This window comes from Actinomadura alba, assembly GCF_014323705.1.
Lineage (GTDB): Bacteria > Actinomycetota > Actinomycetes > Streptosporangiales > Streptosporangiaceae > Actinomadura_C > Actinomadura_C alba.
Genome location: NZ_JABVEC010000006.1, coordinates 1 through 57671, shown reverse-complemented (window position 1 = coordinate 57671; position 57671 = coordinate 1). Strand labels below are relative to the sequence as shown.

The 57671-nt window shown below is 69.2% G+C and carries 47 protein-coding genes, 1 tRNA gene and 1 pseudogene (1 of these 49 running past the window's edge); 18 read left to right on the top strand and 31 right to left on the bottom strand.

The window, feature by feature from the left end; translation table 11 throughout:
• The 4 genes from HKK74_RS10230 to HKK74_RS10215 form a co-directional block, all read right to left on the bottom strand.
• A protein-coding gene (locus HKK74_RS10230) for a homoserine dehydrogenase (RefSeq protein ID WP_187242896.1) crosses the window boundary here: on the bottom strand, positions 1–1040 show its 5' portion. Its footprint begins 277 nt before the window's first position; only the first 1040 of its 1317 coding nucleotides appear in the window; it begins with the start codon at positions 1038–1040; its stop codon lies beyond the left edge, outside the window.
• Positions 1037–2428: a diaminopimelate decarboxylase gene (gene lysA, locus HKK74_RS10225; RefSeq protein WP_187242895.1), complete on the bottom strand. Its 1392-nt coding sequence runs from the start codon at positions 2426–2428 to the stop codon at positions 1037–1039. The genes HKK74_RS10230 and lysA overlap by 4 nt, the downstream gene beginning before the upstream one ends.
• On the bottom strand, positions 2425–3144 hold the full coding sequence (locus HKK74_RS10220; RefSeq protein ID WP_187242894.1) for a DALR anticodon-binding domain-containing protein: 720 nt from the start codon (positions 3142–3144) through the stop codon (positions 2425–2427). Before HKK74_RS10220 ends, lysA begins: the two co-directional genes overlap by 4 nt.
• A gap of 95 nt (positions 3145–3239) precedes the next feature.
• Positions 3240–3608 (bottom strand): response regulator transcription factor, encoded by a 369-nt coding sequence (locus HKK74_RS10215; RefSeq protein ID WP_312881415.1) that lies wholly within the window; start codon positions 3606–3608, stop codon positions 3240–3242.
• 114 nt (positions 3609–3722) lie between these two features.
• Between HKK74_RS10215 and HKK74_RS10210 the strand changes: the two genes are divergently transcribed.
• Positions 3723–3794 (top strand) — tRNA-Arg (locus HKK74_RS10210).
• 549 nt (positions 3795–4343) lie between these two features.
• The gene (locus tag HKK74_RS10205) at positions 4344–4532 is read left to right on the top strand and encodes a hypothetical protein (protein ID WP_187242892.1); all 189 of its coding nucleotides are present in this window, start codon (positions 4344–4346) and stop codon (positions 4530–4532) included.
• Positions 4533–5184: 652 nt separating this feature from the next.
• Here HKK74_RS10205 and HKK74_RS10200 read toward each other — a convergent pair.
• Positions 5185–5877 (bottom strand): hypothetical protein, encoded by a 693-nt coding sequence (locus HKK74_RS10200; RefSeq protein WP_187242891.1) that lies wholly within the window; start codon positions 5875–5877, stop codon positions 5185–5187.
• Between the two features lie 241 nt (positions 5878–6118).
• A complete protein-coding gene (locus tag HKK74_RS10195) occupies positions 6119–6928 on the bottom strand; it encodes a class I SAM-dependent methyltransferase (protein ID WP_187242890.1) in 810 nt (269 codons plus the stop codon).
• Positions 6929–6976: 48 nt separating this feature from the next.
• Here HKK74_RS10195 and HKK74_RS10190 point away from each other — a divergent pair, with 48 nt between their 5' ends.
• Positions 6977–7561, top strand: coding sequence for a helix-turn-helix domain-containing protein (locus HKK74_RS10190; protein WP_187242889.1), 585 nt, complete (start codon positions 6977–6979; stop codon positions 7559–7561).
• Between the two features lie 78 nt (positions 7562–7639).
• Positions 7640–8359, top strand: a complete 720-nt coding sequence (locus tag HKK74_RS10185) for a class I SAM-dependent methyltransferase (RefSeq protein ID WP_187242888.1) — start codon at positions 7640–7642, stop codon at positions 8357–8359.
• A 132-nt stretch (positions 8360–8491) separates the two neighbouring features.
• On the opposite strand, the gene HKK74_RS10180 is transcribed toward HKK74_RS10185, so the two are convergent.
• The 5 genes from HKK74_RS10180 to HKK74_RS10160 all read right to left on the bottom strand — a co-directional run bounded on the left by HKK74_RS10180 (position 8492) and on the right by HKK74_RS10160 (position 17704).
• On the bottom strand, positions 8492–11713 hold the full coding sequence (locus tag HKK74_RS10180; protein ID WP_222722117.1) for a family 78 glycoside hydrolase catalytic domain: 3222 nt from the start codon (positions 11711–11713) through the stop codon (positions 8492–8494).
• 135 nt (positions 11714–11848) lie between these two features.
• A complete protein-coding gene (locus tag HKK74_RS10175; RefSeq protein WP_187242887.1) occupies positions 11849–13111 on the bottom strand; it encodes an ABC transporter substrate-binding protein in 1263 nt (420 codons plus the stop codon).
• A 38-nt stretch (positions 13112–13149) separates the two neighbouring features.
• On the bottom strand, positions 13150–15912 hold the full coding sequence (locus HKK74_RS10170; protein ID WP_187242886.1) for an alpha-L-rhamnosidase: 2763 nt from the start codon (positions 15910–15912) through the stop codon (positions 13150–13152).
• Positions 15909–16688: a carbohydrate ABC transporter permease gene (locus tag HKK74_RS10165; protein ID WP_222722116.1), complete on the bottom strand. Its 780-nt coding sequence runs from the start codon at positions 16686–16688 to the stop codon at positions 15909–15911. Before HKK74_RS10165 ends, HKK74_RS10170 begins: the two co-directional genes overlap by 4 nt.
• 38 nt (positions 16689–16726) lie before the next feature.
• Positions 16727–17704 (bottom strand): carbohydrate ABC transporter permease, encoded by a 978-nt coding sequence (locus tag HKK74_RS10160; protein WP_187242884.1) that lies wholly within the window; start codon positions 17702–17704, stop codon positions 16727–16729.
• A gap of 162 nt (positions 17705–17866) precedes the next feature.
• On the opposite strand from HKK74_RS10160, the gene HKK74_RS10155 reads away from it, so the two are divergent.
• Entirely contained in the window at positions 17867–18766 is a 900-nt protein-coding gene (locus HKK74_RS10155; protein WP_187242883.1) for an AraC family transcriptional regulator, read from the top strand.
• Positions 18767–18841: 75 nt separating this feature from the next.
• Here HKK74_RS10155 and HKK74_RS10150 read toward each other — a convergent pair whose 3' ends face one another.
• Positions 18842–19687, bottom strand: a complete 846-nt coding sequence (locus HKK74_RS10150) for a helix-turn-helix domain-containing protein (RefSeq protein WP_187242882.1) — start codon at positions 19685–19687, stop codon at positions 18842–18844.
• A gap of 583 nt (positions 19688–20270) precedes the next feature.
• Positions 20271–20981: pseudogene (locus tag HKK74_RS10145) on the bottom strand (DUF4262 domain-containing protein); the annotation flags it as partial.
• A gap of 498 nt (positions 20982–21479) precedes the next feature.
• Here HKK74_RS10145 and HKK74_RS10140 point away from each other — a divergent pair.
• Together HKK74_RS10140 and HKK74_RS10135 are read left to right on the top strand one after the other, a co-directional pair.
• Positions 21480–21680, top strand: coding sequence for a hypothetical protein (locus tag HKK74_RS10140; protein WP_187242880.1), 201 nt, complete (start codon positions 21480–21482; stop codon positions 21678–21680).
• A 538-nt stretch (positions 21681–22218) separates the two neighbouring features.
• A complete protein-coding gene (locus HKK74_RS10135; RefSeq protein ID WP_187242879.1) occupies positions 22219–22569 on the top strand; it encodes a hypothetical protein in 351 nt (116 codons plus the stop codon).
• On the opposite strand, the gene HKK74_RS10130 is transcribed toward HKK74_RS10135, so the two are convergent.
• Both HKK74_RS10130 and HKK74_RS10125 read right to left on the bottom strand, forming a co-directional pair.
• Positions 22525–23958: a sensor histidine kinase gene (locus tag HKK74_RS10130; RefSeq protein WP_187242878.1), complete on the bottom strand. Its 1434-nt coding sequence runs from the start codon at positions 23956–23958 to the stop codon at positions 22525–22527. The two genes, HKK74_RS10135 and HKK74_RS10130, sit on opposite strands and share 45 nt — an antisense overlap.
• 334 nt (positions 23959–24292) lie before the next feature.
• A complete protein-coding gene (locus HKK74_RS10125) occupies positions 24293–24934 on the bottom strand; it encodes a TetR/AcrR family transcriptional regulator (protein ID WP_312881414.1) in 642 nt (213 codons plus the stop codon).
• A 91-nt stretch (positions 24935–25025) separates the two neighbouring features.
• On the opposite strand from HKK74_RS10125, the gene HKK74_RS10120 reads away from it, so the two are divergent.
• Positions 25026–25844: an SDR family NAD(P)-dependent oxidoreductase gene (locus HKK74_RS10120; RefSeq protein WP_187242877.1), complete on the top strand. Its 819-nt coding sequence runs from the start codon at positions 25026–25028 to the stop codon at positions 25842–25844.
• A 42-nt stretch (positions 25845–25886) separates the two neighbouring features.
• On the opposite strand, the gene HKK74_RS10115 is transcribed toward HKK74_RS10120, so the two are convergent.
• Genes HKK74_RS10115 through HKK74_RS10070 form a run of 10 tightly spaced genes read right to left on the bottom strand, consistent with a single transcriptional unit; the run spans position 25887 to position 39118 of the window.
• Positions 25887–28043, bottom strand: coding sequence for a golvesin C-terminal-like domain-containing protein (locus HKK74_RS10115; protein WP_187242876.1), 2157 nt, complete (start codon positions 28041–28043; stop codon positions 25887–25889).
• Positions 28044–28089: 46 nt separating this feature from the next.
• Entirely contained in the window at positions 28090–29013 is a 924-nt protein-coding gene (locus HKK74_RS10110) for a dihydrodipicolinate synthase family protein (protein WP_187242875.1), read from the bottom strand.
• Positions 29013–30644: an FAD-dependent oxidoreductase gene (locus HKK74_RS10105; RefSeq protein ID WP_187242874.1), complete on the bottom strand. Its 1632-nt coding sequence runs from the start codon at positions 30642–30644 to the stop codon at positions 29013–29015. The genes HKK74_RS10110 and HKK74_RS10105 overlap by 1 nt, the downstream gene beginning before the upstream one ends.
• The gene (locus HKK74_RS41340; protein ID WP_187242873.1) at positions 30641–32824 is read right to left on the bottom strand and encodes an MGH1-like glycoside hydrolase domain-containing protein; all 2184 of its coding nucleotides are present in this window, start codon (positions 32822–32824) and stop codon (positions 30641–30643) included. Before HKK74_RS41340 ends, HKK74_RS10105 begins: the two co-directional genes overlap by 4 nt.
• Complete coding sequence (locus tag HKK74_RS10095) at positions 32821–33612, bottom strand: ATP-binding cassette domain-containing protein (protein WP_222722115.1); 792 nt, start codon at positions 33610–33612, stop codon at positions 32821–32823. Before HKK74_RS10095 ends, HKK74_RS41340 begins: the two co-directional genes overlap by 4 nt.
• Complete coding sequence (locus tag HKK74_RS10090) at positions 33609–34592, bottom strand: ABC transporter ATP-binding protein (RefSeq protein ID WP_187242872.1); 984 nt, start codon at positions 34590–34592, stop codon at positions 33609–33611. Before HKK74_RS10090 ends, HKK74_RS10095 begins: the two co-directional genes overlap by 4 nt.
• Positions 34593–34636: 44 nt before the next feature.
• Entirely contained in the window at positions 34637–36169 is a 1533-nt protein-coding gene (locus HKK74_RS10085) for an ABC transporter substrate-binding protein (protein WP_187242871.1), read from the bottom strand.
• The gene (locus tag HKK74_RS10080; RefSeq protein WP_187242870.1) at positions 36166–37068 is read right to left on the bottom strand and encodes an ABC transporter permease; all 903 of its coding nucleotides are present in this window, start codon (positions 37066–37068) and stop codon (positions 36166–36168) included. The genes HKK74_RS10085 and HKK74_RS10080 overlap by 4 nt, the downstream gene beginning before the upstream one ends.
• Complete coding sequence (locus HKK74_RS10075) at positions 37065–37994, bottom strand: ABC transporter permease (RefSeq protein ID WP_187242869.1); 930 nt, start codon at positions 37992–37994, stop codon at positions 37065–37067. The genes HKK74_RS10080 and HKK74_RS10075 overlap by 4 nt, the downstream gene beginning before the upstream one ends.
• Positions 37991–39118, bottom strand: a complete 1128-nt coding sequence (locus HKK74_RS10070; protein WP_187242868.1) for a LacI family DNA-binding transcriptional regulator — start codon at positions 39116–39118, stop codon at positions 37991–37993. Before HKK74_RS10070 ends, HKK74_RS10075 begins: the two co-directional genes overlap by 4 nt.
• A 210-nt stretch (positions 39119–39328) precedes the next feature.
• Between HKK74_RS10070 and HKK74_RS10065 the strand changes: the two genes are divergently transcribed.
• Both HKK74_RS10065 and HKK74_RS10060 read left to right on the top strand, forming a co-directional pair.
• On the top strand, positions 39329–40219 hold the full coding sequence (locus HKK74_RS10065; RefSeq protein WP_187242867.1) for a phytanoyl-CoA dioxygenase family protein: 891 nt from the start codon (positions 39329–39331) through the stop codon (positions 40217–40219).
• Positions 40220–40247: 28 nt separating this feature from the next.
• The gene (locus HKK74_RS10060; protein ID WP_187242866.1) at positions 40248–41171 is read left to right on the top strand and encodes a helix-turn-helix transcriptional regulator; all 924 of its coding nucleotides are present in this window, start codon (positions 40248–40250) and stop codon (positions 41169–41171) included.
• A 106-nt stretch (positions 41172–41277) separates the two neighbouring features.
• Here HKK74_RS10060 and HKK74_RS10055 read toward each other — a convergent pair whose 3' ends face one another.
• The gene (locus HKK74_RS10055) at positions 41278–42102 is read right to left on the bottom strand and encodes a GNAT family N-acetyltransferase (RefSeq protein ID WP_222722114.1); all 825 of its coding nucleotides are present in this window, start codon (positions 42100–42102) and stop codon (positions 41278–41280) included.
• Positions 42103–42397: 295 nt separating this feature from the next.
• Between HKK74_RS10055 and HKK74_RS10050 the strand changes: the two genes are divergently transcribed.
• The 4 genes from HKK74_RS10050 (at position 42398) to HKK74_RS10035 (ending at position 47742) form a co-directional block, all read left to right on the top strand.
• Positions 42398–43723, top strand: a complete 1326-nt coding sequence (locus HKK74_RS10050) for a molybdopterin-dependent oxidoreductase (RefSeq protein WP_187242864.1) — start codon at positions 42398–42400, stop codon at positions 43721–43723.
• 373 nt (positions 43724–44096) lie between these two features.
• Positions 44097–46124, top strand: coding sequence for an MFS transporter (locus HKK74_RS10045; protein WP_222722113.1), 2028 nt, complete (start codon positions 44097–44099; stop codon positions 46122–46124).
• A gap of 43 nt (positions 46125–46167) precedes the next feature.
• Entirely contained in the window at positions 46168–46767 is a 600-nt protein-coding gene (locus tag HKK74_RS10040) for an NUDIX hydrolase (protein WP_187242862.1), read from the top strand.
• A gap of 75 nt (positions 46768–46842) precedes the next feature.
• Entirely contained in the window at positions 46843–47742 is a 900-nt protein-coding gene (locus tag HKK74_RS10035; RefSeq protein WP_187242861.1) for a LysR family transcriptional regulator, read from the top strand.
• 58 nt (positions 47743–47800) lie between these two features.
• Here the strand turns inward: HKK74_RS10035 and HKK74_RS10030 are convergent, their stop codons facing one another.
• Complete coding sequence (locus HKK74_RS10030) at positions 47801–48928, bottom strand: alpha/beta fold hydrolase (protein WP_222722112.1); 1128 nt, start codon at positions 48926–48928, stop codon at positions 47801–47803.
• Between the two features lie 190 nt (positions 48929–49118).
• On the opposite strand from HKK74_RS10030, the gene HKK74_RS10025 reads away from it, so the two are divergent.
• On the top strand, positions 49119–50087 hold the full coding sequence (locus HKK74_RS10025; RefSeq protein ID WP_222722111.1) for a phage baseplate protein: 969 nt from the start codon (positions 49119–49121) through the stop codon (positions 50085–50087).
• 50 nt (positions 50088–50137) lie between these two features.
• On the opposite strand, the gene HKK74_RS10020 is transcribed toward HKK74_RS10025, so the two are convergent.
• From HKK74_RS10020 to HKK74_RS10005, 4 genes are all read right to left on the bottom strand, one after another.
• Positions 50138–51526, bottom strand: a complete 1389-nt coding sequence (locus HKK74_RS10020; protein WP_187242860.1) for a chitinase — start codon at positions 51524–51526, stop codon at positions 50138–50140.
• Positions 51527–51714: 188 nt separating this feature from the next.
• Positions 51715–52653: a sensor histidine kinase gene (locus tag HKK74_RS10015; RefSeq protein WP_187242859.1), complete on the bottom strand. Its 939-nt coding sequence runs from the start codon at positions 52651–52653 to the stop codon at positions 51715–51717.
• 165 nt (positions 52654–52818) lie between these two features.
• Positions 52819–55128 (bottom strand): tetratricopeptide repeat protein, encoded by a 2310-nt coding sequence (locus tag HKK74_RS10010; protein WP_187242858.1) that lies wholly within the window; start codon positions 55126–55128, stop codon positions 52819–52821.
• A gap of 346 nt (positions 55129–55474) precedes the next feature.
• Positions 55475–55942 carry a MarR family winged helix-turn-helix transcriptional regulator gene (locus tag HKK74_RS10005; RefSeq protein WP_187242857.1) on the bottom strand — a complete coding sequence of 156 codons (468 nt, stop codon included), beginning with the start codon at positions 55940–55942 and terminating at the stop codon, positions 55475–55477.
• Positions 55943–56010: 68 nt separating this feature from the next.
• Here HKK74_RS10005 and HKK74_RS10000 point away from each other — a divergent pair, with 68 nt between their 5' ends.
• From HKK74_RS10000 to HKK74_RS09990, 3 genes are read left to right on the top strand one after another with little or no spacing between them, the layout of a single operon-like run.
• Positions 56011–56928 (top strand): nitroreductase/quinone reductase family protein, encoded by a 918-nt coding sequence (locus HKK74_RS10000; RefSeq protein WP_187242856.1) that lies wholly within the window; start codon positions 56011–56013, stop codon positions 56926–56928.
• Positions 56929–56979: 51 nt separating this feature from the next.
• Positions 56980–57393, top strand: a complete 414-nt coding sequence (locus HKK74_RS09995; protein ID WP_187242855.1) for an ArsR/SmtB family transcription factor — start codon at positions 56980–56982, stop codon at positions 57391–57393.
• On the top strand, positions 57350–57619 hold the full coding sequence (locus HKK74_RS09990) for an SDR family oxidoreductase (RefSeq protein ID WP_312881392.1): 270 nt from the start codon (positions 57350–57352) through the stop codon (positions 57617–57619). Before HKK74_RS09995 ends, HKK74_RS09990 begins: the two co-directional genes overlap by 44 nt.
• The last annotated feature ends 52 nt before the right edge of the window (positions 57620–57671 follow it).

Genomic DNA, 57671 nt, shown 5'->3' with positions numbered 1-57671 from the left:
AGCGCGGCGTAGGTCGTCTCGGCCGGCCCGCGCGTGCCGTTCACCTTGTTGCGGGCCACCGCGACGAGGTCGCCCAGCACCGCCGAGGCGGTCGGCGCGCCGCCGGCACCGGCGCCGTAGAACATCAGCCGCCCGGCCGACTCGGCCTCCACGAACACCGCGTTGTACGCCTCACGCACGCTGGCGAGCGGGTGGGAGCGCGGGATCATCGCCGGGTAGACGCGGACCGACACGCCCCGCCCATTGCGGCCGTTGCCGTCGGCCGCCGGCACCCGCTCACAGATCGCGAGAAGTTTGACCACACAGCCCATCGCCTGGGCGCTCGCCATGTCGGCGGCGCTCACCTCGGTGATGCCCTCCCGGTGCACGTCCGCGGCCCGGACGGGGCTGTGGAAGGCGAGCTGGGCCAGGATGGCCGCCTTCGCGGCCGCGTCGAAACCCTCGACGTCGGCGGTCGGGTCGGCCTCGGCGTAGCCCAGCGTCTGGGCCTCCTCCAGCGCCTCGGTGAACCCGGCGCCGTGGGTGTCCATCTGGTCGAGGATGTAGTTCGTGGTGCCGTTGACGATGCCGAGGACCTTGTGCACGTGGTCGCCTACCAGCGACTCACGCAGCGGCCTCAGCAGCGGGATCGCCCCGGCGACCGACGCCTCGTAGTAGAGGTCCGCGCCGTACTCACGCGCCGCTCCGAAGAGGGTCTCGCCGTCCTCGGCCAGCAGCGCCTTGTTGGCCGAGATCACCGCCTTGCCGGCCTTCATCGCGGCGAGCACGAGGCCACGCGCGGGCTCGATGCCACCGATCACCTCGACGACGATGTCGATGTCGTCGCGCGTCACCAGGCCGACCGCGTCAGTGGTCAGCAGATCCGGGTCGACGCCCGGGCGGGGCTTGTCCAGCCGCCGTACCGCCACGCCGCCCAGATGGAGCGGTACGCCGATCCTGGCGGCGAGATCGTCGGCCTGCTCCCGCAGCAGGCGTACGACCTCGGTGCCGACGACACCACAGCCCAGCAACCCGACTGTGAGCGCTCCCCCGGGTTTCACCGTGTTACCTCCCCGTCCAACCGCAGCAGGTCGTCCTCGGTCTCGCGCCGAACGATCACCCGGGCCGCGCCGTCGCGTACGGCCACGACCGCGGGACGCGGGACGAAGTTGTAGTTGCTGGCCATCGATCGGCAGTACGCACCGGTCGCGGCGACCGCCACGAGGTCGCCGACCGCGAGATCATCCGGCAGCCACAGGTCGCGGACGACGATATCGCCGCTCTCGCAGTGCTTGCCGACCATCCTGCTGAGCATCGGGCCCGCCTCGGAGACGCGGCTGGCCAGCACGGAGGTGTACTCGGCGCCGTACAGCGCGGTGCGGAGGTTGTCGCTCATGCCGCCGTCCACCGAGACGTAGGTGCGGATGCCCTCGACGTCCTTGATCGTGCCGACCTCGTACAGCGTGATGCCGCCCGGACCCACGATGGCGCGGCCGGGCTCGACGACCAGGCGTGGCACCGCCAGGCCGTACGACTCGCACTCCTTGGCCACGATGCGGCGCATGTTGTCGGCGAGGCGCTTGGGATCGGGCGCGTCGTCGCCCGGCACGTAGGCGATGCCGAACCCGCCGCCGAGGTCGAGCTCGGGCAGGTCGACACCGTGCTCGTGCTTGATCGCGACGAGCAGCTCGGCGACGCGGTGCGCGGCGACCTCGAACCCGTCGGTGTCGAAGATCTGCGAGCCGATGTGGGAGTGCAGGCCGACGAGTTCGAGCTGAGTGAGCTCCAGGGTCCGCCGCACGGCCTCGAGCGCCGCGCCGGAGCTGCGCGCGAACCCGAACTTCTGGTCGTCGTGGGCCGTCGCGATGAACTCGTGGGTGTGCGCCTCGACGCCCGTCGTGACCCGGACCATGACCTTGGGCCGCTTGCCGAGCTTGTCGGCGAGGAAACCGAGACGCGCGATCTCCTCGTAGGAGTCGACCACGATGCGCCCGACCCCGGCCTCCAGTGCCCTGGTCAGCTCGGCGATCGACTTGTTGCTGCCGTGCAGCGTGATCTTCTCCGGAGGGAAGTCCACGGCCAGCGCCACCGCCAGCTCGCCGCCGGAACAGACGTCCAGGCCGAGGCCCTCCTCGTCGATCCAGCGCGCCACGGCGCCGCACAGGAAGGCCTTGCCGGCGTAGTGGACGTCGCCGTCGTGGAACGCCGCCCGGTACTCCCGGCAGCGGGCCCGGAAGTCCTCCTCGTCGAGGACGTACAGCGGCGTGCCGTACTCCCCCGCCAGGTCGCGGACGTCGGCGCCGCCGATCGTCAGGCTGCCCTCGTCGCGCTTGGCGCTGCGCGGCCAGACCGCCGGGGCCAGCGCGTTCAGGTCCTCGGGCGGCGGCATCGGGTTGTCTTCGGGCAGGATGTCCGCGTGCCGCGATCCCGCCGGGTGAGCCCTACTCAAAATCTCTCTCTCGGATTCTCGCCGAGCATCTGAAGCCCGTTTCCAATGGATATCCGTACGGCCTCGGCCAGCGTCCGGCGGCCACCGTGCGCGGCGTCCGGCTTCTCGTCGCCGCGTGGCAGCGCCGGGCACCGCTCGTACACGTCGTGGTAGGCGTCCGCGACCCGCTCCAGATGCCGCGTGAAAACCCCCGCGTCGCTCTCGCGTACGGCCTGGGCCGCCCGGCCGGGCAGCTCCGCCAGCAGGTCCAGCAGCCTGGTCTCAAGCGGGTCGCCGGGCTCGTGCGGTCCCGGGACGACCCCCAGCGCGCCCGCACGCCGCTGAACGGCCGCGGCGCGGGCGTAGGCGTAGCGCACCCGGAAACCCGGGTTGTCGAAGGTCCGCGGCCGGTCGGGCCAGGTGGCGTCCGGATGCGGCACGGCGGCGAGGCCGTAGCCCGGGTCGGCCGCGATGCTCTCCGCGAGCCCCGAGACCTTGATCGTAAGGAACCCCCCGGTGGCCTCGGCCCGCAGCGGCAGGCGCTTGGCGATCAGCTCGGCGACCTCATGAGCCGGTCTGCGCTCGGCCGCGGCGAGGCGCAGCGCGAGCGGTGTGCCGTACGACCCGTTCGCGCAGGTCAACAGGGCGTCGCTCGGTGGAGCGCAAGCGAGCTCACCGGCGTCTCGCGCGGCGGCCACCGCGGCGAGGACGGCACCGCCCACATCGGCTGGGGTCACTCTCGCGAGACTATCCGACCACCATGTGGGCAACGGCCGCGATGACTCCGTGTCGGGGCGTGTGGAGAGCCCGCGCGCCGGCCGTCCGGCGCCGCTCAGTTGTGAGGACCGGCACCCGCGAGCTTGCGAACCGTACGGATGAGCTCGGCCGGGTCGAACGGCTTGGTGACGTAGGCGTCCACACCGATCTCATGACCGCGCCGGATGTCGTGATCCTGCGCCCGAGCAGTGATCATGACCACTTTCATATGGCTCGTGGCGGGGTCCTCACGCAGCTTGACCGCCGTCACCCAGCCGTCCAGCCGGGGCATCATGATGTCGAGTGTGATCACAGCGGGATCGACCGCGATCACCTTGTCGAGGCAGTCCTGCCCGTCGACAGCGGTCTCGACCTCGAAGCCCTCAAGCTGGAGGTTCACGGCGATGAGCTGCCGGATCACCTCGTCGTCGTCGACGACCAGCACCCGTCCCAGTGGATCCGTCACGGCCACCCAAGCTAGCCGGTCGGCTCCCGGAACGCACGGCGAATAACCAGGTGCGCGTCGGCGTTTCATAGCTGGTAACCTTCTTGCGCGCCAGCCCCCTTAGCTCAGGGGATAGAGCATCGGCCTCCGGAGCCGAGTGCGCAGGTTCGAATCCTGCAGGGGGCGCACCTCAAGATCAGCCAAAACCCCGGACGACCAGCGGAAACGCCAGGCTCCGGGGTTTCGCATATATGCCGCCATGTGCCACCAGACGCCGCCGCGTGTCGTCGTTCCCGGAATATATGCGGAACGGCTCCGGCGACATCCGCCCAGGTCAGCCCTACGAAAAGAGCCCCGGTGCGGAACCGGGGCTCTACGTTACCGACCAAGGGCCGTGTCCATCCGTTCGAACCAATGATCATCTTGACCGTCAAGAGCGGCCGCGCGCCGCGCCGCCGCACCGGCCGCCCGGCACCGTCGCTCCGGGCGTGCGGCGTGGGCGCCGGTCCCTACGCGCCGGACCGCCCGATCGCCCGCCGAGCAACCGCGCCGACCGCGCCCGCTCTGACCGCCATCACCGGGTCCGCACCGCCGCCACCGATTCACCACCGCAGGGCCGCCGGCCAACTCGCACACTCGCCCCTCCGGGATGCCTACGGCATTGGACGGCAGCCCCGCTCCCCACGTATCGGGTTGAGGTTCTTACATGCCTCCGGCGGGGGTTCCAACTCCGGGATGGCCGATCAAGCCCGCCGCCGCAAGGTCTGTCAGGGGTTGAGGGTGCTGCCTGTCGGCATCGATGCATCAACGGTGGTGTCACTGCTGTGCGCGGCGCTCTTCATCTGTTCGATGGAACAGGGCGACGAGGGCAGCGACATCCCGCTCTTGGGCGTAGCACTCGGGATGAACGAGGCGGCTAGGTGATGCTCGCAGATCGTAGATAAACGGGATCCAGTAGGCGCGCCACTCGCCAGCAATGTCGTTCCGATCGATCGGGTAGGAGCCAACTCCCGGGCCGTCTGGATCGATCTCACGGCCGCACACTGGACAGACCAACATCCCATGAGCATCGTCGTGCGCGAAATACCCGTCAAGGACTGTTTACAGCGCGCAGAGCCATGATCCGGAATATGCACGGAACGGCACAAGCGGAAGAGTCCGCACGGCGATGCTCTAGCTCAGGTCAAGGCCCTGATCCCCGCCGAGCAAAGCAACGCCCTCCGGAGCCGAGTGCGCAGGTTCGAATCCTGCAGGGGGCGCACCTCAAGATCAGCCAAACCCCGGACGACCAGCGGAAACGCCAGGCTCCGGGGATTCGCGTCTACGTAACCGTGCGCCGCCAGACGCCGCCAGATGTCGGGGTTCACGGAATTTGCGGAACGGCTCGTACGCCATCGTCGTAGGTCAGCCCCAACAAAAGAGCCCGGTACGGAACCGGGGCTCTGGGTTACCGGCCAAGGGCCGCGTCCATCTGCTCGAACCAGTGATCGTCTTGACCATCAAGGGCGGCAGCGCTCCGGCCACCGCCTCGGCCGCGCGGCCACGTCGCGCGGGAGGGTCATGTCACCGGGGCCGGTCAGTAGCCGTCGTCGATATCGATGACGGCGGTCCGCTCCGGGCCGATCAGAACCAGGCAGGCCCCCTCCCCGGACAGCTCCAGCGGTAGCCCCGCGCCGTAGGCGAGCCGTGGCGCGCCGCCGGTGTCGCCGGTGACCTCGGCGCGGACGGTGTCGAGCAGGTCTTTGAACAGCCAGTGGACGAGATGGTCGCCGGGGTCCTGTGGTGGCGAGTCGTCGTGCATCGCCAGCCCCCAGGCGTCCTCGATCATCGCGCGCTCGGAGGCGGCCAGGACGGCCTCCAGGTCATCACCGTTCAGCCGCCGCAGAAAGCCGTCCGCCTCCTCCTCGGGGGTTTCGGTGAACTCCCAGTCGATCGGAGGCGGCGCGGCGCGCAAAGCGGCGTCGGCGGCCTCGGGGTCGGCGGAGGCGGGCAGGTCATGCGCCCTGAAGGTCACCTCGAACGTCACCTGGTTGTTGTTGTTCATGTAGAGGAACTCACTGAGCAACGTGGTGAGGCACGCGACGTGCGACTCCGGGTCGTCCCGCTCCGGCGGCACGGCCACGGCAGGAGCCACGGCCAGCCGCGCGGTGTCTCCCCGCCACGTCCGCACCAGTAGGTGAATCTCGTCGTCCAGCGCCGGGCCGCCGGGCTCGGCGGCGACCGTGATCCGCAGCAGGTCTTCGTCGCCCTCGACCAGCATCCCGGCCACGAACGCGGCGAGCGCCCGTGTCCTGCGGTCCAGTGGGCCTTCGGCGGCCTCCAGGACGGGAGTCAGGAACGCCAGACGTCCGCAACTCGGCGACGCTGACCAGCAACGGCGATGTCACGGTCGGAGTCGCCGCACACGACATGGGCATGGGCACCGCGACCGCACAGACCCTTTCGCAAACGTCGATCATCGGGCGGTGGCCGTCCTCTCCAGGGCCGTTTCACACCGAGATCACCAAGTGTTACTGGGGGACTTGGCTCTCTTCTGGGCGCCGGGCCAGCCAGACCGTCCGAGTGGCCCGGACCGTGAGGTCGTCGCGGCCGGGTACGCCGGCCGCGAGTGCGTCAAGGGCTGCGAGGTCGCCGGCGTCGAGGCGGCCGTCGAGACCGTGCCGCATGCGCTGCAAGGAGACCTGGGCATAGCGGCCGGTGGCGGCGGGAAGCGGTGGTTGCAGTGCGATGTCGAAGTGTCGTTCCGCCTCGACGATGAAACCGGCCTCGGCCAGGCGGGCGCCCCAGTCCTCGCCCATGTGCATCCCCGCCTCGGCCCGGATTTCGGCGAGGGCGTCATGGCAGCGATCCTCCAGAGCCGCGCCGGCCTCGTCCGGGAGGAATCGGGGGAACGAGTCCAGTTCGGTGACCACGAGCGCGCCGCCCGGGCGGAGCGTCGCGAGCGCCTGTGTGAGTGCGCGGCCGGGGTCGGCCATGTGGTGCAGCGAGGCGGACGCCCAGACCAGGTCGGCGGGGCTGAGAGGCGGCCAGAGCTGGTCCAGGTCGGCCTGGACGGTGTGGATCCGGTCGGCGACGCCGAGCGCGCTGGCCTTGTGCCGGAGGTGTTCGAGCATCGACTCGGAAACGTCGACCGCGACCACCTCAGCATCCGGCAGCTGCCGGGCCAACGCAAGGGCGCCGGTGCCGGTGCCCGCACCCAGGTCGATGATGCGCGACCGGGCGGGGGTCACCGAGCCGACCCAGGTGATCACGTCGCGGTGAAACTCGTGCAGAACGTCGGCGTCGAGGTCGAGCATCTCGGCCAGATGAGAATGTGCCATGCCGTAGACGCTACCCTTGCCTTGCGCACATGGCATAGCATCTTGCGTATGAAGCAAGACAGTGAGCTGGACTCCCTCGTCCGGCAGCGGATCCGGGGGCTGCGGGTGGCACGCGGCTGGTCGCTGGACGAGTTGGCGGCCCGCTGTTACCTGAGTCCGTCCACGCTGAGCCGGATCGAGACCGGCCACCGGCGGATCGCCCTCGACCAGCTGGCGCCGATCGCCCGGGCGCTGGGCACTACGCTCGATCAGCTGGTGGAGTCGGACGCCGACGACGACGTGGTGATCCGCCCGCACCGAGACGAGACACGTGGCATCACCACTTGGCTGCTAGCGCGAGAGGGCGCACCGCACGGCGTGACGGCCGCCAAGCTGCGGGTCACCCGGCCGGTCCCCACCGAGCTGCGGGTGCACCCGGGCCGGGACTGGTTCACCGTGCTGTCCGGCACCGTGGTGCTGCAGCTAGGTGAGCGGACGATCCTCGTCGAGACCGGCGAGGCGGCGGAGTTCTCCACGATGGTGCCGCACGCGTTCGGCGCGCAGGACGGCGCGGCTGAGATCCTGTGCATCCTCGACCACGATGGGGAGCGCACCCACCTGGGGCCGGCGAGGCAACAGGCCGAGGGTGGGTGATTCGGGTGGCGCCCGTTGAGTGGCACACGTAGCCGGAGCTGACAGCCCGCCTGGGCGTCCGAGAAGTACTCTTGGCCCGTGTTCTCGCCTCAAGGTCCGTCTCTGCGTGAACTGGCGATCCAGGCGCTGTCCTCGGTCGAGCGCGGCTACGACCTGCTCGCTCCGAAGTTCGACCACACGCCTTTTCGCACCCCCGAGAGCGTTCTTGGCGCAACCGCCGACGCTCTGCGTCCGCTCGGGCCGTTCGGCCAGGGACTGGACGTGTGCTGCGGCACCGGCGCAGGCATGTGGATCCTCAAAACCCTGTGCCAAGGACCGGTCACGGGCGTCGACTTCAGCACCGGCATGCTCGCCCAGGCGCGCAGAGCACACCCGGACGCCCAGTGGGTACAGGCCGACGTTCGGGCCCTGCCCTTCGCCCAGACCTTCGACCTCGCGGTCACCTTCGGAGCGCTCGGACACTTCCTGCCCGCCGAACGGCCCGCGCTGTTCGCCGGGGTGTACCGCGCGCTGCGGCCCGGCGGGCTCTTCGCCTTCCCGATCGGCGCGCCGCCACCCCTCATGTCGGGCTGGTATTGGGCGCTGCTCGGATTCGACCTGGCCATGCGGGTCCGGAATGCCGTGCGGCGTCCTCCGTTCGTCATGTACTACCGCACCTGCCCGCTGCACGCGGTCCGCAACGACCTGACAGCAGCCGGATTCACCGTGACGACAGTCCCCTTGACGGCCCTGGGCCAACGCGAGGACGGCAGCCCGCGGTACCGGCTTGTCCTCGCCCGCAAAGCCCGCACGCCCTGACCGATGCGCACGCCGCACAAACCCAGGAACGCATCGCACCAAAGTGAGCGATCTTGGCCAGGGCCGCTGGCAAGCCTCGTCGTGGAAGGCAAAAGGCGGTGTCTGAAGCTTAATCCACCGATCCAACTGTGCTCATGATCTAGCTTTTACCGTCGTGAAGGTGAACTTTCCTGAGGGGACCGAGTAGACGGAGTACTGTCCTTCGACCCGTTCGAAGGTGGCCCTGGCCGGCTTGAGGATGGCATTGCGCTCATCGGTGGGCACCCAGACTTCGGCTGTAGTGTTGGAGGGGACCGTGATCTTCAGCTCGAAACTGCGGTCGGATTTGGTCCACGAGCTCCGAGCGATGCCCTGAGGCGTCTTGTAGCTGCCTTGGACGTACCGCAGATCGCCTACGGGTTTGGGTTGGAAGACCAATTTGCCGTAGGCGGTGGAGCCGTGGGCCATACGGATACCGGCGAGACCCGACTGGAACCACTCCTCAATCTGGGCGAGGATCATGTGGTTCTTGGAGTCGCCGCGGTTCCACCGCTCACCGATGGTCGTCATACCGCCTGGGTTGGCGGGAGTGGATTCCATGAAGTATCCGTAACCAGGCTGGTCGTTCTCCTGGAGGAGGTCCCACAGCACGTCGTCGCGGTCACCTTCCGCCAGCGCCCTGATGGTGGGCGCCATCCCGATCGTGCCCCCGCTGAAGTGCGGGCCGTCGCCCTTGGGGTGAAAGGCGTAGACAAGTTCGACGAGGGCGCCCAGGACATCTTTGCGCCTGTCGGCAGGCACCAGTCCCGCGTCAAGGGCCAGGGCTTGAGCCGTCTGGGTGGCGCCTTCCGCGCCCGCGTTCCCGTTGGCGGTGTATCGCCCGATCGACTCATTGAAGAACGCCTTGTTGAACGCCTGTTTGATGTCCGAGGCCAGCTGCCAGTACTTCTGGGCGTCTGGGGTGTGGCCGGTCAGCTCGGCCATTCGGGCCATCTTGCTGATCATGACGTAGTAACCCCAGGTGCCGGTGATCCGGCCCGAGGTCTGGTCCTCGGCCACCCAGTCCGCCAGCGCAGCGTCGACGATGTGCTCATTGGCACCGGTGCCGACCTTCTCGCGTCGGATGTAATCGATGTACTTGACCATCTGGTCGTAGTACTTCGTCATCGTCTGGGTGTCGCCGTACAACTCGTGGAGGAAGGCCGGCACCAGGACGATCGCGTTCCCCCAGTTGATCTCATCGCCGAAGCGACCGGAGTACCCCCAGTCGTACACAGGTGTCTTCAGCGCCACGTTGCCGGCCATGGGGGTGTCCGCGACGGACTGGCCCTCGACGAGGTGCCGCATTGTCGTGCGCATGTACGCGGCGAGCTCGAAGTTCCGGTGGATGGCTCCCATGGGCATGGTGTAGTCGGCAGGGTATGAGAGCTTTTCGCGGCCGGGGCAGTCGGTGAAGACCGACATGATGTTACTCGCGAAGGAGTAGCGCGCCATCTTGTGGATGCGGTTGATTCGCGCGTTCGAGGTGTCGAACTCGCTGGAGACGGGGGTGTCCGCCTGCAGGCGCACCCCTGTGACGAGCTTGCCGGTCGGCTTGTACCCGTCCGGCAGTCCCGTGACCTGAACCCACTGCATGCCGAAGTAGTTGAAGTTGGGATGCCAGGACTCGCCCTGCGGGGCGCCGTACGACGTGTAGGTGTTGAAGAGGTGGACTCCCCGCGAACCGCCGCCGCCCATGAGGGAGGCCTGGTTCACCGTTCCGTCGGCGTTCAGCGACTCGGCCGGAGCCACCTTTACGGTCGTGCCGGCCGGTACCTTGCCCAGGTTGAGCTTCGGCCAGCCGACGATGTTCTGGCCGAGGTCGAACACCCACGTGCCGGGGGCCGGGTTGGTCACGGAGACCGGCGTCAGCTCCTCGTGCGCCGTGATCGGTTCCGCGGTCCTGGCCACCAGCTTGGTCGCGAGGTTGGGCGGTGGAGCGATGCCCGCGCTGATCCACTCCATGCTGGAGCCGTCCCGCCGCTTCGCGGTCGATCCCAGGTTCGAGCCGGGGTTGTTCCAACCTGGTTGCTCGCGTCGTGCGTCGTAGTCCGATCCCGAGTACCAGGCGTCGGTGACGAGAGGGCCCAGGGCGGTCCGCCACGATCGGTCGGTGACGATGACGTTCTTGCCGCCATCGTCGTAGCTGATCTCCATGCGGCCGATGAATCGCGGTGTCACGGCCGCTCCGGCGGAGGCATCGCTGGCAGCGATGTTGTTGCCCGAGCCCGTGACCTTGGCGCCGGCCGAGTGTGCGTTGGACAGGCCGGGAGTGAAGATGATGCCGGTTCCGTCGGCTCCGGCCGTGCCGACCGCGGTGATCGTACGGGATTCCAGTCGATCGCCGCCCCCGCCGGTGTCGATGTTGATCGTGCCGCCGACGTGATATCCGGTCACGTTGTCGAGCTTGACCGTGGTCGCCCCGGCCGCGGCGTCCGCCGCGAGAACCCCGGTGCCCTTGAGCTGGCTCTGCCACCAGGAGTAGGGCGACGTCCGTCCCACGGCGTCGTTCCTGACGCTACGGCGCACGTAAGCGGGTCCGTTGCCGAGCTCCACGCCTACGGTGTTGTCACCGGTCCGCAGGACGCCGGTGAAATCGTAGGTTCGGTACTCGCTTGAGAGCTGGTAGTTGGAGTTGCCGGGCGCCAGCTCCTCGTCGGTCAGTTCCCTGCCGTTGACCGTGGCGTGGTGAAGCCCGACGCCCGACAGGTAGAGACGCGCGTCAACGACCTTCTTGCCGCGCGGCACATGGAACTGACGAGCGAATATGGGCATGGGCTGGTTCTCGGTCCGGTCCGGGTAGTCGATCCACCGGGCGCTTCCCCAGTCGCCTTGCTCGAGCAGGCCCATCGACCACGAAGCCGGGTCGGACCACTGGGAGGGCCGGCGGTCGGCGTCCCACACCCGCACGCGCCAGGCGACCGTGTCACGAGAACCGAGATCCCTGCCGAAGGTCACGCGATGCTGGGAACCGCTGACCCGGCCCGTCTTCCAGATCAGGTCACCTGCGTTCAGTTTCTGCACGGTCTCGGCCGCCTGTACCTCATAGGCGGTCTGCTTGTCGGCCGGGCAGACGGTCCTCGCGCCCGGCCGGTAGCACGGGTGCGACCTCGCGCGCTTGGTCTCGGCAATCTGCCAGCTCAAGGTCGGACGAGGATTGTCGAGACCCTCTGGAGAGTCGTAGCGCCCGTCCACGCTGAGGTGCACCACCTCGACATTGCCCGCTGCGCCATGGGGAGTCGGGTCGGCGTAGGCGCTCACGGAGTGCGGGACGACCAAGGCCAGAACCAGACCCATGGCCGTCCAGGCGCGTCTGGAGCGCTTGTTGAATGACATTGTTATTCCTGTCCTTTTCGTCATGAGCGTGAGGTCACCTCAGCGGAGCGCCGTTGGTCTCGCATGGGGTGGCCGAGACATTGGCCAGGTCCTGGTCCGGCCCGGTGTCGGGAGGGGCAGGTTGAGGTGCGTCCTTCACTTCTCCTGGTAGGCCTTGTCCATCTGCCGGAGCACGGTTGCCGGGTCGGCCTTGCCCGAGAACATGTTCTGGACGCCGGTGAAGTGGGCCTGCTGGACCTTGGGGTTGGGCCAGAGCTGGTCCATGAAGGGGACGGTCTTGCCGGCCTTCTGGTAGTCGACCAGGGGCTGCAGGGCCGGGTCGAGCCGGAACTGGTCGTTGGGGATGCTCGGCAGGTTGCCGGTGGCCGCGGCGTAGGCGTTCATGGCCTCCGGGGTGGCCAGGAAGTCGATGAACTTCGAGGCCGGCTCGGGGTTCTTGGCCTTGGCGTTCAGAGCGAAGGCGCCGCCGGCCGCGCCGGGCATGTGAGTCTCGTCGGCGTTGTCGGTCGCCGGCACCGGGAAGAGGCCGAACTCGGTGCCTTGAGGCGCCTGGGCCTTGACCTGGCTGAGGGTGGAGGTGACCTGGACGGCGGCCACCGCCTGGCCTTTGGCGAGCTGGGCGACCGAGGCCTCGGAGGAGGTGCCGAGGGGGTCCTTGGAGAAGCAGCCGCGCTCGTTCATCTCCAGGTACTTGGTCATGGCGGTGTTCCAGCCGGAGCCCTCGAACTTCGCCGAGCCGGCCTTCATCTGCTGGTCGAAGTCCTTGTTGGAGGCGTACACCGTGGTGGGGACGAGCGCGTAGTCGACCAGCTGAGTGACCCAGTCGGTCTGGTTGCCGAGGGCGAAGGCGACCTTGCCCTTGGACTTGGCGGTGTCGCAGAAGGCCAGCAGTTCGCTCCAGGTGGTCGGGGCCTTCGCCCCCACCTCGTCCATGGCCTTTTCGTTGTAGAGGGCACCGATGCCGACGAACGTCATCGGAACGATGTAGGTCTTGCCGCCGACCTGGGTCACCGGCTTGATCCCGGCGGGGATCCGGGCGGTCCAGGAGCGGCTGGACAGGTCGGCGATGTAGCCCGTGGGGGCCAGCACCTCGATGGCCGCGGGATTGCCGTTGCCGGGCCAGGCGAAGAACACGTCCGGGGCCGTGCCCGAGGACAGCTGCGTACGCAGGGTGCCCTGGTACTGATCGGTGTCGGAGTAGGAGGTGGTGACCCTCACCTTGGGGTTCTTGACCTGGAACGCCTTGAGCACGGCCTCCGTGCCGGCCCGGTCGGTGGCCACCGCAGCGATGCGCAGGGTCTCCGAGCCGCCGGAGGCGTTGGTGCCGCTGCTGCAGGCGCCTGCGGCCAGGGCGACGCCCGCGACCACGGCGGCGGTCAGCCGGTGGGTGGAACGCATGAATCCTCCTCGGAGAGGTGGTTGACAGGTGGGTGTTCTCAACGCAGTGGCGGGGTGGCGCTGAAGCTGTAGTGACCGGAGGCCAGGTCGACGACCAGAGCACCGGGAAGGCTGTCGACGATCTCGATTCCAGTGCGGTCCGCGAGCTCCTCCCCGTCTTCGCGGACGCTTCCCGGGTCCCCGGTGGGAACATGCAGGGTCGCGCGGGCGCTCGGGGGGACGGTGACCTCCAGGTGAACTTCGTCCTCGTGCAGCCGCCATCCGCAGGCGACGGCGCCCAGGGGTGTTTCCTGCCGGGCCCGGGCCCAGGTGAGCCTGCCGCCGACGGTAGGCCGCAGCAGCAGGTCCCGGTAAGCGACGGAGCCGGGCCGCTGGTCGATGCCGGCGACGCCGCCGTACAGCCATTCGCCGACGGAGCCAAGGCTGTAGTGGTTGAAGGAGTTCATGGCCGGTGACTGGAAGCCGTGCTCCTCGGTCCAGCCGTCCCAGCGCTCCCAGATCGTGGTGGCGCCGTGCCGGACCGAGTAGCCCCAGGACGGATAGGTGTCCTGGTGCAGCAGCGCGTACGCCAGGTCGGCGCGGCCGTGCTCGGCGAGCACCGGGCACAGCAGAGCCACCCCGACGAAACCCGTGGTGAGGTGCCGGTCACGGGCCTCGATGTCGGCGGCCAGATGCCGGACGGCCGCGGACACCAGCCGTTCGGGCAACAGGTCGAACGCCAGCGCCAGCAGGTAGCCGGTCTGAGTACCGCCCGCGACCTTGCCCTCGTGTGCGGACGTGTCCACGAACGCGTCCACGAACGCATCCCGGATGGCCAAGTGCAGGGCGCCGTAGCGTTTGGCGTCGGCGTGCTCACCGAGCACGTCGGCCGCCTGCGCGACGATCTGGGCGCTACGCGCGAAGTAGGCGGTGGCCAGCAGGTCACGCGGGGTCTCCGCATCCACTTGGAGCCAGTCGCCGTAGTGGTTGCCGACACGGTGACGCCACACAAGGTCGGAGTTGTGGCGATGGATGTGATCGACCCAGGCGGTCATGGCGGCGTACGACCGTTCCAGCATCCGCCTGTCGCCGTAGACGCGATAGAGGTGCCAGGGGATGATGACACCGCCGTCGCCCCACGCCGGTGCACCCTCACGGTCAACGCACAGCCTCGGGGCGACGTCGGGGAAGGCTCCATCGGCATCCTGGGCGTCGACGACGTCACGCATCCACCGGGCGAAGAACGCCCCGACGTCGGCGTTGCGGCAGGCGGTCGGCAGAAAGACCTGAGCGTCGGCCAGCCACCCGAGCCGCTCGTCACGTTGCGGGCAGTCGGTGGGGATGGACACGAAGTTGCCGCGCTGACCCCAGCGGATGTTGGACTGCAGCCGCGTCACGATCTGGTCGGAACAGGCGAACTCCCCCGTCCACGGGGTGTCGCTGTGCAGCACCCTGCCGACGACGTCCTCGGCACGCAGGTCACCCGGATAGCCGGTGACCTCGACATACCGGAAGCCGTGGAAGGTGAACTGCGGTTCGAAGACCTCCACGGCGTCGCCCGCGGCCACATAGACGTCGATGGCCTCCGCAGTGCGCAGGTTGTCGACGTACAACTCCCCGTCGTCGAGCATCTCGGCGTGCCGCAACCGGATCCGCCGTCCGCGTTCGGCACCCCGCACCGTAAGCCTCACTCGCCCGACCATGTTCTGGCCAAGGTCGACGATGAGGTGACCGCCGGGGCGGCGGACCACGGAGCGGGCAGGCAGCTCCTCCGTCACCCGCACCGGCCGGTCGGAGCCGGCCTGCAGGACCTCGGTCGAACGGTCGAGCACGACGGCCGAAGTCCATCCGGCGTCGTCGTACCCGGGGGCGTCCCAGCCAGACAGATCATCGCGGGCGTCGACGTACTCCCCCATCAGCAAGTCGGCGTACCGGGTCGCGCCGGAACGCTCCAGCCAGCCCTCGTCAGTGCGGATCCAGCGCCGGGAGCCGTCCGCGAAGTCCAGCAGGACCTGGACGATCACCTGGGGCGCGTCGCCGTAGTGCAGAGCCTGGTGGCGGGAGTCGAAGCCGACGAAGCCGCTCCACCATCCGTCGGCGAGCACGACGCCCAGCACGTTCTCGCCGTCCTCGAGCAGCTCACCGACGTCATAGGTCTGATACAGCACCCGCCGGTGGTACTCGGTCCAGCCCGGGCCCAGTTCGACGTCGCCGACCCGCCGACCGTTCAGGCTCAACTGGTAGACACCCCGGGCACTGGCGTACACACGGGCCCGCACCGGCCGCCGGCCGCCCAAGTCGAACGAGCGCCGCAGGTGGGCGCACGGCAGCAGGTGCCGCGTGCGGTCGGTGCGGTCCTCACGGTCGGGCGGATCCATCACGGCCGCGGCCGCAAAGTCACGGCCGATCCACACGGCGCGCCACTCGTCGGCGTGCATGAGACCGGTCTCGAACCACGAATCCGCCCTGCCCGCCGGTGAGCCGTCGGCGTCCCACACCTCGACCCGCCAGTGGTAGCGGGTGCAGGACTGCAGCGGCGGCCCATCGAAAGGGACGAGCACGCCGACGGCCGACTCACGACAGCCGGTGTCCCAGATGCGCCGCCCTGCGACATCCAGGTCCTCTCGGGCGAGCGCCACGGTGAGCCGATAGGAGGTCTGCGCGTCGCCCCTGCGGGTGGAGCGGAGTTTCCACGACAGGCGGGGCGACGGCTCGTCCAGACCCAGCGGCGTCTCCAGCATCTCGCAGGTGAGGCCGTAGGGCTGCAGAGCGCCGTCGTCGGGGCGGGTGTTCAGCGGTGGGTTCGGCAAGTCCGTGGTCATCCCTTCAGTCCCCCGGCGAAGCCCTTGATGATGTGGCGCTGCATGAGGAAATAGACGATGAGGATCGGCAGCATGGCGATGACCAGTCCGGCGAACACCAGATTCCACTGCGAAACGTACTGGCCGATGAATCCGAAGACGGCCACCGGAATGGTCTGCTGGTCACTGCCGCTGAGGTACAGGAAAGGTGTGAGGAAGTCGTTCCAGATCAGAATGGCGTTCAGGATCACCACGGTTCCGGTGATGGGCCGCAGCAGCGGGAAGACGACCCGCCACAGGACCTGGATCGGGCTCGCCCCGTCGATGAGCGCAGCCTCCTCGTATTCACGGGGAAGGACACGCAGAAAACCCGCGTAGAGAAAGGTCGCAAAGGGAACCTGCAGCCCGCTGTAGAACAGCACCAGGGACCACAGGGTGCCCAGCAGGTTCAGATCGCGAATGGTCTGGTACAGCGGCAGCAGCGCCAGTTGGAAGGGAAGCAGCAGGCCCAGCATCACCAGCAGGAACGACCAGCGGGACCAGCGGGCAGTCACCCGTGCCAGCGGGTACGCGGCCATCACCGAGACGGCAACGATGATCGCCACGCTCAGCGCCGTCACCACGACGCTGTTGACGATGGCGCCCGCCAGGCCGGCCTCCCGCCAGGCGTCGGCGTAGTTGCGCAGGGTCGGCGACATCGTCGGCACGATGGCAGAGGACCCATCCCGCGGATCGCGCAGCGACAGGTTGACCAGGAGGTACAGGGGGAACGCGACCACCGCGGTCACCGCGATCATCGCGATCTCGCGGACCAGGGTGCGGGGGCCGTAGCGGTTCACCGGGCCGCTACTTCCCGGCGGCGCAGCAGCCGGTACTGGCCTCCGGAGATGACCGCGACGAAGACCGTCAGCACGATCGCAAGCGCCACGCTGTAGGCGTACTCGTTGAACTGGAAGGCGTTCTTGTAGATGAGCGTCGACAGGGTCTCAGTGGCGGTTCCGGGGCCACCACCTGTCATCACCCAGACCTGGTCGAACAGTTTCAGGCCCCCGATGATCGACAGCATCAGGTTGACCGTCGTCGCGGGCGCCAGCAGCGGCAACACGACGTGCCGGAAACGTTGCCATCCACTCGCGCCGTCGACGGCGGCGGCCTCGTGGACCTCCCGGGGAATGCCCTGAAGGCCGGCCAGGAAAATGACCATCGAATAGCCGGCGAACTGCCAGACGACGACCCCCGCCACGCTGCACAGGGCCAGGGTCGGATTCCCCAGCCAGTTCTGCTGCCAGGAGTCCGGCCCGGCGGCCGCGATCATGCCGTTCAGCGCGCCGTCAGGGGCCAGGATGTACTTCCACAACGCCGCAGTGACGACCGGCGTCATCACAGCCGGGGCGAACAACAGGACGCGCAGCACGTTCCGGCTCTTGATCCGGCTGTGCACGCCCAGCGCGAGCAACAACCCGATGGCGTTCTGAATGACCGTGACGGCCACCGCGATGATGAACGTCTGCCGGAGCGCTCCCCGGGCCCCCGGATCCTCCAGCATGTCCCGGAAATTGCCCAGGCCGACGAAATGCCTCGTGGGGTTGAGCCCGTCCCAGTCGGTGAACGCGAACGCCGCACCCTGAGCGCTGGGCAGCAGCACCACGAAGGCGTACAGCGCGAACGCCGGGACCAGGAACCAGGCGGGCGCCCGACGCGTGCGCCTCCCTCGCCGCGAAGCCGCCACGGCCGGGCCGACAGGGTTTCCCTTTGCCTGCCGCGGGCCGGGCACGACCGGCTCGGTCACCTCCCTCGCTGACCCCTGCGCCATCTGCGCCCTCCTTCGCACACATGACGGCTGTGTTGCCGCCAGGTGAACCGCACAGCTTCTAGGCAGGGATCCTGCGCCGACCGTGACCTGCCCGGATAGCCCGAAATAGGCCAGCGGTAGCACAATGTTCACCTCAACACCTCAGGGCGCTACAGTGCGGTCATGCACGGACCCCCCGTTGACGTCATCAAGGGAATGGTGTACATCACCGACGGGTCACTGGCCTACGCCGGGCACCACTTCCACGAGGACAGCCACCCCGTCCACACGCACAGCTTTGTCGAGATCGCCGTCGTCACAGGCGGCCAAGCGGTGCACAAGTCACTCACAGGCCAACGGAAACTGGAGGTCGGGGACGTCATCCTGCTACGCCCCGGGGTCTGGCACGGCTACGAGGAGTGCCGGGGCCTCGACCTGTACAACTGCTGCTTCAGCAACGAACTACTGCAACGCGAGCTGGCCTGGACACGGGAGGACGCCCTGCTGGGTTACCTGTTGTGGACCGGCCCCAACTCCATGCAGCGCCGAGGAATGCTCACCACGAGACTGGATGCACAAGCGCTCAAAGAGTGCGTGATTCATCTGGACGCTCTGGCCCGGTTGCGCGACCAGCCCGTGGACCGGCACCGGGGCGACATCATCGGACGGCTCTCGCTGTTCCTGAGCCACCTCGCCCGGGCCGTCGCCGCCAGCCGAGGGAACATTCCCGGCAGGGAGGGGCCGACGCACCCGGCCGTACTGGAGGCCATGCACCTGCTCGAGTCACGACTCGACCACAAATGGACCCTCAACGAACTCGCCGAAGAACTCCATTTGACACCCCGCTACCTCATCCGCCTGTTCAAATCCGCCACCGGGCTACCACCGATGACCTACCTCGCCCAGCACCGGGTGGAAAAGGCGGCCTCCCTGCTGCTACACACCGACCAGCCCATCACCCAGATCGGCCAGGCCGTCGGCTGGGCCGACCAGAACTACTTCGCACGCCGCTTCAAAGCCCACTACGGCCTCACCGCCACGACCTATCGGCAGCGATTCACGCACCATTCGCTCCGGCTTTGACGCCACCCCCACCCGCATCAAGGATCGTGCAACGACTGCGGGGAGGTCCCCAGTGCGGCATGAGCGGATGTCTGGTCATGGAGCTGTGAGTTCGGCCAAGAGCCGGTGGATCAGGTTGCGGCTGTCGTCCGGCGAGATGGCCGACTTCTCCTCGATAAGGATCCACGTGTCGGTGAGGTCGCCATAACCGAACTCGGTACCCAGGGCAGTGTGCGTCAAGGTGAGCCGGTCCCCGATCTCCGGGAACTCCAGTACATCGAACGGACACGCCCGCGCCTCGAAGAACACGGCGCCACTGGGGACCACCCGGATCGTCGTGTCCGGGCTGACGCCGAGGTCCAGGAGGTGGCGAAGCTGAGCGGCCATCACCCCCGGTTCGGTCAGCGGCAGGGTCAGCGCACGCTCATCGATGATCACGTCAAGGACCCGGCGACGGCCGCCCGCGCGGTAGCGCTGGCGGCTGTTCAGCAGGTCCCATTCCACATCGACGTCGCAGCCCGGAGCCAGATGCGGGGCGAGATGACGAGCGTACGACTCCACCCGCGCCATGTACGGGACCAGCTGGACGCCATAGCTATGGATGACCGATGCCTCCGACTCCATGATGAGCGCGTCACGTTTCGAAGCCGTCAACCGATCCGCGTGCGCCTCCAGCCACTCCGGCCCGTGGGGGCGTGACGCCAGATCGATCATCACCTCCGCGACCTTGGCCTCCCGAACCTGATAACGCTCCAGGATCCGCTCCACCTCAGCGGGCGACGGCGACTCGAACCCGGTCTCGACGCGGACCAGCCATTCGGACTCGCACCGCACCCGGGCCGCCGCCTCCGTGTACGACAGCTCCAGAAACTCCCGAGTCCGCCGCAGGTACAATCCCAGCCGCCGCGCATTGATGTTCGGCGCGCGATAGTCAACGGGCATCCGCTCCTCCTCCATGCTCCACCATCGCAACCCCGGAGGCTCTCTTGCTCGCTTTTCGGCTACTTGTTCACTTGCCTCAGGACTGATGCCTGGCGAGGCTCGGTCCAGGTGCCCGGGCTGTCGCTCTCATTTCGGCTGCCCACGCTGGTCGTCAGACGTACTCGCTGATCCGTGCGGCGCTGGCGGGGATGCCACTCAAGGGAAACACACTGCCATCTGCACGAGCGCGCGACGGCGGCACGATCTTGAGCCCTGCGCAAGATCGCCAGCCGAAGAGGCCGGATGCCGCGTACGACCTGGACTCGGAGGCCCTGCCGGAACTGCCGGCGCTGCGCCACCTCACGCTCAACGGAACCAGGCGCACGACGGCCGCTGCCGCCGGCGATTCTGACCCTTGGTCACCCGGCCAGGGTTGATGGCTTCCCTCGCTTTGCTGCCCCGCGAACACTGCGACCCCTATGGACACGGCAGAGTGGCGGTTGCGATCAGCGGCAGAAGAGGATGTTCGTGAGGCGCTCATCGACGGGCGCACGCACTGCGGCGGGATCGGTTCCGTCGCCTGGCACCGGTCGCCGCCCAGCGTCTACCCGTCCTCGGCGGGCTTGTCTTCCGGATCAAGGTCGCTGAGGGTCCAGGTGCCGTCGGTAGACAGCCAGGCTTGCCGACCGGGTGCCAGGGTCGCGAACTGTGCGAGGTACGGGTGCTGGGCGTACACGTGGTGGAGATGCGCGATCGCGATGCTCTGCCCGGTGGTGTCGAGGCCGTCGAGGAACTGCCAGGCCCCGTCGTGGTCGCGTACCACACCGCGGATCGGTTGCTGCCCATCGATGATGCGGGTGGTGGTGTAGACCTGGGTCCTCACCGGGGAGTCCGGGAACGGCCACGGGGTGATGGACTCCAATTCGCGCCACAGGCTTGGAGCGTGCTGATCCGGGGGGAGCCACAGCTGTGGCTGGTTGGCCCGACAGTTGACGCCCGCGTGCTCGTCCCAGGGGAAGCGTCCGTCCTGGTCGGGCCAGACCACTTGGACGATCGGCAGTGGTGGGTGGTGGCGGTAGAAGCGCAGGGCGGTGCCGAAATAGAACGGATACCAGCCGGGATGCACCGGTTTGATGATCAGCGGATAGCCGCCAGGCAGGATGCCGTGGAGGGGTCGCTCGTCGGAGTGCAGCGGCTGACCGTCGCGGATCTGGTCGCCGATCTTGTTGATCCAGTTCTGCATGTCCGGGAGTAGCAGTCCGAACATCGCGACTTCCGGGCTGCCCAGACTGTGCCACATGCCGATGGTGTACGCCCAGGCCGGAACACCATCGTCAGAATGGACCGCGGTTGCGCTCCAACCGTGCCGGGCAACAAGGTCCGCGGTGTCGTCCCGGCAGCCGTGTTCGCACACCTGCCCGTCGTCGTGGTCATGGCCTGGATCGTCGCCGGTGCATAGGACGCAGTGACACTCACGGCGAGGGTCGAGTAGCGCAACCATCCCGGCAGCGTAGAGGCCGCCCGGCAGGACAGACGATCCGGGCAGCCGGGCAGGTGGCTTCCTCGGCAATCTTCGGTCCGCCAGAAGGCCCGAAACGCGAGCTACGTCGCCCGGCCGGCAGCCCGCCGCAAAGGACCGCGGCACCGAAGGCCCGCCAATAGCCGTTGACGACCGGACACAGCCGGACATCACAGCAACAGCGCCCGACCGCGCTTCGGCTGATCTACGTGGTTGCTGAGTTCAGGACGGCCCACCGCGTAGATCCTTCGAAGCCGATCAGGACTTGAAGTAGTGAGTGCGTGATGGCCCTCGGTGCCTGGACCCTCGGCGGGCCGACAGCACGCCCCCCGAGCCGCCCTGACCCGCGCCGAGGCCCTGATCCCCCAGATCCAGGCCGAGCTGTGGCCAGAGGCCACCCACGCCATCTCCGGTCAGTTCGCCAATGAGGTCAACGCCCGGATTCTGCGCTTCATTGAAGATCTCGACCAAGACCCCCGCACGGAGCCGAAGTGACGACCCCAGAATCAGCGGAAGCAACGGCTACATGACCAGCAGCAATTGCCGGCTACCACCTGCCGCATCGGCGCGACCCTCGCAAGACCTGGACATGGCCGACCACGTCGTCATCGACCAAGTGCAGCCGGATCGGTGGATTTGGGCTTAGTCACGGATTCACGTGGTAGGGCTTTCCATGACAAAGGGGACGCGACGGGGGTGAGGCGTGTCCGATGATGGCAATAGTGATCTTGGCTCCGATTGCGGTGCTCGCGCTGCTGATGGCCCGGGAACATCTGGAGGCGGCGTTGCTTGCCGACCGTGATGACGAGACGGGTGAGGTCGGCCCTGCGCGGCGGGGCCTTTCGGGCCGCCTTCCGCCGACCGCGGGCGGCGGCGTGGGGTATGGGTGGAGCGCGGACCGGGTAAGGGGGAGATCGGTTCGGAGGGCGAGAGGACTCCGGCGATGAAACGGGGTGAGAGGGTGGCCGTGCTACGGGATGCCTACGAGTTCGTTCGCCCGGCCAGGGGACGGCGAAGCCGGACAGAGAGACGCATGCCCGTGGGCATTCCGGGGATGGATCACCATGAACTGGCCCAGACGATCCGGCGGTTCCCCGGCCGCTATCACGGCAGGGTTCCCGATCGGACGCTGGCGAGGATCACCGCCGCCGCAGCCGCCGGACAATGGGAGAAGGCCGTCAACAAACTGATCACCGCCCTGTCGGCCTGCGCGGAACCGATCACGACCGACGAATACCAAGAACTTCGCACGATCCTGACCGCCCTGCACATGCCCGGCCACCGCGCCGCCGCCCTGAGGTTGCAGCGCGGCGAGACGGGTCGCCGCTCCCCGACGTCATCAGTTGGATGGGGTGGCCGGCGGGAGTCGGAGGATGAAGCGTGAGCCTCCGGTGGGGGCGGCTTCGGCGTGCAGGGTGCCGTTGTGGGCGTGGGCGATGTCGCGGGCGATGGCCAGGCCAAGACCGGCGCCTCCGGCGCCGCGGCTACGGGCGGTGTCCAGGCGGGTGAAGCGTTCGAAGATCCGTTCTCGGTCGGCTTCGGGGATCCCTTCCCCGTCGTCGGTGACGATGAGTTCGACGATGTCCTTGCCTTGGCACACCTCGACGCGGACTGCGCGGGCGGCGTGGCGCTGGGCGTTGTCGAGCAGGTTCTCCAGGACGCGGCTGATCTGGCCACGAACGGCGTTGACGGTCACGTCGGGCTGAAGGAGGAGCCGCACCGGGTGCGTGTCCGCCCTGCGGGAGATCTCTTCGCGGACCAACTCCGCCAGGTTCACTTCCTCGAGCGCCCTCGGGCCGCCGGCTCCCACGCGGGTGAGCAGGAGAAGGTCGGAGGTGATCTTTTCGAGGCGGTCGACGTCGTCGAGCGTCTTGTCGAGCAGCGTGTGCCATTCGGTGTCGTCGGGGTAGAGCTGTGCCTCCTCCAGTTGTGTGCGGAGCCCGGCGATGGGGGTGCGCAGTTCGTGGGAGGCGTCGGCGGCGAACTGCCGCTGCCGGTCGAGTGCCCGCTCCATCCGGGTCTTGGCGTTCTCGAGCCGTTCCAGTGTGCTGTTGACGGCGTGGGCAAGGCGGGCGACCTCGGCCTGGTCGGGTGGTTCGGGAACACGGCTGCTGAGGCTGTTGAGGTTGATCGCGGCCAGCTGTGCACCGATCTCCTCCATCGGCCGCAGCGCACGGCCGGTGATCTTCCAGGCGCTGTAGACGGTCAAGGTGATCAGCGCGGCGACCTGGACGGCGAACATCGTGTCGAAGATGCCGATGGACAACAGGCTGGGTTGGCGCACGCCGGCGTAGACGACGGGGGACTCCAGTGCGGGTGTGGCTCGTATCGCGGATATGCGGAGGCAGCCCGGTTGTGGGTTCGAGCAGGTCTGTAGGTCTTGCTGTGGATTTGCCGGAGTGGGCAATGTGAGGGACATCGGCGGAAGTCCCCGGGCGGCGGCCGATGCGGCGATGATCCGATGGTCTGGTGCCACGACCTGCACCAGATCCACATCGGGAACCTGCGGCACGATGGGGTTGGTCACCCGCCCACCGCGAACGGCCGCCGCGGTGGCCGCGGCTTGACGGCGCAGCTGCTGCCATGCGCTGTTGGTGAGCGTGTGACGGGCGATCGTACCCGCGACCAAGCCTGCCGGTACGAAGAACAGAATCGCCAACACCGCGACCAGCAGGGTGATCCGGCCCCGTAGGGAGCGCGGGCGTCGTAACAGACGCGGCCGGGCACACAACCGGGGACGCAACCGGGGGCTGAGCATGCTGTGCAAGCCCATAATCATTCCTTCGCCGGCCGATCGGCGGTTCTGGTGACGCCCCGGGCTCGTCACCCGTCGATCTCACAACCGGCGAATCCCTCGGGTCTTCGTCGGATGAACGCGGCGCCCCACGAACGTTCGGACATGCCAGGGTTATCTGTGCCGATCTGCCCTTCCAGAACACACCCTATTAACACTATTCACGCCTAATCACCGCAAAAATCCATGAGCATGTAAAAAACGGAGCAACGAAGGTCTGGTCCGTGTTGAGCCGAGATCGCGACTCGATCTGGCCATCCTGGGCAGCACCGTGTTGAGCGCCTTCGCCACCGCCGTCGCTACCGGCGGGCCTTCAACGGGTGCGCGGTCCCGCGCCGTGGAGGAGGGTGTCGACGATCTTGATTGCGAGGACGTCCGGGTCCGCATCTTCGGGGCTGTCGTGCAGCGCTTCCCCGATGAGTGCGTAGTAGACCCGACGCACCCAGTCGAGGTCGGCCTGTGAGTCGATCACGCCCTGGTCCTGTGCCCGGACGAGCAGCCCCATGCAGCGTCGCGCGATCTCTTCCTGGGTCGTCGTCGCCTCGCTGCCCTCGGTGGCCGGCAACCCGAGCGCGAACCCCCAGGCACTTTTGAACTGGAGCACGTTGGCCGTGATCCGGTGCAGGGCGACGAGCGGCGGTGCGGTATCCGGCCTGCCGTCCTCGATCGCCTGCGCGAGCCGCTCCACGGTCGAGGCCGCGAGCGCGTCGATCAGCGCCTGGCGACTGGCGAACCGCCGATGAACGGTCGTCCTGGCCACGTTCGAGGCTTCCGCGATCTGCTCCATGGACGCGGCCGGGTTCTCGGCCAGAACCCGTTCCGCGGCCTCCAGGATCGAACGCACGCTGCGCTCCGCATCTGCCCTCAACGGTCGTCCCATCGTCCGGTCATCCAACCTCCCGATCGAGATCCGCTTCAGCATACGACGAAGCAGCAGCTCATCCGATAACTGCATCACCACTGTTGCAATATTTTATCGAGATAGTACTGTCCTATCTCAGTTGTCGAGGCACTGGCCCCGGCCGTACGACAAGGAGAACATCAGCGTGAACGCCATCGCTCTCGTCACCGGCGCGTCCTCAGGCCTCGGCGCGGAATTCGCCACGCAGCTCGCCGCCCGCCGACACGACGTGATCCTCACCGCCAGATCCGGAGATCGGCTCGAGGCCCTCGCCGAACGCCTCCGGGGAGGCCATGGAATCCGCGCCCACGTTCTCGTCCAAGACCTCGCCGAGCCGGACGCCGCTCGCCGGATCGGGGACGAACTGACCGCCCGCGGCCTCACCGTCGACCTCTTGGTCAACAACGCCGGCTTCGGCACCTGCGGTCGCTTCGAGGAGATCGCCGGGGAGCGGGATCACGACCAGCTGATGGTCAACGTCGTCGCGCTCGTCGACCTCACCCACCAGCTACTACCAGGCATGCTGGAACGCGGGTCGGGCGCCGTGATCAACGTCGCCTCGACCGCGGCGTTTCAACCATCGCCCTACTTCACCGTCTACAGCGCATCCAAGACCTTCGTGCTGAACTTCAGCCTCGCCCTGCGCCAGGAGTACCGCCGCCGCGGCATCCGCGTCCTAGCCCTTTGCCCCGGGCCCGTCGAAACCAGGTTCTTCGACACCATCGGCACCCGCAGGGCCGCTGTGGGCGGGGACATGACCACACCTGAACCGGTGATCCGCGCTGCCCTGCGCGCACTCGATCGCGACCGTCCTTACGTCACCCCCGGCCTCGCCAACGCCCTCACCGCGCACCTGTCCCCCCGCCGGTCCCGGCGACTCGTCACAGCCATCGCCGAACGGGTCACCCGCAAAGTGCTCGACCCGAACCCGAAGCACGCCGCCCGCACCACTGGGCCGGCGTGAACCGACTGAACAATCCGATCTTCGGCCCACGCGGCCATCGCACTAGTCAATGCGGATCAACCGGACGGCATCGGCGACGATGGCACCGTCCGCGTCGTTGCTCAGCTTGATCGTCGTGGCCAGCCCCTCGGCCAGGCGGTAGGTGCCGAGCGACACCCACGAGCCGCCGCGGGGCTCCGGCCGCCCCGGAACCCGCTGGTCGACCCGTACGACGTCGACGCCACCGGCGTGGGTGATCGTGTACGGAGCGTTGCCGGCGCGGTTCTCGTGCGCTGTATAGGAGACCTGGATCTCGTACTCGCCATCGTGGGGGACGACCGGCCGCCACTGGACCGCTCGCTCGCCCGTGCCGGCGGGCGCCGAGCGGTAGTTTCCGCCGCGGTAGCCGGGCACCCCCGTCCCCGCCGACCAGGCACCACTGAGCACTTCGTAGCCGAGTTCGTCGTTGTCGATCAGCACCTCGTTGCGGACGTCGGCCTGTGAGCGCGCGTTGACAAGGCTCAGGGAGTCGAGCGAGACCAGCGTTCCGCCGCCCAGCCCCGGCCCGGACGCGGTGAACCGGACGGTGTGCCGCCCAGCGCGCAGCCCGACCGTGCCGAGCTGCGCGATGTCGTAGCCATCGGCCAGCGCGGACGTGGTGTCGACGACGGCCGTCCGTGGCCGGCGTCCGTCCAGTGTGACGGTGACCAGCCCACCGTCGGCCGTCCGGTAGTAACGCAAGAGCAGTTCGTACGACCCGGCGCGGGCGATGTCGAATTCGTACTCGACGTGGCCGCCGACCTCGTGCGGCGTGAACGTCACCCGGCCGCCCTCACGGGCGAGCGGATCGGCGGTGACCGCCACCGTTCCGCCCGACGGTGCGGCGTCGGCCGCGAGGTCGACGACGGACTCCCGGTATCCCGGCCCGCGGGACAGACCGTCGCGGCCGTCGGTGAGCCATTCCAGCGAGAACCGGCAGATGACGACCCGCCGCGGGAAGCTCGGAATGTCGCCGTCGCAGCCGTACAGGAGAAGGATCGTGCCGTCGGAGAGCCGGGCGAGTTCGGAGTAGTACGACCGGTTCTCGTTGATCACCCGGCTGTAGCGGAACGAGTGCGCCTCGTCGTAGCTGACCGAGACCGTCATGTTGGTCCGTACCGGAGAGTCCGGGCGGCTGAACAGGATGCGGTCGACCTCCGAGCTGCCCGGTCCTCCCGTGTAGCGCAGCAGGCCGGCGTCGACGGCGTTGAAGGTGCCGGTGGAGCCGTCCAGGCGGGGCTGCGACCAGGACGACCCACGGTCCCCACTGACGGCGACGATTCGCTGCCGGTTGCCTCCCGCCGCGGCGCGTCCGTTGACGATGACGGTTCCATCGGCCCGCTGTACGAGCCGAGCCTCGTTGATCGGGTAATCGACGGACACCGGCACCTCGTCGGTCGCCTTCCAGGTGGCGCCATGGTCGTCGCTGTAGATCGACGCCACCCCGTAGAAGCGCTGCGCGACGGTGTTGCCGACGATCACCCGGCGGTGTGCGCAGTTGAGCAGCAGCCGGCCGTTGTCCAGCTGGATGCCGTGGCCAGGGCCGGGACCGTGCAGCGCCCACTCGTACGGGAAGTGGTCGAACAGCCCGGGCATGCTCCGCGGCTCGCTCCACGTCCGGCCGCCGTCGGCACTGGAGATCATGTACAGGTCCCCGCTGTCACCGGAGCAGCTGGTGTTCTCCGGCAGCCGGATCGACAGCATGTAGAAGAGGAAGACCTCGCCGGTCCCCCGGTCGACGACGAACGCCGGGTTGCCCCACGACTGCCCGTCCACCGACGCCACGAGCGTCTCCGTCGCGGTCCAGGTGTCCCCGCCGTCCGTGCTGCGCCGCATCAGCAGGTCACGCGGCCCGGCGTCGCACACCTCGTACCGGCCCTCGGTGGCGGCAAGGATCGTGTCGTCGGGCAGAACGGCGAGACCGTGGACGTGGTAGTTCTCCAGCGGGTCCACCAGAGAGTCCCACAGCGTGGTCTCGTCGAAGAACGCGCCGCGGCGGGCCGGCGCGGGGGCCGCAGGGGCCGCGGCGGCCACGCCGGTCAAGCCAGTGCCTAGCGCCGCGGTCACCGAAGCGCCGGCGACGCCGAGGGTGAACGACCTCCGGCTGATCGGCGAGGGACCGGGGTGGTGCGGGCCGGGGTCGGGCGAGCCGGGGTGGGGCGGGTCGGTTCGTGGTGCCATGGTTCCCTCCAGGGGGTCGACGGCCGGCCATGACCGGACGGGCGGGTCAGGCGTGGAGGAGCTGGGCTTCATAAGGTCCGAGCAGCGCCGACAGGGCTCGCCGCTCGGACGGCGTACATGGGACGAACGGTGCCGCGACATGGGGCGGGCAGAGCCCGCGTTCGTCGAGCACGGCCTTGACCGCCGGGACTCCGGGGCGGACGTCGTGCAGTGCCAGCATCTGGTCGATGACCTTCTGCGCACGCTCGGCGTCGGCATCGCGCCCGGCCTGATGTGCGTCGACGAGCTCGACCGGGAGTCTCGGCGCGAGATTGGCCATGCCGGGCACGACACCGTCGGCGCCGAGCCGGAGTCCCGCCAGCAACTGCCGCTCGGCCCCCTGGCTCACACCGAAGTCCGGACGGCGCCGGGCGGCCTCGATGACGTGACCGAGCAGCGCAAGGTCATTGGAGCTGTCCTTCATCCCCACGACGTGCGGCATCGCGGCGATCTCGTCGATCAGCGGCGGACTCAGCGGGTTGCTGTACCGGGGCACGTTGTACGCGACCACCGGCACGCCCACCTCGGCCAGCGCGGCGTAGTGGGCGACGATCTCGTCGTCGCGGTGGCGGTAGTAGATGGGCGGGCTGAGCACGACGGCGTCCGGCTCGGCCGGCAACACCGCCTCCGCCCGGTGGAGAGCCTCGCCGGTGCCGGCACCGGTGATGGTGGCGAGCACCGGGCGGCCGCCGGTGAGCTCGCGCCACTGCTCGGCCACACCGGTGGCGAAGCCCGTCAACGACGACGCCGGCAGCAGCGGTCCCTCGCCGTTGCTGCCGAACAACATCAGGCTGTGCACGCCGGCGCCGGCCAGCGCGCGCAGCAGGCCGGCCGCGTGGTCGGCGGAGGGCACCCCGGGCCGGGTCATCGGAGTGACGAGCGGGACCATGACGCCCCGCAAGAGGCTGCGCCCATCGACGGTCGTGGCCATCAGTACCCCTTGATCTCCGGCCAGGCCAGCTCGACCCCGTCGCCGGCCAACTCGTCCTGGAAGTGACGCAACCTGGCGGTATCGGCATGCACCTGTCCGGGCTCGAGCCCCTTGTCGAGGCAGTGGGCCGCCAGTGCCCCGGCGACCTCCCCGACGTTCCACTCCACGGGATGCAGCCGGTAGCAGCCGTTGGTGATGTGCGTGGTGCCGATGTTCTTGGCCGCCGGCAGCAGGTTGCGCAGCCGTACCGGAATGAGCGCACCGAGCGGGATCTGGAACGGGCAACTGGCGACGTCGATGTAGGTGTCACCGCCGGTGGACGGATGCAGGTCGATGCGGTACATGCCGACGCCGACGGAATCCGGATAGCCGACGGCGCCCCGCTCGCCGCGCACGGCGAAGGAGAGGTCCTGCTCGACGACCCGCCGGCGAGCCACGATGCGGCGGGACTCGCGGATGTACGGCGCCTTGGCCAGCCCGTCGGAGGTCCCCATGACGTCGCCGCGCAACCGGAGGCCCGGCCAGCCGGTCCCGCCGTCCGGGCGCGGCGCCTCCGTCTGGAGCCAGTACAGCATGCTGAGGCTCAGCTCACGGGCGCCGGCGAGGTGCTTGTCCCGCTCCTCGTCGCTCACCCCGATGAGCGGCCCGGGCAGGTAGTCGATCATCGGCCAGTTCACGACCGTCACATCGCTGTCGGCGAACCCCGGTCGGAGCACCTTCTGGGAGAGCACCCGGCGGAAGACCCACAGCTCCTTGTCGCCCGGGTCCTTGCTCTGGTCGGCGACGATCGGGGCGGCTTCGGCATTCGGAGCGGCTTCGGCATTCGGCAGGAAGCTGCGCTCGACGGTCTCCAGCGTACGGGGATCCGGAGCGCTGAGGCTGAGCAGGCGGTTCGGCCAGCGCGGCGGCCGGTGGCTCGCCCAGGCGGAGTAGCCGGCCGGACGGTCGATGGTGTGGTCCTCGCCGGCCCGGTGATCCAGGGCGAACACCCACGAGAAGGCCTGCATGTTCCCCGGTTGCGCCTCGTCCGGCGCGCTCGGCTCGCCGGTCTCGTGGCGCGACTCGAAGCCCGTGACGTACTCGGCCCCGGCGAGCGGAAGCACGTCCCCCAGCTCCGTCGCGTCCAGGACGTACCGCGCGCTCACCTCGAGCCGACGGCCGTCGGGCGCCTCGACGACCACGCTGCGTACCCGGTCCCCGTCGACGACGGCGGCGACCGGCCGGTGGCCGTACAAGATGCGCAGCCTCCCGGCCGAGACGTACGGCGACACCATGGCGGACAGGACCGCGGCGGCGACCCGCGGCTCGTGACACAGTCGGCTGACCCGTCCCTCGCCCGGGTTGAGATCCGCACGAGCGCGCGCCTCGTCGGTCAGCGGATACCACGTCCGGTAGTAGCTCCGGATGGCCTCGCGCAGTTCACGGTAGCTGCGAGTGCATCCGAACTGCTCGATCCACGGGTGCTCGTCCGGTGGTACGCCCTGGCTGGTGAGCTGGCCGCCGATCCAGTCGGTCTCCTCGGTGAGCAGCACCGATCTGCCTCTGCGAAGCGCGGCGAGCGCGGCCGCGACGCCGCCGAGCCCTCCGCCGACGACGAGGATGTCGGTGGATGTTGCCGCCTCACTGCTCACGCGCTGGTTCCCTTTCGTCGGTGGTCTCTCGCAGGTCCGATCTCGAAGCGCCGGGGTCGGCCGTCCAGGGCCAGCCGCACCGGTTCGCCGTCCCCCGGCGGGGCGACGAGCAGCTCGCCGGCGCCGGTGGCCAGCCCGGTGACCTGGGCCGGCGTACGGACGTACTCGCTCACCGTGACGCCGGGCGTCGCATCCAGCAGCACCCGCCCGTCCAGCACGACGGTGAGCCGGTCGGCGGCGCAGACGTCGAGGCGGCCGTCGCCGAGCGGAAGATTGCGCAGCTCGGCGGGCTCCCCGGGATGGGCGAAGCGCCAGCCGCCGGGCCGGGCGTCGGCCAGCTCGGTGAACGCGAGATAGGCCAGCAGGCCACCCCAGGCCATCAGTCCGTCCGAGCGCGCCCGGAGGTCGCGAAGGTCCTCGCCGCCGCCGGCCGGATAGTTCTCCCGGACGTGACTGTGCTGTTGCCACTCGGCCAGGAACAGCCGCAGCAACGCGTCGACGACGGGACGGGTCAGCCCGGTCAATTCGTACCGGCGCAGTCCCTCGACGGCGAGGTAGGCCATGGGGGCCCAGATCCGTCCGCGCCAGTACGTCGCGGCGAACGCAGGGTCGTCGCGGGCGACGCTGACCAACGGGCGATCTCCGCCGAGCACCTCCGGCCGCAACAGGTCGGCGGCCACGGCCGCGGCCCGGGTGGCGTCAGGGATGCCGGCGAGCAGCGGGTAGAGCATGGTCGGTGAAACGTGCGGGTCGTGCCGGCCGTCGGCGCTCAGGTTCCGGTAGCCGCCACGTTCCTCGTCCCAGAGCAGCTTCCCGGCGGCCCCGCGCGCTTCGGTCGCCTCGTCGCGCAGCCGGGTGGCCGTGTCCGCCTCGCCCAGCCGGTCGGCGATCGCGGCGAGCGCCTCGGCGTCGGCGATGTGCAGCGCGTTCAGCCCGACGTCCGCGAGATCCATCGTGTGGCCGGCCGGGTCGAACGTCGCCGTGTCGTACATCGGCGAGTCGTCGAGGCCCGACTCGCGCTTCGCCCGGTCCAGGGTCGCCGATCCGGCGTCGCCTTCGATGGGGTCCGACCCCCAGGCGAGCAGCCCGTACGGGCCGCGGCGGGCGCGCGGCCACCAGTCGTGCCAGGCCAGCAGGGCCGGAAAGCCGCCGGTGAGCAGTGCTCGATCACGGGTGGCGTCGGACAGGCCACCGGCCAGATACGCCCTGTGCACGGTCAGCGCCCCGACCGGGGGTTGCGACCGATCGTCGGTACGGCCCCGGTCGTCGCTCACCCGGTTCGGGATCATGCCCGCTTCGTCGATGTACGGAAGGATCTGCCGGAAGATGCCACGTGCGTAGTCACGGTCGACGACGGAAGCGGCGAGGCCCGTGAAGAACGTGTCCCAGGCGTGGAGGGCCCAGTTGCCGTAAAAGCCGCGCCGTGCCGCCGAGACGAAGTCGCGGGAGGTCGGGGTGAGCACCCGGCCGAGGCCCGGGTCGTAGATCGTGTTCCAGGTGACGGCACGGGTCAGCGCGTCGGCGGCATCGCCGAGCCGGCCGGCGGAGCGCAACCTCGTCCGCTCCGCGTCGACGCGCCGGGCCGCCAGTACGGCATCGAGGTCGCGCACCGAGCCGGGCACGTCGTCCGGCGCCACGCGGAGATCCACGGTTCCGGCCTCGAACGCCAGCATCAGACCATCCGCCCACGTGACGTGCCGTGCGGCGGCCGACGCCTCGACGCTCCACGTGAGGTTGCCGAAGCGGACGCCGGCCCGAGAGGTGGGCTCGTCGGCTCCGGGGATGCCATCGAGCGGCCGGGGCCGCTCGGACGACCAGCCGTCGACGGCCACCACGACGGTGCCGGACGCCTCGGTGCCGGACGCGGTACTGGACGCGGTGCCTGACGCCTCGGCGCGGGCGTTCAGGACCTCGCCCGGTCCCCCGGCCATGACGAGATGCAGCAGGATGCCGCCCGCCTCCACCGTCACCTCGGCGTACCCGCCGTCCACGCTGTGGTGCCCGAGCCGGACCAGGCCGTCGCGCCAGGTGAATTCGTCGATGGCCGGGCCGTGCGGGGTAAGGAGGCCGAACCGCACCCGCAGGCCGGACGGCAGGTGGACCATGCCGGTATGGGTCCGGACGTCCCAGGTGTTCCAGCCGGTCGGCGCCGGTGTGGCGCTCACGTTCTCCCCGCTCACGTGCCCACCCCGCCGAGGTCGAGAGCCGCGTCGAGCAGGGCCTGGGTGTACTCGTGCCGTGGCGCGCTGAGCACGTCCTCGGTCGCCCCTTCCTCGACGATGACGCCCCGGCGCATCACCGCCACCCGATCGGCGATCTGGTGTACGACTCCGAGGTCGTGGGAGATGAACAGCATCGCGAGGCGGTGGGTGCGGCGCAGGTCGGCGAGCAACCGCAGGATCTGGGCCTGGACGGAGACGTCCAGCGCGGAGACCGCCTCGTCGCACACCAGCAGCCGTGGCCGGACGGCGAGCGCCCTGGCGATGCTGACCCGCTGGCACTGACCGCCGGACAGCTCACCGGCTCGCCGCGACGCCACCTCGGCGTCGAGCCCGACGTCGGACAGCAGCCGGTGCAATGCCGTCGTCCGGTCGCCGGACGGTGCGGTGACCGGATGGGTGCGCCAGGCCTCACCGACCACCGACGCGACGGTCATCCGCGGGTTCAGTGACGAACGCGGGTCCTGGAAGACCATCTGCACGGCTCGTCGCAGCTCCGGCGGCCGGCGGCCGGCCCGGTCGAGCGGCCGTCCGCCGAAGCCGACCGAACCGGAGTCCGGCCGGGTCAGCCCCGCGACGCAGCGGGCCACCGTCGTCTTACCGGACCCCGACTCCCCGACCAGCCCGAGCGTCTGCTCCGCGGTGATCGTCAGGCTCACCCCGTCGACCGCCACGAAGGCGCCCGTGCGCCGCCGCCCCCGTCCGCCGAAGCTGACACGCAGGTCGCTCACCTCGAGCAGCGCGCTCACGGCAGCACCTCTTCGGCGAAATGACAGGCACTCCAGCGGTCTGGTCCGACCTCCCGGATCGCCGGCACCTCGAGCCGGCACCGCTCACGCGCGAGGGGGCAGCGCGGGTGGAACGGGCATCCGGCGGGCCGGTTGGCCGGGGTGGCCGGCGCGCCCGGAAGTGGATGAGCGAGAGCCGTACGGGTCCGTACCGCGGGAACGCTCCGCACCAGGGCGCGGGTGTACGGGTGCGCCGGCCGATCCAGCACCTGCCGCGCCGGGCCACGCTCCGCCACCCGGCCCGCGTACATCACCACGACCTGCCCGGCCACGTGCGCGACGACCCGGAGGTCGTGGCTGACCAGCAGCATCGCGAGCCCGTCTCGCTCCTGAATGGAGCGCAGCAGGCGAAGGATGCGGGCCTGGACGGTGACGTCCAGCGCCGTCGTCGGCTCGTCGGCAAGCAACAGCGACGGGCGTCCCGCCAAGGCGAGCGCGATCATCGCCCGCTGCCGCATCCCGCCGGAGAACTGATGCGGGTACTCCCGGGCCCGGCGCACCGGATCAGGTACGCCGGCCCGGTCGAGCAACTCGACGACCCGGCGGCCGGCCTCGCCCCGAGGCACTCCGTCACGCCGCAGGATCTCGCCGACCTGCCGCCCGATGCGCTGGGTCGGGTTGAGGGCGGCGAGCGGATCCTGGAAGATCATCGAGATCTCGTGGCCACGGACTCGCCGGCGCCGGGTCGGACCCGCGTGGAGCAGGTCCTCCCCGCGCCACACGACCTGGCCACCGGTGGCCGCGCCGCCCGGGAGCAGCCCGATGATCGCCAGGGCGGTCATCGTCTTGCCGCTCCCCGACTCGCCGATCAGCCCGACCGTCGTCCCGGCGGGCACGTCGAACGACACACCGTCCACCACCCGGAGGTCGCTCTTCCCGCCGGGAAGGTCGACGACCAGGTCGGCGACCTGGAGGAGTGCGCCGGCCGGGTTCTCGGGCATCCTGTCCACCTCCGCGCCGCGTGGGAACGCCATCCGTGCTCGGATCACGAGCCGGTGATCTTCACGGTCGAGAAGTCCGGCAACCCGCTCGGGTCGGGCGTGAAACCCTCGAGGGCGCCGTTCCAGGCGTAGGCGATGCCGACGGCCATGGGGAACATGCCGACGGCGTCGCGCCAGATGATCTCGCTTGCCCGGCCGTAGAGCTTCACCCGCTCGGCCTCGTCGGTGCTGGAACCGGCGGCGGCCAGCAGGCCGTCCAGCTTCGAGTCGCAGTACCCGTTGCGCTTCGCCGCGCAGGTGTAGAGGCGGCCGAGGTTGCTCGCCGCGTCGAACGTCGGCGTCGCGAGCTGCTGGAAGTTGACGTCCCATTTGAGCGCCAGCAGGTCCTCGGTGAACACCGCCTGCTCCTTCTCCAGCGCGTCGACCTTGACACCGATCTCCGCCAGGTCGGACGCCACCGCCTGGATGAAGGGCCGGAACTCGGCGTTGGCGAACTGCAGCCGCAGCTTCTTGGAGAAGTCGAATCCCGCGGCCTTGAGCGCCGCCTGCGCCGCCTTGGGGTCATGCCCCACCGGGCTCTGTGCGGCGTGGCCGAGTACCACGGGCGCCACCGGTGCGTCCGCCAGGGTGCCGGTCTTCGGGTAGAGCTGCTTGATGATCGTCTCGAAGTCGACCGCCTGCCAGAGCGCCCGCCGCACCTTCGCGTCGGCCAATTCCCTGGTGGAGGAGTTGAACCACATGGTGAAGACCGCGGTGCTGGGAACGGTCTTCACGGTCAGGCGCTTCTCACCCTGCAGGGCCGGAAGCTGATCGTCGGGGATACCCCAGACGACGTCCACTTCACCGGTGCGCAGCGCGGTCAGCCGGGCGGAGAGCTCCGGGATGTTCCGGATGGTGACCTGGCCGAGCTCAGCCCGCTTGCCCCAGTACTTCTTGTTGGGCACCAGCACGAGTGCCTCCCCGGGCGTGTACCGCTCTACGGTGAACGGACCGGAGCCGACCGGCTTGTCGAAGAACTTCGTGTCGTCCGGCTTGACGTCCGCTGGGATCACGTAGAACAGGCCGAGCTTGCCCGGGATCGCCGCGTCCGGGGCCGGCGCCTTGATCACTACCTCGGTGCCCGACGTCGCGGTCATCGTGTAGTCGGGGAAGTTACCGGCGTTCGGGCCGTCGAGCGCCATCATCCGCTTGAAGGAGGCGACGACGTCGTTCGCGGTGACCGGCTTGCCGTCGCTGAAGGTCGCGTCCTCGCGGAGGGTGAGCGTCCACTCCGACGCGTCGTCGTTCGCCCGCCACGACTTGGCGAGATCACCGGTGAGCGATCCATCCGGTTTCGGCCGGACCAGCCGGCTGAAGATCGCCTGCCCGGCGAACTGCGTCCCGGTGGATGCGCCTTGCGCGCCGTGCGGGTCGAGGCTCTCGATGGCGTACGTGCCCGCCGCCGTCAGCCGGTTCGCCGCGCCTTTCGGGTCGTTGCCGCCCGTGACCGTCGAACACCCGGCGAGGACTGTGGCGGTGGCGACGGCAGCGGACAGCATCGCCAGCGGCATGCCTCCGCGCACACGGAACTTGGTCATAGGGGGTCTCCTGTCTTGGTGCGACGGTCGTCGAGACGGCCGCGCCCGTACCGGGCGGTCAGCTGGTCACCGAGAATCCCGATGTTGATGATCAGTACGGACAAAGTGAGTCCCGGCAGAGTGGAGATCCACCACGCCGACTCGAGGTAGCCCTTGCCGTTGGCGATGGTCTGCCCCCACGACACCGCGGACGAAGGCAACCCGATGCCGAGGAAGCTCAGCCCCGCCTCCGCCAGAACGACCAGGGCGAACTCGAGGGTGGCCAGCGCGATGACCGGACCGGCCGTGAACGGCAGCACGTGGCGTCCGAGGATCGAGCGACCGCGCACCCCCATCACGCGGGCCGCGTCGACCCAGGCGCGTTCCCGCAGGGAGAGCGCGACGCCTCGGGTCACGCGTGCGAAGGAGATCCACGCTGTCGCCGAGAGAGCGACGACCACGACCAGGACACTTCGCTCGAAGGCGCCCGCGATCACGATCGCCAGCAGGATCGCCGGGAATGCGAGCAGCACGTCGAAGACGCGGGCCAGTACGGCGTCGAGCCACCCCCGCGCGTATCCCGCGACCGCGCCCAGACCGACGCCGACGAGACACGACAGGCCCACCGTCGCCGCCCCGATGACCACGGAGGTGCGTGCGCCGTACACGATCTGGGCCAGGATGTCGCGCCCCAGCCCGTCGGTCCCCAGCCACGCGGTGTCGCCCGTAGAGGTCATGGAGCCGGGAGAGAGCAGGCGGTCACCGAGGGGCGTGTGCACCGGGTCGTAGGTGATGAGCAGCGGCCCGAAGACGGCGACGAACAGGTACAGTCCGACGATCGCGAAGGGCACCCGGGCGAGCATGCGCCGCCGATCCTGGCGTGGTGCGGCGATCACCGCCGGAGCCGGGATGCCGGTCATGACCCACCGTCCATGCGAATGCGCGGGTCCAGTCGGGTGTAGAGCAGGTCGGCGACCAGGTTGAGCACCATCACCACGCCGGCGATCAGCAGCGTCGCCGCCTGGACGACCGCGTAGTCACGGTTGGCGACCGCATCGACGATCAAGGAGCCCAGGCCGGGCCAGGCGAAGACGTTCTCGACGATCACCGCGCCGCCCATCAGGGCCCCCATCTGCAGGCCCACGATCGTGACCACCGGGATCAGCGAGTTGCGCAACGCGTGCCCGAGGAGCACCTGGGTTTCGGTGAGGCCCTTGGACCGGGCCGTGGTCACATAGGGCTCCCGCATCGCCTCCACCACGCTGCTGCGGGTCAGCCGGGCGACGATCGCGGTGAACGGGAGCGACAGTGTGACCGCGGGGAGAACCATGTGGGCCGGTGTGCCCACGCCCGCGCTCGGCAGCAGGCGCAGACCGAGGGCGAAGAGCAGGATCAGCATGATCCCCACCCAGAACGTCGGGAACGACTGCAGCGCGACCGTCGTCGCGGAGACCACCCTGTCGACGATCCCGTCGGGTCGCCCGCCGGCGACGAGCCCCAGGGTCAGCCCCACGATCACCGCGAGCGCCGTGGCCGCCAGGGTCAGTTCGAGCGTGGCGGGCAACCGCTCGAACACGGCCCCCATGGCCGGACGCGCGAGCCGGTGCGACTCGCCGAAGTCCAGCCGTACGACATCGCCGAGATATCCGACGTACTGGACCAGGAGCGGGCGGTCGAGGCCCAGCGACGCGTTCAGCCGCGCGACCTGCTCGCGACTCGCGTCCGGCCCGAGCAGCACGCTCGCCGGGTCACCGGGTGCCGCGCGGACGATCACGAAGATCAGAGACGCCGCACCCCACATCACGAAAACGCCGATGAGCAGCCGGCGCATGATCATCCGTGTCATGGCTCCCGCCTTCTCCGGCTTGCCTGATCGGGCCGGCTTGCCTGATCTGGCTGGGCGCCGCCGCTCGGGACGGGGCCGATCGAGTCCCCGGGCACAAAGCTGCAGGGAATCGAGAGCTGCCGCGGTGCCGGGGACACCTCACCCAGCAGATCGATCAGCATCCGTACCGCTTCGCGCGCCATCTGGGTCCGCGGCAGGGAGAAGCGGGTCCAGTCACGCAGGTCCGACGTCCACGAGGGCGGGTCACCGAGCAGCGCGACCGAGCAGTCGTCGGGGAATCGGACCCGTGCGGTGTCGTCCATCACGGCGAGGGCCTGTACCAGCCGGTCGTCCTCGGTGGGCTCGATCAGGACGGCCGTGACGCCAAGGCTGCCGATCCAGTGCTGCAGTCGCTCGACCGAGAGACCGGCGGGGTCGGCCAGGCCTTGGACGAGCGACTCGTCGAACGGGATACCTGCCTCGTCCAGGCCGCGACGATAGCCCTCCTCGCGATCCCGCGTGGGCTCGGTGTCCTCCATGGCCCGCAGGTACAGGATCCGTTCGTGGCCGAGCCGGCTCAGCTCGGCGACCATCGCGCTGGTCGCGGTGACGTAGTCGACGGCGACATAGGACAGCTCACCCTCGTCGACCTCGCGCCGGCCGATGAAGACGAACGGAAAGTCCTCGCGCATGAGCGCGGCCAGCTCCTCGCGCCGTACGTTGCGACCGAGCAGGACGCAGCCGTCGGCGAGCTTGAGCCGGTTCGCCCCGCTGGCGTAGATGGACCGATCGGCGGACGCGTTCACCGAGCTGAACAGCAACAGGTCGTAGCCCTGCCTGGCCGTCTCCTCCTCGACCGCGAGCAGGAACGGGTAGTAGAAGTCGCGCTGGTCGGTCGGGAACACCGGCTCGAACGTGTAGAGCCCGAGTAGCCGATTCCGGCCGCCCTTGAGGCTGCGCGCGGCGACGTTGACCGAGTAGCCGAGCTCGGCCGCCGCTGCCAGGACGGCCTGCCTGGTCGACTCCGCGATCTGGTCGCTCACCGCGCCGCCGCTGATGACCAGCGACACCGTCGCCTGCGAGACGCCCGCACGCCGCGCGATGTCCACCTGGGTGGCTTTTCGGCGCGACTGGGGAGGGGGCATCGGTCCTCCTCTAATACGTATTAGATCTGGTTCGCTGAAAGTTACGCTCGTGTTTCGCCAGGGTCAAGAGGTGTCACTGCGCCGGATATCCGCGCGTGCGGCCACGCGACAGGATTCGCCATCCGCATGCGCGGTCGAGCCATGGCCGATCCACGGCATGAGCCGCAGGATCTGAACGATGACAACGACCACAGGAGAGGAAGGGCACCGATGACCGCACGAGCATTGAACCGGTACGCACCGGCCGGCCACCGGCTCGACGACCTGAGATCCCGCTTCGACCAGGACGGATTCGTCATCCTGGAAAGCGCCCTGACCCGTGAAGAGGTCGACGGCCTGCTCGCGGAGACGGTCCGGATCTGCCGCGGTGAACTCGGCGACATCCAGGGAAGCGTCCCGGCCGGCCCTCGCGACGGCGACGACGACGTGATGCGCCGGTTCCTGTGCATCCACTATCCGCACAAGCTCTCCGCGCTCATGCTCGACACGATGCGACATCCCGCGATCGTCGAGCCGCTCACCGAGATCATCGGCCCGAACCTGAAGTCGATGCAGTCGATGCTGTTCATCAAGTCCGAGGGCAGGCCTGGCCAGGCCTGGCACCAGGACGAGATGTTCATCCCGACCCGGGATCGCTCGTTGACGGCCGCCTGGATCGCTCTTGACGACGCCACCGTCGAGAACGGATGTCTCTGGGTGCTCCCCGGCTCCCACCGTCGCGGCGTGCTCTACCCGAACCGCGACCACGACGACCCTCGGTACGACTGCACGGTGGAGTCCTACGGTTTCCCGTACTCCGACGCCGATGCCGTACCCGTCGAGATGGCGGCCGGCTCGGTGCTGCTGTTCAACGGCTACCTGTTGCACAAGTCGTTGCCGAACACCGGACGACACGGCTACCGACGAGCCCTCGCCAACCACTACATGAGCGCTGAGTCGCTGCTGCCCTGGACACGCCCTGAGGAGGGCCGGAACATGGCACAGGCAGACTTCCGCGACATCGTTCTCGTCGCCGGCCGCGACCCGTACGAGTACAAGGGCGTCGAGGAGGTGCGCAGCCCGCGGATTCGCCCCGACCGGGAGGGTGGTTGCGATCGTTGAAGCCACGTTCGAAGCCACGGCCGCTCGGATGAGCGACGTTCCGATGGCCATGAGCGGCATCCCGGGCCGGCATGGGGACGGCCTCGCCGTGGAACTCGCCGCCCGGCTCGGACCCGCGGTCGCGGACTACCCGCCGGGCTCGACCTTCGGGCCACGGGAAGCGCGGTCGTACCAGTTCGTCTGGATCCTGAGCGGAAACGCCGCCTGGCTGTGGGAGGACAGGCGGGTGTCGCTGGCGCCGGGCACACTGCTGCTCGTTCGGCCCGGGATGCGCGACGCGTTCAACTGGGATCCCCATAGGCCGACCCGCCATGCCTATGTCCACTTCGGGCTGACCCGGCCCGTCGCCGAGGACTCCGGTTGGCCGCTCGTCCGCGACCTTGGAGGCCGGCACGACCCGATGGGCGCCCTGTGCCAGTACCTGCTCTGGCTTGGGACCACATGCCCACCAGGTTGGCAGGACCTCGCACGCGAGACGCTACGGCTGCTACTGCTGACCTTTGTGACCGGCCCCGCACCGGCTGACGGGCGCCCGGCGGCACTTCCCGAACCCATCGTCGCGATGATGCGTGCTGTGCGTGACCAGTGGTCCGACGGCAGAGCCCGGCCGATGTCACTGCGACAGCTGGCGTCGGCCGCAGAGGTCTCGACGAGCACACTGTGCCGGATCTTCCGCCGCCAGTTCGGTGTCGGACCCGTGGCGGCCCTCGAACTGCTGCGACTCGCCAGGGCGGAGCCACTGCTCTGGATGAGCAACCTGTCCCTGCAGTCCATCGCCGTCCAGTGCGGTTTTGCCGACGCCTATCACTTCTCCCGCCGGTTCCGGACGACGTACGGGATCGCGCCGAGCAGCTTCCGGCTGCTCGCGCCGGAGGCAGCGCCGCCGTCGCCGGTCGAGACCAGCAGCCTCGCGGCTCTGCAATCGCTCATTCCAGCGCCTTCCGGCACCTGACTCCAGGTGGCGATCGCAGCCTCACTGGCACAGTTCGCCCCCGACCACGACGCCACCCGGAACGACGACAGCGACTGATCGAACAGCAGCGAAATCGCAGCGCAGGTCAGACAGCAGAAGGGGACCCGGTACGGGTGGGCCGGCGAGGCGCGCCGAACGAGATGACGAGGTAGTCGTCCAGGGGCTGGTAGCCGATCCGCTGGTAGATGGCGTTGCTGCCCGGGTTGGCCAGGTCGGCGAAGACCACGACCTCCTCCGCCCCGGCATCGATGGCCGCCTGGCTGACCGCGGCCGTCACCGCGCCGCCGTAGCCGTGAAACCTGTGCTCGGGTGGGGTGTAGACGGGTGCGATCCGCACCATTCCGGCGACCATCCGGGTCCGGCCGGCGAGGGAGACCGGGACGCCGTCCCTCTCCCACAAGGTGACGCCGCCGTACTCGATCCGGTCGTCGACCGCCGCACCATGATCGCCGGGACGCTCACGCATCTCCCGCTCGGCGGCGCGATACCAGGCCAGCAGCAGGTCTCGATCGGCGGGCCGGGCCAGGCGGGCACGACCGGGCGTGGCCGACGGCCGTACATCCCCGAGCCGGTAAAGCCGCCGGCGCTCCCAGACCTCGAAGTCGACGCCCGTCACCGCGTGCCAACGGGTGGCGAAGTCCTCGGCGACCTCGCGACGGGCCGTCACTCCCGGCGGTCGCCGCCCGTCTGCGATCAGCGCCTCCACCAGTTCCCCGACGGCCTGGCCCGGCATCACGCTGAGCAGCAGCGGGAAGGGCGGGGTGTGCACGAACGCGGCGGCCGCGCAGCCCGCTGCGGGCATCCATGAACCGAGCACCGCGGGAGCGTCCCCGTAGGCCGTCAGCCCCCGGGCGCGTAGTGATTCCACGACCGTGACCAGCACGGTGTTCTCGACCGGCCGCGATTTCAAGAAGCCGCCGGCAGCCCTGTCATATTTCGCAACATCTCCGGTAATAACCCAGCTCATGACTCATAGTGCCCTCTATCCCGAATGTCCCGCAGAGAAGTCGGAGAATCCAAGCCCGGTACGCGCATCCGCTCCACCGACCGCCCAGGTGTCGGCTCGTCGATCACGCGTCTGTCCAAGACCTTGATGTGAAGACCTTGATGTGAGCTGAAACCGAACCTGGGTTTTCATCGAGATATCGACGGATATGTCACAGTCCAGGCCCCCGGTTCGGTCCGCCGCCACGAAGGGAGCGCAGATGGCGCCGAATTGCTCACCGGACTGGATCGAGGCCGCTTCCGACGGTGTCCAGCAGGCCTTGTTCGAGGTGGCGTACTCACGCCGCCGGTTCCTCGTGACCTCGGCGGCGGGCACCGCGGGGGCACTCGTCCTCGGGGACACACCGGCCGGCGCCGGCGTGATCGAAGCACAACCGCCCCCCGAGACACGTTTCATCGTCCAGCCGGCTCCGGCCCAGTACTTCATCAGCCGTGGCGGCGGCTCGATGGAAATGAAATGGGGCCCGGTCCGGGAGTACGGAGACACCATCCCCAACGACCGGTTCTATATCCACAACCGGGCGCGCCCGCCCCACATCGACCGCCGGACCTGGAAGCTCAAGCTCACCGGCGACGCGATCACCCGCCCCCGCTCGTTCACCTTTGCGGACCTGCTCGCGCTGCCGCAGGTGACGTTGCGCCGCACGCTGGACTGCGGCGCCAACTGCGCGGCCTTCTTCCCCAGACTCCCGCCCTCCGGAGCCGACGACCGATGGCTGCCGGTCGGCTGGACACAGTGGCACTTCGGCGCGGTCGGCGCCGCCGAATGGACGGGGGTACGGGCCAGGGACGTGCTCGCCGCCGCCGGGGCCGAGCGCCTCGTCGACGTGAAGTTCACCGGCCTGGACGACATCCCCCACCCCAGCGGGAACGTTCACTATTCGGAGGTCATCCCCGCTGACAAGGTCCTCAAGGACGACACGCTGCTCGTGCATCGCATGAACGGGTCGGACCTGCCCGTCGACCACGGCTATCCGCTGCGGCTGCTCACCTCCGGGTGGGGCGCCAACACCGCGGTCAAGTGGCTCGGCGAGATCGAGGCGTCGACGCGCCGCATTCCGGCATCGGGTCCGCAGGCGAACCAACTGCTCATCGGACCCGACCATCCCGAGCCGGTCCGTCCCACCGTCGGCCGCGTCCGCAGCGCCATGGAGATCGACGAGGACGCCCAAGGGATCGAGCCCGGCGATCTCACACTGCACGGGCGCGCCTGGTCCGGCGCCGGCGCCATCGATCGCGTCGACATCTCCGTGGAGAAACTCGTCGCGCCCGGCCGATGGGTCTCGGCGGTCCCATGGCGTGCGGCGAAGCTGATGAGCACGCCGGAGCCGCTCATGTGGGTGCGTTTCGAAATGCCATGGCAGGGGGTGAAGCCAGGGCAGTACCGGGTGATGTCGCGCGCCAGAGACGAGGCGGGGAACATCCAGCCGCCCCCCGAGGAGGTCAAGTGGAACCAACACGCACTGGGTTACAACGGACACGCTCCCCTCAACGTGGTCGTGCTACCGGGCAGTGACATGCCGTAGCGCACCGGGCGAGCGGCGATGTGACAAATTCGGTCCGCGCGGCGCTGTACAAGTTGAAGCACGGTCGCCTGCCGTGCTTCAACGCTGCGACCCTCGCGTGACGGCGGGTCCACCCGGTTCGAGGTGGCGGCCGAGAGCTGGGTGAGGCTCTGCAACGGTGCCTTTCCGGTGACCGCTCGCATGGTCTGTGCCACCGAGTTGCTTCACGTGCGCGGCGTCGGGCCTTGTCCTTCGCTCTGTTCGTTGGACAGGGCCCGGTCTTTCCTCAGACCGCGGCCTACCAGCAGCTGGGCAACCAGCGTGGCGCCGGCTGCGAGGTCGGCCTGCAGCCGCGAGAGCGGCCCGCGTTAGGGTGGATGTGGAGCCCAAGGAAATGGCCGTCATCGCCGGTGAATCCGGCATCCGCCTGCGCGGCCGTCCACTCGTGGTCGGTGCGCTGTTACTGGCCATGTTGCCCGCCGCAATGGATCAGACGGCGCTCGCTGCGGCCCTGCCGGTGATCGGCGGTGAACTCCGTGGCGGGATGGGCTACGACAGCTGGGTGATCTGTGCCTATCTGCTGGCCATGACCGCGTCGGTCATGCTGTGGAGCCGGCTGGGTGATCGGTTCGGCCGCAAGCCGCTGCTCATGGCCTCACTAACGATCTTTTTGATCGGCTCCGCGCTGAGCGGGCTGGCCTGGGACCTCGACTCCTTACACATCTTCCGGGCGGTACAGGGCGCCGGTGGCGGTGGTCTGGTGGTGCTCACGCAAGTGATCGTTGGCGATCTCGTGTCGCCGCGAGACCGGGGCCGCTATCAGGGCCTGTTCGGTGCGGCCTTCGGCGTCGCCACCATCGTCGGTTCGCTGTTCGGCGGGGTCTTCGTCCACTACCTGTCATGGCGCTGGATCATGTTGATCAACCTCCCGATCACCGTGATCGCGATGGTCATGGCGGCGATCGTGCTGCCGCCGACGGCCCAACCCGAAAAGCACCGGGTCGACTACCTGGGCCCCACACTGCTGGCCGGGTCGGTGGGCATGATGTTGTTCACCGTGGTCGGTGTGATCCAACACTCCTGGCCCCTGCTGCGCGCCCTCCACATCGGTTCGATCGCCGTCGCTCTGGGCGTCGCGTGGGGGCTCACGCAGCGCCGTGCCACGGAGCCGACACTGCCGCTGCGGCTGTTCCGCAATCCGGTGTTCTCCATCGGCAGCGCGATCGATTTGGTGGCCGGATTCGTGATGTTCGGCAGCCTGATCTACGTACCGGTGTTCCTGCAGGTGGTCAGGGGGCGCTCTCCGGCCGCCTCCGGCATCTACCTTTCGCCGCTGATCCTGGGCGTACTGATCATGGCGGTCGTGTCCGGGCAACTGATCAGCCGGACCGGAAGGTACAAGGCCCCGCTCATCACCGGGATGGCGCTCACCACGCTCGGGCTGCTGTTGTGCTCATCCCTGACGACCTCGACCCCCACGTTGGCGATCAGCCTCGCCCTCGGCGTCCTGGGGTGCGGCCTCGGCCTGGTCGTCCAGGTACCGATCATCGCGGTGCAGAACGCCGTCGCCTACCGCGATCTCGGCGTCGCCACCGCGGGCGTGACCCTGTCCCGCGCTGTGGGCGGGGTCTTGGGCATCACTGTCTTCAGTGCGATCCTCGGCGATCAGCTGGCCACACGGATGAGAGAGGCGGTACGCGCGGTCCAGCTGCTGCCGGGGGGCGACATCGTCGCCATCCGGCGAGATCCAAGGCTCCTGTCAGTACTTCCCCCGAGCACTCGGGCCATGGTCACCGCGGCCTTCGAACATTCGTTTCAGATGATGTTCCTATGGTCGATCCCGATCGCGCTGGCGGGACTGCTGCTGGCCCTGTTGCTGCGCGGGACCGCCGTACGGGCGACGGCCAACGTCTCCGACCTGGGCGCATCGTGCGGTGCGGCGCCCACCGTACGCTCGTCGCGGTGTGAGATCGACCGCCAGCTGTCGGAGCTCCTGCGGTCCGACGCCGACACGGCTGAGAAGCTCCAACAGACCTACGGCGACCTCGGCGAGCACGCCGGAACCGACACTGCCCCGGCGTGCCTATGGGCGTTATGCCGAATCGCCCGGGCGGGGACCATCCCGGCCGACACGCTGTCCGGACGGCCGGGCGACCGCACCGAGGAAGTCCGCCATTGCATCAACCGGCTCATCGCCGAGGGCCTCGTCACCGGCGACAACGGCAACCTCACCATCACCAAGGATGGGCAGGCGCTCAACGAACGGCTGCGGGAATGCATGCAACAGACCCTGACCAAGTTCCTCGGCGGCTGGTCGGCGGACGACTATCCCGAGCTGACCCGACACCTCGCCCGCCTGTCGCAACAGTTCCTCGGCGATGACGCCCAGCAGCACATCCTCAAACTCGGAGCGAACCCCTGATCCGGCCCGGCTCTCAGTCGACGCGAGCCCATAGATTGCAGACATGAGGCTGGACGTGGAAATCCCCGACGACGGTCTACGGCACCAGTACTGCTGGGGGTGCCGCGCCGAGACCGTCACCCCCGATCATGGTGCGGCCGGCTTCACCTGTACGACCTGCGGCCAGAAGCACAGCCGGGTCCTGGTCATCGACCCCGCGGTGAACTGGTGGGTCGACTCGGCGGGCGAGTACTGGCATGAGTCCGCCGGTGTGTTCGTACGTCGCGCGGACGGCCTCTTCCTCTTCTTCGAACGAGTCTTCTTCCCGCTGCAATGGACGGTGCCCGCCGGCCACGTCGACAGGGGCGAGGATCCGCGCTGTGCGGCACGGCGCGAACTCAGCGAAGAGGTAGGGCTGGAGGTCGACCTGGCCGACGTCATCGAACTGGGCGTCGATGACGTGCCGGGCGATTCATGCTGGCGCGGTTCGGATGCGCACCGCTGGCACTCCTTCCTGGTGGAGGTGCCCATGAACACCACCGTCCAGGTGCTGGAAGAGGGACGACGGCCGGTGTGGCTTCCGCCGGCCGACGCGCTCGGCCGGTCCCTGACGGTGCCGGTACGGACCCTCATCGAACGCTACGAGGGCGCGGGCCTGAGCTGACGCCGGGCTCCGCGCCCCGCAGCGCCGGATCCGCCCCTTGCCTCCGCTCACATCGGTTGCTGATATCCACGAGATATGAATCTCCAGCAGCTTCGGTACGCGGTCGCGCTGGCGGACGAGTTGCACTTCGGCCGGGCGGCACGGCGCGCCGGCGTGCAGCAGCCGCCGTTCAGCCAGCAGATCCGCAGGCTCGAGAACGAGCTCGGCGTCACCCTGTTCGAGCGGACCACCCGGCACGTCCGCCTCACGCCCGCCGGGGAGGCCTTCGTCATCGAGGCGCGCCGTGCCCTCACCCACCTGGAGGCGGCGGCTCAGGCGGCCGGCCGGGTGGGGCGCGGCGAGACGGGGCGGCTCATGATCGGTTTCGTCGGCTCAGCCGTCAACCAGGCACTGCCGCCCGTCCTGCGCCGGTACCGATCCCGCTATCCGGGCGTGGACCTGGAGCTGCGCGAGCTCACCACCGCTCAGCAGGTCGAAGAGCTCATCCAAGGGCGCCTGGACATCGGAGTCCTCCGCGCGCCGATCGCGGGACCGCGACAGACCGCCCTCACCACCATCACCGTGGCGCGTGAGCGGTTCGTGGTGGCACTGCCGATCCGGCATCCGCTGTCGGCCCGCGAACACGTGCCGCTGCCGGCGCTCGCCGCCGACGCGTTCGTCCTGCCGCCCCGGTCACTGGGGCCCGGCTTCCATGACCAGATCACCCGGATGGCGCGCGCCGCCGGCTTCGAGCTCAGGGTCGTTCAGGAGGCGGTGCAGATGCAGACCATCGTCGGACTCGTCGCCGCGGGAATAGGCGTGTCGATCGTGCCCGAGTCGGTGGGCCGGCTGCACCGCGACGACGTGGTCTTCCGGCCGCTCACCCCGTTGACCCGCGCCGTCACGCTCGACCTGGCATGGCGGCGCGACGACGCCTCTCCCCTCGTCCGGAACTTCCGCGAGATGTTCGCTCCCGCCGGTTCCCAAGCCGGCTGACCCGGTCGCCGAGCGACCCGACCCCTTCCCGAACGACCCTCTTCCCGAACGACCGGGCTCAGTTCCCGAGCCAGTTGACGAACTCGGCGAGCAACCGTCCCCTGCCCTTCTCCGCGCGGTCCAGGTGCACGTAGTGGGTCGCCTGATCCAGTTGGACGGTGCGTACCCGCTCGGCCCGTCTCAGCTCGGCGGCGAGTGTGCGCACGTCGTCGGCCCGTGACCAGAAGTCGTTCTCGCTGCGCACGACGAGCGTCTTGGCGGTGATCGTTCCGGCGTGCCACAGCCTGCGGCCCGTGGCCAGCGCGAAGCTGTCGGCCAGCGCTCCCGTCGGTGCGCGGAAGCTCGCGGGATCCCGCTGCGAGGACGTCGGATCGCTGGCCAGCGCCATGTCGACGAAGGCCCTGGCGACCCGGGGATCACGCCACTCGCTCTTGTCCTCGACCGGGATGCCGGCGTCCCACTGCGGCAACAGCGACTCTCCGGTGGAGAACCGGTAGGCGCCGACCCGGTCCGCGTCGAACTCGCCGGGATTGTCGGGATCCTCGTACTGCCCGCCCCGGCCGAGCGCCGGATGCCCGTCGACGGCCCCGTACAGGCTGTTGTAGACCACCAGGTGGCTGATCTTGTCCGGCTGCCGGCTCGCGTACCACCCGGCCCAGTGCCCGCCCGTCGCCCATCCGGCGAGGGCCACCTGCCCGCGGCCGGTACGCTGCCGAACCCGGTCCACGACCGCGCCGATGTCACGGATGATCTGGTCGCCGGTCGCCAACGGCGGATTGTCCGCCGGTGGTTCGTCCATCTCCGCCGGCCGGGTGGAGCCGCCGTAGCCTCGGGCGTCCATGACGAAGACGGCGTGTCCGGCGCGGGCGAGATCGCCGGCGAGCGAGCCGCCCTCGACCGGCAGGTCGAACGACCCGATGCCCGGTACCCGGGCGCCGTGGACCAGGATGACCGGTGGCCTGCCGCACGACGCCCCGCGAACCTCCCGTACCGCGACGCGGACGCCGCCCTCGCCCGGGCGTCCGCGCTCGCTGACCACCGTCCAGTCGGCCCGGCGCAGCCCGCCGGTGTACCCGCCCATCGCGGTGCACCCCTGCCGGTCTTCCGCGATCGCCGGCACCGAAGCCGCCGGCAGCATCACCGACACGGCCGCCGCCCCGGCTCCGATCACACCACGCAGTCTCATGCCGAACCCGTCCCTCCTCATGGCGCCACCACGGCGGTCCCATGCTCCGCCGGGCGAGCGGAGCGTTGACGATTCATAGCCGGATCGGTCACCGGTGATATCGCCCGGATATCGGTGACGCCCTGGGCAGGACGTCGGCGCTGTGATCCAATCGATGCGACTCCGATTGATCCAGCCAGGTGGAGGTCGTGTGTCCCCGTACAGCATGAGCCGGCGAAACGTCCTTCGAGCGATCACCGCGACGGCGGCCACCGCCGTGCCGCTGCTCGGCGCCGGAACGGCGCGGGCCGCCGTCCCGGCGTCCGCACAGTTCGTTCTCGACGGTCCCGGCGGCAATCCGGTCTGGAAGAGGTCGCTGCACGCCAACTGGGTGATGCAGTCGTTCGCCTACGACAACACCAACGGGCACATCTACTTCGCGCAGACCAGCCCCGGGTCCACGAACGGCGATCTCTGGATCACCAAGACCGATCTCGCCGGTACGGAGCTGGGCGCCATGGCCCTGCACGGGTTCGGGCACGGGGTGTCGATCGCGGTCGAGCCGTACAACGGCGCCGTCCACCTGTGGACGGAATGGAAGAGCGGCTCGTCCGGCTTCGGCACCAGGATCGGGCGGTTCGTCTTCGCGGCTGGCTCGACCCTCGAGGCCGGCGACGCCTCGATCCAGGACCGGACGCCTTCTCTCGACACCACCCTGATCAATCCGCAACCCGCGATCGACCCGGTCTCCGGCCGCCTTCTGGTGCGGTACAAAGTCGCCGCCGACATGCCGCGCATCGTCGTCTTCAACCTGAGCGATGCCCGCGCGGGCCGCCTCACCAGCGGGTACCGGCTCGCCGAGCGGGCCCTGCCGTCCCGCGGATCGTGGGGTACGGCCAACCCCTTCCAGGGCTTCACCGCGTACGGCCAGTACGCCTATCTGCTCGAGGGCCCGGTGGGCACCACCTCGTACCTCACCACCATCGACCTGAACGACGTGGGGCAGAGCACCGTGGTGGACAGGTTCGCGACCACCGCGGGCGCATCGCTCCCGGGCCGCGAGCCGGAGGGCATGGCGATCTGGGCCACCTCCTCGGGCCCGCGGCTGGCCTTCGGCTTCCACTCGAACACCGGGGGGACACGCCAGGCCAGCGTCTTCTACAAGAGCACCCTGCGGTGACCGCCGGTCTCGGGTGACGGTGGCCGGCCTCTGGCGAGGCCGGCCGTTGACTAGAAGCCGGCCGTGATGCGGGTGAAGTCCCAGTTGTTCTGGGAGGTGCCGCTGCAGGTCTCAGAGACTCCCCCGCCCGGGCAGGGACGGTCCCGGTTGACCGACCAGAACGCCAGGCGCGTGAGCCCCCGGGACCTCGCCCAGTCGCGGATCTGGGTCCAGGTCGCGGTCGTGGTGAGCTCCTGCTGGTCGGACAGCCCGTTCATGCCGGAGATCCCCATGCGCGCGTAGGCCTGAGCGTCGGTCCAGCCCCAGGCGTTCTTGAGCGCGTTCTTCAGGCCCTCGGAGGCGTTGACGGTGTTCTGGTACATGTTCGCGCCACCGCCGAAGTTGAACGGCATGATCGTGTAGTTGTCAATGGGCACGTTCAGCGCCCGCGCCTGGTTGATCAGCCGGATGCCGTCACCGGTGGGGCCGCCGGTGCCGGTGCCGAAGGTGACGGCGATCTTGACGTTCGCGTTGTTCTGCTTGACGATCTTCAAGCCGTTGAGGATGCGGTCCTGGACCGTGTAGTTGCCGAACTCGTCCGAGTTCTCGATGTCGAAGTCGACCACGGCCGGCCCCACGGCGTTGATGACCTGCTGCACGGCTCCGGCGTACGCGGAGGGCGACGAGCAGTTCGGGCCGAGCTTGTTGCCCGACCAGCCGCCGAAGGAGACCTGGACGCTGCCGCCCGCGGCCTTGATGGCCGAGATCGTCTGGGCGTCGACGCCGCCGCTGAGCGGCCGCTGGCCGTCCCACATCGGGTTGCAGCCGCCGCCGGACAGGATGAAGGCCATGGTGAACGACCTGACCCCGGTGGCGCTCATCACCGACGTGGCGCTGGGCGGGCTGCCCCAGCCCATGTAGAGGTACGGCGCGCCCGCCATCTTGCCGGGAGCGGGTGGGGTGGTGCCGCCGCTCGGCAGGGTCCATTTCTGGTTGGCGCCGCCGGTACAGTCCCAGATCTGCAGGGCGGTGCCGTCGGCCGAGCTCGGGCCGGTGGCGTCGAGGCACTTGCCGAGCGCGCGAAGGCTGCCGTCGGAGGCGGCCGTCCACGACTGTGCGGTCGTGCCGTTGCAGTCGTAGATCTGCACCTTGGTGCCGTTGGCGCTGCTCGCCGCGGCGACGTCGAGGCACTTGCCGAGGCCCCGGATCGTGCCGTCGGCGCCAACGTCCCATTGCTGTGCGGAGGTGCCGTTACAGGAGTAGAGCTGGACCTTGGTGCCGTTGGCACTGCTCGCCGCGGCGATGTCGACGCACTTGCCGCCGTAGCCGGTGATCTGGCCGGTGGCGGCCCACGCGGGGGCGAGCCCGGTGGCGATGAGGGGAAGCGAGGTGACGAGGGCGCCCAGAAGCAGACGGAGGCGCAGACGGGGGCGGGGGTGGGTGAAGCGTTCCTGATTCATGGCGGGGGGGTTCCTCACGAGAGAGGTCAGGGCTTCAGTGAGGGAGCGGGTGACGCGGCTCAGACCTCCTTTCGGCCGTCGATCCGAGATCGCAAGCCAGTCAACTAACAGGAAGGTTTCTTAAATATTCCGATCGAATTCAACTCTGAGTGTTCGTCCCAGTCAAGAGCGAATACCGCACCCGCGGCTCATGACACAGGGGTCTCGGAGCGCGGTAGCCGTAGCACGAAGCGGGCTCCCCGTTCACTCTCCTCGATGGTCAGGGTGCCGCCGTGCGCCTCGGCGATCTGCCGGGCGATGGCCAGCCCGAGCCCGGTCCCTCCGCAATCCCGATTGCGAGAGGCCTCGAGCCGGGCGAAGCGCTGAAATACCACGTCCCGCATGTCGGCGGGGACGCCGTCGCCGTCGTCGAGGACCTCCAGCACCGCAGTGCCCCGCTCCGCCAGAACCGTTGCGGTGATCCGCGATTTCGCATGGCGTTCGGCATTGTCGAGCAGATTGGCGAGCAGCCGGCCCAGGCGGAGCCGGTCGCACTCGACGACCACGCCGCCGCTCAGGGCTCTGACGATCTCCACTTTGCGGGGGTACCGATCCAGCTCCGCGGCGACCAGTTCGGCGAGGTCGGCGGAGACGGGCCTCGGCGGTTCGCCGGCGTCCAGCCGAGCCAGGGTCAGCAGATCGGTCACGACCGCCTGCAGGCGGTCGACCCCTTCGAGCACGGCCCGGGTCGTCTGGGGCCAGTCCCTGTCCTCGGGGTACATCAGGGCCTCTTCCAGTTGAGCGCGCATCGCGGTGATCGGGCTACGCAGATCATGCGACGCGTCCGAGGTGAAGCGCCGAAGTTGCTCATAGGCGGACTCGAGCCGGTCCAGGGTGTCGTTCACCGTCTCGGCCAATGACCTGATCTCATCCCTGTTCTTCGGCACCGGGACGCGCCGGCCGAGACCGGTGGCGGTTATCTCCGCGAACTCCGACCGGATCGCGTCCACCGGAGCCAACGTCCTGCCGACCACCCGGTACGCTCCGACCGCCGTCATCGCCGTGATCAGTACGGAGCCCCCCGCCAGCAGGAGCAGGAGCGTGGGGCTGCCATAGCCGGGCACGGGTCGGGCCACCGTCAACGTCATGCGCCCTCGAAGCGACGCTCGGCTCCTCCGCAGTACAAACACCCCCAAACCATTACATATGAGTGTTTGTTTGGATGAATACCCCAAAAAGGGCTGCAAAGTTAGCCCAATAGCCGGTAAAGGCGGGTGTCCAAGCGGCGTGGGATGGTCACGTTGCGTGGGCCGTCAGGCGCCGGCCCCCGGGGCGCCGTCGCGCTCGTCCTCGTGCCCGCCGACGTTGGAGATCAGTGCGCCCGCCGACCGCCGGGCCTCGCGGGTACGCGCGAGATCGCCGAGGGCGACGTCCGCACCGTGCCGGTCGTCGAGGTCACGGAAGATCCCGGCGGCGTCGAGGTGCGCGGTCACGGCCTCCTCGTACCGCCCCAGCTCGCGCAACGCCAGGGCGAGTGCGTTCAGCGACTGGGCCTCGCCATGCCGGTCGTCGAGCTCGCGGAAGATCTGGGCCCCGTCCCGATGCGCGGTCACCGCCGCTTCGAGGCGGCCCAGCTCGCGCGACACCAAGCCGAGTGCGTTCAGCGACTGGGCCTCGCCATGCCGGTCCTCGGACGACCGGCAGATCTCCAGATCCTGGCCGAGTACGGCGACGGCCTCATCGAACCGCCCCACCTCTCGCAGGGCCATCCCGAGGTTGTTGAGCGCCGAGGACTCGCCGTGGGCATCGCCGAGGTCCTGGAAGATCCGGACGGCGTCGCGGCACACGGTGACGGCCTCCTCGGGCCGCCGGGCCTCCCGCAGGGCCAGACCGAGGTTGTTGAGCACCAGGCCTTCCGCGTAGTGGTCATGGAGGTCCCGGCAGATCTCCAGATCCTGCCGGAGCACGGCGACGGCCTCGTCGAACCGCCGCAGTTCGCGCAGGACCAGGCTGAGGTTGTTGAGCGCCGACGCCTCGCCGTACCGGTCGCCGATCTCCTGGAAGAGGCGCGCGGCGTCCTGGTGTGCGGCGATGGCCTCGTGGAACCTCCGCGTCTGGCGGAGGGCCAGCCCGAGCCCGTTCAGCGCCCGCCCCTCACCCCGTGAGTCGCCGAGGTGGCGGGCCGCCGCGCGGGCGAGACCGGCGAGCGTGATCCAGTCGTTGAAGCGCCGCCGCCGGTCCAGGAAATGGGGAAGCGCCAGCACGAGGTTCAACGCGACCTCCGGGTGGCCGCTGCCGGCGGTCAGGACGGTGGCTCTGAGGTTGGGGTACTCGGCGTCCAGCCATTCCAGCGCCTTCCGCTGGTCAGGGAACCCGTCGACGACTTGGTTCTGAGGGGCCAGCCTGGCGACGGCGGCTCCGGTCCTCGTCAGGTAGTGGTCGTACAACCGGCTCTGGGCCGCCTCACGCCCGTCCGCGGCGGCCCGCAGACGGCCGTGGTCGTCGGCGAACCGGCGGACCAGGTCGTGCGTCCGCCACCGCCCGTAGCCGGTGCCGCGTTCGACGAGGTGCGCGCGGGCCAGCCCTTCGAGCGTTCGCCGCGCGGCGGCGTCGTCCACGCCGGCGAGGATCGCGGCGGCCCGGGTGGAGACCTCGGGCCCGGGGTTCAGCGGAAGCAACCGGAACACGCGGGCCTGCTCGCCGTCGAGGCGCCGGTAGGAGAGCTCGAACGCCGTCCGTACCGCCGTCTCCGCGTACCGAAGCTCCTCCAGCGGGTGCGGGCCGCGCAGGTCGGCGGCGATGGCCGACAGCGGCCGGGCCGGATCCTCCGCCAGGAGCGCTGCGACGATCCGCAGCGCGAGTGGCAGGTGACCGCACATCCGGGCGATCTCCGCCGCGTCGTGCGGCCGGTCCGCCACCCGGGTGTCGCGCGGACGGGCCACCCGCAGGGTCCGGTCAAGCATGTCCACCGCCGCCGCGGGGCCGAGTACGTCGAGATCGAGCAGCCGCGCGCCGAGCAGCCCCAGCGTGTGACGAGAGGTGACGATCGCCGCGCAGCCGCCGGCGGCGGGCAACAGCGGCCGGGCCTGGTCCTCGGTACCCGCGTTGTCGACCACCACGAGGACCCGGCGCCCCCGCGCGGCGAACTCCGCGAGCACCGAAGCGTACAGCCGGGCGCGATCGGCGCCGTCCGGCGGCACGTGCTCGCCGGGTACTCCCAGGGCCCGCAGCAGGCCGTCGAGCACCGGGGCGGGGTCGCGGCGCCGGTCGTCGTCGTAACCGAACATGTCGACGAACAGCACTCCACCCGGGAACCAGCCGCGCGACAGCGCGGCCCTCGCGGCCTGTACGGCCAGCTCGGTCTTGCCGATGCCGGCCAGCCCGCCCACCGCGGCGGCCGTGACCACCACGGCCGCCGAGCCGCCGTCCTCGCGGTGAGGGGCGAGGGTCTCCAGCACCTCGGCCAGTTCGGCGTCACGACCGGTGAAGGCCGCCGACCACGGCGGCAGTCCCAACAGCGCCGCTGGCACCCGTGCGGGCAGCCGCAGGGTGATGTCCCGGCCCATGATCGCGGGGCCGATCACCACCCCGCCGGTGATCTCGTTGCGGACGCGGTCGTTCACGCCGCCACCCTCACCCTCGCCGCGCGACCGGACAATGTCATGCGGCACAGAAGTCCGGTGATCGGACGGTGCCGGAAGCGGCGGCGGTCCACGCTCACAGTGAAGCGTCCGATGCGCTGGACCACCGGTCCTTCGTGCGTTCGGCACGTTCACGTCGCCGCGTTTCTCCAGCCCGTGAAGGGCCGCGCTCCGAACCCGCGCGTCGGGATCGCCCAGCGCGAACCAGCCGGTGCCGAAACCGTCGATGGTGTCGTCGAGCCAACGTTCATACCAGGCCAGAAAGCCGGCGTCCTGGCTGAAGAACGGCGCGACGCCACCCCTCACGTCGCCGGGTCAGCGTCGGCGGTCAGGCGTCGGCATCCCCGGCGGAGATCTCACGTTCGTACGCGCGCAGGGTGTCGACGAACAGCTGCCGCTGGGCGGGCGTCAGGGGTTCGAGCGTCTTCCGCCACGCTCGGGCCCCTTTCGCGAGCCAGGCGTCGACCGCGCTCCGGTTGGCGTCCGCGATGCTCACGATCGTGCGCCGCCGGTCGGCGTCGTCCTCGCGCCGATCCACGACCCCCTTGCGGCTCAGGTCACCGACCATCAGGCTCACCGTCGCCGGGGCGACCTCGAGCCGAGCGGCGATCTCGTTGACGCCGAGGGGGCCGTCGAAGAGCAGGTAGGCCAGCAGCGACAGATGCCGCGGCGCCAGGTCCAGCGACTGCAGGGCCTGTGGGATGGGCATGCGCTTGGCCCGCCCGACCATGCGCGGCATGAGCAGCAACAGCGTCCGGACCCCGTCATCGACGCTCAGCCCGGCCTCGGTTGACATAGATAGCTCCTTAAATTAGCTTTGCAATGAAACCAAAATACCTCTCAGCGCATGGAGGCCATCCTCGCATGTCAGACTTCAACGAGAAGATCATCGAGGAGTTCAGGACGAACGAGGGGAAGGTCGGCGGCCCTTTCGAGGGCTCCCCTCTCGCTCTGCTGACCACCATCGGCGCCAAGTCGGGACGGCCTCGTACGAGTCCGGTGGGCTATGTGCCCGACGGCGACCGGGTGCTGGTCATCGCCTCCAACGCCGGCGCGGCGCATCATCCGGCCTGGTACCACAACCTGCTGGCCAACCCCCGGATCACCGTCGAGATCGGCACCGAGACCTACGAGGCCACCGCGATCCCCGCCGAGGGCGAGGAGCGCGACCGGCTCTTCGCCCTCGCGGTGGAAGCCGCCCCGGGGTACGGCGACTACCAGACGATGACCTCCCGGCTCCTCCCCGTGGTGGTGCTGCACCGCACCGACCGGGCGTCCGCCGAGGCGCGGGGCCGGGCCGTCGGCGAGGAGCTGCGGCGGATTCACGGCTGGTTCCGCCAGGAGCTCGCCACACTGCGCGATGAGGTCAGCGCCTACCTCGACGGGAACCCGATCATCCCGAGCGCCGCCTTCCGTCCGGCGCCGGAGCCGGCGCAGCGGCTGCGCGAGCACTGCCTGACGTTCTGCGACGCCCTCGCCCGGCATCACACCGGAGAGGACACCGTGGCCTTCCCGCACCTGCGGGAGCGATTTCCCGAGCTCGGCGAGGCGCTGGAGCGGCTGCGGCGCGAACACACGGTGGTCGAGCGGCTCCGCGGCGATCTGCGGGAGGCGGTCGCCACGCTAGGCTCCGGCGACACCGCAGGGCATCGACCCGACCGGCTCCGTGCCGACATCGAACGACTGGCATCCGAGCTCGAGGCGCACTTCGACTACGAGGAGGAACAGCTCATCCCAGCGCTGAACGCACTGACCGACGTTCCGTGGCCGCGTCCCGAGTGAAGCGCATATATGGCCAGTGGCTTATATAAGTCATCTGATAGGTTCGGAGTCGTGCACGCGTTCGATGTCCTGGGAGAGCCGGTCCGCCGCCGGATTCTCGAGTTGCTCGCGGACGGCGAGATGGCCTCCGGTGCGGTCTGCGCGGTCATCCAGGAGGAGTTCGGAATCACCCAGCCCGCCGTGTCACAGCATCTCAAGGTGCTGCGCGACAACGGCTTCGCGACTGTACGGCCCGAGGGCGCCCGGCGTCTCTACGCGGTGAACTCCGAACCGCTACGCGACATCGACGCCTGGCTCGACCGTTTCCGGCGTTTCTGGACTCCGCACCTGGACGCGCTGGCGACCGAACTGGCGAGGGGCAAGCGCGAGCGCCGTCTCCGCGGCGGCGACGGTCGTGCCGGCGACGGCAGTGACGATCGCAGTGGCGACGGCAGCGATGGCGATGGCTCGAACTCGAGGAGATGACGTCGCCGAGCAGATCGATGCCGTACGCATCCTCGCCGCCCAGGTGAATACCGATCGTGACACCGTGATGAACACCGTCGCGCCGGAGATGATGAAGTTGTCGACAGGGCGTCTTGTCGATCCGCAGGAGGTCGCGGATGTGATCGCCCTGCTGGTCTCGCCGCGCTCGGCGAGTACCACGGGCGCCGACTTCGCGGTCGATTCGGGGTTCTTGAAGCAGGTCTGATCGCCCGTCGCCTACCGGCCGGCCGGCGGGAGCCGTGGGGTCAGCCGTGCCC

What these genes read in the sequence shown, in the direction of transcription:
- HKK74_RS10175 (WP_187242887.1), bottom strand. Translation starts at nt 13,111, where the DNA reads ATGCGTTCCACCCACCGGCTGACCGCCGCCGTGGTCGCGGGCGTCGCC.
- HKK74_RS10160 (WP_187242884.1), bottom strand. Translation starts at nt 17,704, where the DNA reads ATGGCGCAGGGGTCAGCGAGGGAGGTGACCGAGCCGGTCGTGCCCGGC.
- HKK74_RS10155 (WP_187242883.1), top strand. Translation starts at nt 17,867, where the DNA reads ATGCACGGACCCCCCGTTGACGTCATCAAGGGAATGGTGTACATCACC.
- HKK74_RS10020 (WP_187242860.1), bottom strand. Translation starts at nt 51,526, where the DNA reads ATGAATCAGGAACGCTTCACCCACCCCCGCCCCCGTCTGCGCCTCCGT.
- HKK74_RS10075 (WP_187242869.1), bottom strand. Translation starts at nt 37,994, where the DNA reads ATGACACGGATGATCATGCGCCGGCTGCTCATCGGCGTTTTCGTGATG.
- HKK74_RS10130 (WP_187242878.1), bottom strand. Translation starts at nt 23,958, where the DNA reads ATGGGCTTGCACAGCATGCTCAGCCCCCGGTTGCGTCCCCGGTTGTGT.
- HKK74_RS10065 (WP_187242867.1), top strand. Translation starts at nt 39,329, where the DNA reads ATGACCGCACGAGCATTGAACCGGTACGCACCGGCCGGCCACCGGCTC.
- HKK74_RS10050 (WP_187242864.1), top strand. Translation starts at nt 42,398, where the DNA reads ATGGCGCCGAATTGCTCACCGGACTGGATCGAGGCCGCTTCCGACGGT.
- HKK74_RS10070 (WP_187242868.1), bottom strand. Translation starts at nt 39,118, where the DNA reads ATGCCCCCTCCCCAGTCGCGCCGAAAAGCCACCCAGGTGGACATCGCG.
- HKK74_RS10125 (WP_312881414.1), bottom strand. Translation starts at nt 24,934, where the DNA reads ATGCAGTTATCGGATGAGCTGCTGCTTCGTCGTATGCTGAAGCGGATC.
- HKK74_RS10190 (WP_187242889.1), top strand. Translation starts at nt 6,977, where the DNA reads ATGAAGCAAGACAGTGAGCTGGACTCCCTCGTCCGGCAGCGGATCCGG.
- HKK74_RS10045 (WP_222722113.1), top strand. Translation starts at nt 44,097, where the DNA reads ATGGCCGTCATCGCCGGTGAATCCGGCATCCGCCTGCGCGGCCGTCCA.
- HKK74_RS10090 (WP_187242872.1), bottom strand. Translation starts at nt 34,592, where the DNA reads ATGCCCGAGAACCCGGCCGGCGCACTCCTCCAGGTCGCCGACCTGGTC.
- HKK74_RS10135 (WP_187242879.1), top strand. Translation starts at nt 22,219, where the DNA reads ATGCCCGTGGGCATTCCGGGGATGGATCACCATGAACTGGCCCAGACG.
- HKK74_RS10180 (WP_222722117.1), bottom strand. Translation starts at nt 11,713, where the DNA reads ATGTCATTCAACAAGCGCTCCAGACGCGCCTGGACGGCCATGGGTCTG.
- HKK74_RS10110 (WP_187242875.1), bottom strand. Translation starts at nt 29,013, where the DNA reads ATGGCCACGACCGTCGATGGGCGCAGCCTCTTGCGGGGCGTCATGGTC.
- HKK74_RS10150 (WP_187242882.1), bottom strand. Translation starts at nt 19,687, where the DNA reads ATGCCCGTTGACTATCGCGCGCCGAACATCAATGCGCGGCGGCTGGGA.
- HKK74_RS10000 (WP_187242856.1), top strand. Translation starts at nt 56,011, where the DNA reads ATGTCAGACTTCAACGAGAAGATCATCGAGGAGTTCAGGACGAACGAG.
- HKK74_RS10080 (WP_187242870.1), bottom strand. Translation starts at nt 37,068, where the DNA reads ATGACCGGCATCCCGGCTCCGGCGGTGATCGCCGCACCACGCCAGGAT.
- HKK74_RS10005 (WP_187242857.1), bottom strand. Translation starts at nt 55,942, where the DNA reads ATGTCAACCGAGGCCGGGCTGAGCGTCGATGACGGGGTCCGGACGCTG.
- HKK74_RS10115 (WP_187242876.1), bottom strand. Translation starts at nt 28,043, where the DNA reads ATGGCACCACGAACCGACCCGCCCCACCCCGGCTCGCCCGACCCCGGC.
- HKK74_RS10030 (WP_222722112.1), bottom strand. Translation starts at nt 48,928, where the DNA reads ATGAGACTGCGTGGTGTGATCGGAGCCGGGGCGGCGGCCGTGTCGGTG.
- HKK74_RS10195 (WP_187242890.1), bottom strand. Translation starts at nt 6,928, where the DNA reads ATGGCACATTCTCATCTGGCCGAGATGCTCGACCTCGACGCCGACGTT.
- HKK74_RS10085 (WP_187242871.1), bottom strand. Translation starts at nt 36,169, where the DNA reads ATGACCAAGTTCCGTGTGCGCGGAGGCATGCCGCTGGCGATGCTGTCC.
- HKK74_RS10015 (WP_187242859.1), bottom strand. Translation starts at nt 52,653, where the DNA reads ATGACGTTGACGGTGGCCCGACCCGTGCCCGGCTATGGCAGCCCCACG.
- HKK74_RS10040 (WP_187242862.1), top strand. Translation starts at nt 46,168, where the DNA reads ATGAGGCTGGACGTGGAAATCCCCGACGACGGTCTACGGCACCAGTAC.
- HKK74_RS10035 (WP_187242861.1), top strand. Translation starts at nt 46,843, where the DNA reads ATGAATCTCCAGCAGCTTCGGTACGCGGTCGCGCTGGCGGACGAGTTG.
- HKK74_RS10205 (WP_187242892.1), top strand. Translation starts at nt 4,344, where the DNA reads ATGGCCGATCAAGCCCGCCGCCGCAAGGTCTGTCAGGGGTTGAGGGTG.
- HKK74_RS10165 (WP_222722116.1), bottom strand. Translation starts at nt 16,688, where the DNA reads ATGATCGCGGTGACCGCGGTGGTCGCGTTCCCCCTGTACCTCCTGGTC.
- HKK74_RS10170 (WP_187242886.1), bottom strand. Translation starts at nt 15,912, where the DNA reads ATGACCACGGACTTGCCGAACCCACCGCTGAACACCCGCCCCGACGAC.
- HKK74_RS10060 (WP_187242866.1), top strand. Translation starts at nt 40,248, where the DNA reads ATGAGCGACGTTCCGATGGCCATGAGCGGCATCCCGGGCCGGCATGGG.